The organism is Bradyrhizobium sp. UFLA05-153 (assembly GCF_054185185.1).
Genome location: NZ_JBBIAM010000071.1, coordinates 1 through 49086 on the forward strand (window position 1 = coordinate 1; position 49086 = coordinate 49086).

53 protein-coding genes, 1 tRNA gene and 1 pseudogene are annotated in these 49086 nt (G+C 64.2%); 16 read left to right on the forward strand and 39 right to left on the reverse strand.

All coding sequences use genetic code 11. The annotated features are described in order from the left end of the window. Positions 1 to 926 (forward strand): IS110 family RNA-guided transposase (locus Q2941_RS32200; protein WP_458194928.1); only part of this gene is annotated, 926 nt, incomplete at its 5' end. Between the two features lie 642 nt (positions 927 to 1568). Then, positions 1569 to 1712, forward strand: a complete 144-nt coding sequence (locus Q2941_RS32205; RefSeq protein WP_458194929.1) for a hypothetical protein — start codon at positions 1569 to 1571, stop codon at positions 1710 to 1712. A 269-nt stretch (positions 1713 to 1981) separates the two neighbouring features. Here the strand turns inward: Q2941_RS32205 and Q2941_RS32210 are convergent. The 4 genes and pseudogenes from Q2941_RS32210 to Q2941_RS32225 form a co-directional block, all read right to left on the reverse strand. Next, positions 1982 to 2329, reverse strand: a pseudogene (locus Q2941_RS32210) (IS110 family transposase); the annotation flags it as partial. A gap of 179 nt (positions 2330 to 2508) precedes the next feature. Next, a tRNA-Arg gene (locus Q2941_RS32215) sits at positions 2509 to 2585 on the reverse strand. 133 nt (positions 2586 to 2718) lie between these two features. Beyond that, the gene (locus Q2941_RS32220) at positions 2719 to 3228 is read right to left on the reverse strand and encodes a hypothetical protein (protein ID WP_458194930.1); all 510 of its coding nucleotides are present in this window, start codon (positions 3226 to 3228) and stop codon (positions 2719 to 2721) included. Positions 3229 to 3388: 160 nt separating this feature from the next. Further along, positions 3389 to 3934 (reverse strand): hypothetical protein, encoded by a 546-nt coding sequence (locus tag Q2941_RS32225; protein WP_035663915.1) that lies wholly within the window; start codon positions 3932 to 3934, stop codon positions 3389 to 3391. A 232-nt stretch (positions 3935 to 4166) separates the two neighbouring features. On the opposite strand from Q2941_RS32225, the gene Q2941_RS32230 reads away from it, so the two are divergent. Then, complete coding sequence (locus Q2941_RS32230) at positions 4167 to 4550, forward strand: VOC family protein (protein ID WP_027525979.1); 384 nt, start codon at positions 4167 to 4169, stop codon at positions 4548 to 4550. A gap of 69 nt (positions 4551 to 4619) precedes the next feature. On the opposite strand, the gene Q2941_RS32235 is transcribed toward Q2941_RS32230, so the two are convergent. Continuing rightward, entirely contained in the window at positions 4620 to 5138 is a 519-nt protein-coding gene (locus Q2941_RS32235) for a hypothetical protein (RefSeq protein WP_027525980.1), read from the reverse strand. Positions 5139 to 5386: 248 nt separating this feature from the next. On the opposite strand from Q2941_RS32235, the gene Q2941_RS32240 reads away from it, so the two are divergent. Beyond that, entirely contained in the window at positions 5387 to 5737 is a 351-nt protein-coding gene (locus Q2941_RS32240) for a GrlR family regulatory protein (protein ID WP_027525981.1), read from the forward strand. A 7-nt stretch (positions 5738 to 5744) separates the two neighbouring features. Here Q2941_RS32240 and Q2941_RS32245 read toward each other — a convergent pair whose 3' ends face one another. The 8 genes from Q2941_RS32245 to Q2941_RS32280 form a co-directional block, all read right to left on the reverse strand. Then, the gene (locus Q2941_RS32245; protein WP_458194931.1) at positions 5745 to 8432 is read right to left on the reverse strand and encodes a PAS domain S-box protein; all 2688 of its coding nucleotides are present in this window, start codon (positions 8430 to 8432) and stop codon (positions 5745 to 5747) included. A gap of 89 nt (positions 8433 to 8521) precedes the next feature. Next, positions 8522 to 9439, reverse strand: a complete 918-nt coding sequence (locus Q2941_RS32250) for a DMT family transporter (protein ID WP_458194932.1) — start codon at positions 9437 to 9439, stop codon at positions 8522 to 8524. A gap of 81 nt (positions 9440 to 9520) precedes the next feature. Next, entirely contained in the window at positions 9521 to 10318 is a 798-nt protein-coding gene (locus Q2941_RS32255) for an NUDIX hydrolase (protein ID WP_458194933.1), read from the reverse strand. A 4-nt stretch (positions 10319 to 10322) separates the two neighbouring features. Next, a complete protein-coding gene (locus Q2941_RS32260) occupies positions 10323 to 11276 on the reverse strand; it encodes a dihydrodipicolinate synthase family protein (RefSeq protein ID WP_458194934.1) in 954 nt (317 codons plus the stop codon). A 105-nt stretch (positions 11277 to 11381) separates the two neighbouring features. After that, positions 11382 to 12260 (reverse strand): SDR family oxidoreductase, encoded by an 879-nt coding sequence (locus tag Q2941_RS32265; protein ID WP_458194935.1) that lies wholly within the window; start codon positions 12258 to 12260, stop codon positions 11382 to 11384. 123 nt (positions 12261 to 12383) lie between these two features. After that, complete coding sequence (locus tag Q2941_RS32270) at positions 12384 to 13244, reverse strand: MaoC family dehydratase (RefSeq protein ID WP_458194936.1); 861 nt, start codon at positions 13242 to 13244, stop codon at positions 12384 to 12386. 200 nt (positions 13245 to 13444) lie between these two features. After that, on the reverse strand, positions 13445 to 13834 hold the full coding sequence (locus tag Q2941_RS32275; protein WP_458194937.1) for a Zn-ribbon domain-containing OB-fold protein: 390 nt from the start codon (positions 13832 to 13834) through the stop codon (positions 13445 to 13447). Then, on the reverse strand, positions 13834 to 14991 hold the full coding sequence (locus tag Q2941_RS32280) for a thiolase domain-containing protein (protein WP_027525988.1): 1158 nt from the start codon (positions 14989 to 14991) through the stop codon (positions 13834 to 13836). The genes Q2941_RS32275 and Q2941_RS32280 overlap by 1 nt, the downstream gene beginning before the upstream one ends. A 455-nt stretch (positions 14992 to 15446) precedes the next feature. Between Q2941_RS32280 and Q2941_RS32285 the strand changes: the two genes are divergently transcribed. Continuing rightward, positions 15447 to 15935, forward strand: coding sequence for a lysozyme inhibitor LprI family protein (locus tag Q2941_RS32285; protein WP_458194938.1), 489 nt, complete (start codon positions 15447 to 15449; stop codon positions 15933 to 15935). 16 nt (positions 15936 to 15951) lie between these two features. Here the strand turns inward: Q2941_RS32285 and Q2941_RS32290 are convergent, their stop codons facing one another. The 3 genes from Q2941_RS32290 to Q2941_RS32300 form a co-directional block, all read right to left on the reverse strand. Further along, a complete protein-coding gene (locus Q2941_RS32290) occupies positions 15952 to 16530 on the reverse strand; it encodes a hypothetical protein (RefSeq protein WP_458194939.1) in 579 nt (192 codons plus the stop codon). A gap of 123 nt (positions 16531 to 16653) precedes the next feature. Next, on the reverse strand, positions 16654 to 16923 hold the full coding sequence (locus tag Q2941_RS32295; protein WP_458194940.1) for a hypothetical protein: 270 nt from the start codon (positions 16921 to 16923) through the stop codon (positions 16654 to 16656). 12 nt (positions 16924 to 16935) lie between these two features. Continuing rightward, positions 16936 to 20427, reverse strand: a complete 3492-nt coding sequence (locus Q2941_RS32300) for an indolepyruvate ferredoxin oxidoreductase family protein (protein ID WP_458194941.1) — start codon at positions 20425 to 20427, stop codon at positions 16936 to 16938. 288 nt (positions 20428 to 20715) lie between these two features. Here Q2941_RS32300 and Q2941_RS32305 point away from each other — a divergent pair, with 288 nt between their 5' ends. After that, positions 20716 to 21924, forward strand: coding sequence for a c-type cytochrome (locus Q2941_RS32305; protein WP_458194942.1), 1209 nt, complete (start codon positions 20716 to 20718; stop codon positions 21922 to 21924). A gap of 97 nt (positions 21925 to 22021) precedes the next feature. Here the strand turns inward: Q2941_RS32305 and Q2941_RS32310 are convergent, their stop codons facing one another. Beyond that, positions 22022 to 22663, reverse strand: coding sequence for a trimeric intracellular cation channel family protein (locus tag Q2941_RS32310; protein WP_458194943.1), 642 nt, complete (start codon positions 22661 to 22663; stop codon positions 22022 to 22024). A 164-nt stretch (positions 22664 to 22827) separates the two neighbouring features. Here Q2941_RS32310 and Q2941_RS32315 point away from each other — a divergent pair, with 164 nt between their 5' ends. After that, a complete protein-coding gene (locus tag Q2941_RS32315; protein ID WP_027525994.1) occupies positions 22828 to 23226 on the forward strand; it encodes a hypothetical protein in 399 nt (132 codons plus the stop codon). Positions 23227 to 23283: 57 nt separating this feature from the next. On the opposite strand, the gene Q2941_RS32320 is transcribed toward Q2941_RS32315, so the two are convergent. The 3 genes from Q2941_RS32320 to Q2941_RS32330 form a co-directional block, all read right to left on the reverse strand. Next, the gene (locus tag Q2941_RS32320) at positions 23284 to 24093 is read right to left on the reverse strand and encodes an isocitrate lyase/PEP mutase family protein (RefSeq protein WP_458194944.1); all 810 of its coding nucleotides are present in this window, start codon (positions 24091 to 24093) and stop codon (positions 23284 to 23286) included. 74 nt (positions 24094 to 24167) lie between these two features. Further along, positions 24168 to 24518, reverse strand: a complete 351-nt coding sequence (locus tag Q2941_RS32325; RefSeq protein WP_027525996.1) for an antibiotic biosynthesis monooxygenase family protein — start codon at positions 24516 to 24518, stop codon at positions 24168 to 24170. Positions 24519 to 24542: 24 nt separating this feature from the next. Continuing rightward, positions 24543 to 24851: an NIPSNAP family protein gene (locus Q2941_RS32330; protein ID WP_458194945.1), complete on the reverse strand. Its 309-nt coding sequence runs from the start codon at positions 24849 to 24851 to the stop codon at positions 24543 to 24545. Positions 24852 to 25052: 201 nt separating this feature from the next. Between Q2941_RS32330 and Q2941_RS32335 the strand changes: the two genes are divergently transcribed. Next, a complete protein-coding gene (locus Q2941_RS32335; RefSeq protein ID WP_027525998.1) occupies positions 25053 to 25751 on the forward strand; it encodes a winged helix-turn-helix domain-containing protein in 699 nt (232 codons plus the stop codon). A gap of 329 nt (positions 25752 to 26080) precedes the next feature. Next, positions 26081 to 26323 carry a GCG_CRPN prefix-to-repeats domain-containing protein gene (locus Q2941_RS32340; protein WP_027525999.1) on the forward strand — a complete coding sequence of 81 codons (243 nt, stop codon included), beginning with the start codon at positions 26081 to 26083 and terminating at the stop codon, positions 26321 to 26323. Positions 26324 to 26815: 492 nt separating this feature from the next. Here Q2941_RS32340 and Q2941_RS32345 read toward each other — a convergent pair whose 3' ends face one another. Next, on the reverse strand, positions 26816 to 27160 hold the full coding sequence (locus Q2941_RS32345; RefSeq protein ID WP_458194946.1) for a twin-arginine translocation signal domain-containing protein: 345 nt from the start codon (positions 27158 to 27160) through the stop codon (positions 26816 to 26818). Between the two features lie 236 nt (positions 27161 to 27396). On the opposite strand from Q2941_RS32345, the gene Q2941_RS32350 reads away from it, so the two are divergent. Continuing rightward, the gene (locus Q2941_RS32350) at positions 27397 to 27858 is read left to right on the forward strand and encodes a VOC family protein (RefSeq protein ID WP_027526001.1); all 462 of its coding nucleotides are present in this window, start codon (positions 27397 to 27399) and stop codon (positions 27856 to 27858) included. Positions 27859 to 28045: 187 nt separating this feature from the next. Here Q2941_RS32350 and Q2941_RS32355 read toward each other — a convergent pair whose 3' ends face one another. The 5 genes from Q2941_RS32355 to Q2941_RS32375 all read right to left on the reverse strand — a co-directional run bounded on the left by Q2941_RS32355 (position 28046) and on the right by Q2941_RS32375 (position 30136). Continuing rightward, positions 28046 to 28261, reverse strand: a complete 216-nt coding sequence (locus Q2941_RS32355; protein ID WP_027526002.1) for a dodecin family protein — start codon at positions 28259 to 28261, stop codon at positions 28046 to 28048. 175 nt (positions 28262 to 28436) lie between these two features. Further along, complete coding sequence (locus tag Q2941_RS32360; protein WP_458194947.1) at positions 28437 to 28763, reverse strand: GcrA family cell cycle regulator; 327 nt, start codon at positions 28761 to 28763, stop codon at positions 28437 to 28439. A gap of 34 nt (positions 28764 to 28797) precedes the next feature. Next, entirely contained in the window at positions 28798 to 28980 is a 183-nt protein-coding gene (locus tag Q2941_RS32365; protein ID WP_458194948.1) for a hypothetical protein, read from the reverse strand. Positions 28981 to 29096: 116 nt separating this feature from the next. Continuing rightward, on the reverse strand, positions 29097 to 29582 hold the full coding sequence (locus Q2941_RS32370; RefSeq protein WP_458194949.1) for an adenosine-specific kinase: 486 nt from the start codon (positions 29580 to 29582) through the stop codon (positions 29097 to 29099). Between the two features lie 107 nt (positions 29583 to 29689). Next, positions 29690 to 30136, reverse strand: a complete 447-nt coding sequence (locus Q2941_RS32375) for a DUF2214 family protein (RefSeq protein WP_458194950.1) — start codon at positions 30134 to 30136, stop codon at positions 29690 to 29692. Positions 30137 to 30318: 182 nt separating this feature from the next. Between Q2941_RS32375 and Q2941_RS32380 the strand changes: the two genes are divergently transcribed. Continuing rightward, positions 30319 to 30549, forward strand: a complete 231-nt coding sequence (locus Q2941_RS32380; protein ID WP_458194951.1) for a hypothetical protein — start codon at positions 30319 to 30321, stop codon at positions 30547 to 30549. Positions 30550 to 30645: 96 nt separating this feature from the next. Here Q2941_RS32380 and Q2941_RS32385 read toward each other — a convergent pair whose 3' ends face one another. Together Q2941_RS32385 and Q2941_RS32390 are read right to left on the reverse strand one after the other, a co-directional pair. Then, positions 30646 to 30990, reverse strand: a complete 345-nt coding sequence (locus tag Q2941_RS32385) for a hypothetical protein (RefSeq protein ID WP_458194952.1) — start codon at positions 30988 to 30990, stop codon at positions 30646 to 30648. Between the two features lie 807 nt (positions 30991 to 31797). Further along, the gene (locus Q2941_RS32390) at positions 31798 to 33330 is read right to left on the reverse strand and encodes an acyl-CoA carboxylase subunit beta (protein ID WP_458194953.1); all 1533 of its coding nucleotides are present in this window, start codon (positions 33328 to 33330) and stop codon (positions 31798 to 31800) included. Positions 33331 to 33476: 146 nt separating this feature from the next. Here Q2941_RS32390 and Q2941_RS32395 point away from each other — a divergent pair, with 146 nt between their 5' ends. Further along, positions 33477 to 33881: a DUF4260 domain-containing protein gene (locus Q2941_RS32395; protein ID WP_027520923.1), complete on the forward strand. Its 405-nt coding sequence runs from the start codon at positions 33477 to 33479 to the stop codon at positions 33879 to 33881. 194 nt (positions 33882 to 34075) lie between these two features. Further along, the gene (locus Q2941_RS32400) at positions 34076 to 34669 is read left to right on the forward strand and encodes a hypothetical protein (protein ID WP_254113106.1); all 594 of its coding nucleotides are present in this window, start codon (positions 34076 to 34078) and stop codon (positions 34667 to 34669) included. On the opposite strand, the gene Q2941_RS32405 is transcribed toward Q2941_RS32400, so the two are convergent. From Q2941_RS32405 to Q2941_RS32430, 6 genes are all read right to left on the reverse strand, one after another. Continuing rightward, complete coding sequence (locus Q2941_RS32405; RefSeq protein ID WP_458194954.1) at positions 34666 to 36039, reverse strand: serine hydrolase; 1374 nt, start codon at positions 36037 to 36039, stop codon at positions 34666 to 34668. The two genes, Q2941_RS32400 and Q2941_RS32405, sit on opposite strands and share 4 nt — an antisense overlap. 14 nt (positions 36040 to 36053) lie before the next feature. Beyond that, positions 36054 to 36710 carry a carboxymuconolactone decarboxylase family protein gene (locus Q2941_RS32410; RefSeq protein WP_458194955.1) on the reverse strand — a complete coding sequence of 219 codons (657 nt, stop codon included), beginning with the start codon at positions 36708 to 36710 and terminating at the stop codon, positions 36054 to 36056. 79 nt (positions 36711 to 36789) lie between these two features. Next, positions 36790 to 37602: a class D beta-lactamase gene (gene blaOXA / locus Q2941_RS32415; RefSeq protein WP_458194956.1), complete on the reverse strand. Its 813-nt coding sequence runs from the start codon at positions 37600 to 37602 to the stop codon at positions 36790 to 36792. 67 nt (positions 37603 to 37669) lie between these two features. Further along, positions 37670 to 37933 carry an EscU/YscU/HrcU family type III secretion system export apparatus switch protein gene (locus Q2941_RS32420; RefSeq protein WP_254113110.1) on the reverse strand — a complete coding sequence of 88 codons (264 nt, stop codon included), beginning with the start codon at positions 37931 to 37933 and terminating at the stop codon, positions 37670 to 37672. After that, on the reverse strand, positions 37930 to 39567 hold the full coding sequence (fliK, locus tag Q2941_RS32425) for a flagellar hook-length control protein FliK (RefSeq protein WP_458194957.1): 1638 nt from the start codon (positions 39565 to 39567) through the stop codon (positions 37930 to 37932). The genes Q2941_RS32420 and fliK overlap by 4 nt, the downstream gene beginning before the upstream one ends. A gap of 55 nt (positions 39568 to 39622) precedes the next feature. Next, the gene (locus Q2941_RS32430) at positions 39623 to 40417 is read right to left on the reverse strand and encodes an ATP12 family chaperone protein (RefSeq protein ID WP_458194958.1); all 795 of its coding nucleotides are present in this window, start codon (positions 40415 to 40417) and stop codon (positions 39623 to 39625) included. A 74-nt stretch (positions 40418 to 40491) separates the two neighbouring features. Here Q2941_RS32430 and Q2941_RS32435 point away from each other — a divergent pair, with 74 nt between their 5' ends. Continuing rightward, a complete protein-coding gene (locus Q2941_RS32435) occupies positions 40492 to 40938 on the forward strand; it encodes a hypothetical protein (RefSeq protein WP_458194959.1) in 447 nt (148 codons plus the stop codon). 171 nt (positions 40939 to 41109) lie between these two features. Here the strand turns inward: Q2941_RS32435 and Q2941_RS32440 are convergent, their stop codons facing one another. The 4 genes from Q2941_RS32440 to Q2941_RS32455 are packed head-to-tail and all read right to left on the reverse strand — an operon-like array spanning position 41110 to position 45442. Next, positions 41110 to 41415, reverse strand: coding sequence for a hypothetical protein (locus Q2941_RS32440; protein WP_051389598.1), 306 nt, complete (start codon positions 41413 to 41415; stop codon positions 41110 to 41112). Between the two features lie 40 nt (positions 41416 to 41455). Then, the gene (locus tag Q2941_RS32445; protein WP_027520932.1) at positions 41456 to 42652 is read right to left on the reverse strand and encodes an RluA family pseudouridine synthase; all 1197 of its coding nucleotides are present in this window, start codon (positions 42650 to 42652) and stop codon (positions 41456 to 41458) included. Positions 42653 to 42704: 52 nt separating this feature from the next. Continuing rightward, positions 42705 to 44039, reverse strand: coding sequence for a replication-associated recombination protein A (locus tag Q2941_RS32450; RefSeq protein ID WP_254113114.1), 1335 nt, complete (start codon positions 44037 to 44039; stop codon positions 42705 to 42707). Next, complete coding sequence (locus Q2941_RS32455; protein WP_027520934.1) at positions 44036 to 45442, reverse strand: DegQ family serine endoprotease; 1407 nt, start codon at positions 45440 to 45442, stop codon at positions 44036 to 44038. The genes Q2941_RS32450 and Q2941_RS32455 overlap by 4 nt, the downstream gene beginning before the upstream one ends. A 317-nt stretch (positions 45443 to 45759) precedes the next feature. Here Q2941_RS32455 and Q2941_RS32460 point away from each other — a divergent pair, with 317 nt between their 5' ends. Further along, positions 45760 to 47373, forward strand: coding sequence for an OprO/OprP family phosphate-selective porin (locus tag Q2941_RS32460; RefSeq protein WP_027520935.1), 1614 nt, complete (start codon positions 45760 to 45762; stop codon positions 47371 to 47373). 41 nt (positions 47374 to 47414) lie between these two features. On the opposite strand, the gene Q2941_RS32465 is transcribed toward Q2941_RS32460, so the two are convergent. Then, positions 47415 to 47792: a winged helix-turn-helix transcriptional regulator gene (locus tag Q2941_RS32465; protein WP_027520936.1), complete on the reverse strand. Its 378-nt coding sequence runs from the start codon at positions 47790 to 47792 to the stop codon at positions 47415 to 47417. Between the two features lie 124 nt (positions 47793 to 47916). On the opposite strand from Q2941_RS32465, the gene Q2941_RS32470 reads away from it, so the two are divergent. Further along, positions 47917 to 48930 carry a zinc-binding alcohol dehydrogenase family protein gene (locus tag Q2941_RS32470; RefSeq protein ID WP_458194960.1) on the forward strand — a complete coding sequence of 338 codons (1014 nt, stop codon included), beginning with the start codon at positions 47917 to 47919 and terminating at the stop codon, positions 48928 to 48930. Positions 48931 to 49086 lie beyond the last annotated feature (156 nt).

Sequence of the window (49086 nt, forward strand, 5' to 3'; positions counted from 1 at the left end):
CCGGACGCGATGGCTTTTGGCTGGCCCGCTGGCTGCGCATCCGCAGTGTTGAGGCTCATGTGATCCACCCTAATAGCATTGCGGTGCCACGCGAACATCGACGCGCAAAGACAGATCGCCTCGATACGGAACTGCTGCTGCGCGCCTTACTTGGATGGCTGCGCGGAGAGAAGCGTCACTGCAGCATGGTCGCGATCCCAACGATCGAAGAGGAGGATGCCAAACGGCCGAACCGTGAGCGAGACAGCCTCGTCACTGAGCAGACGCGGATCGGAAACCAAATCAAGGCGATCCTCACCCGCTTTGGCATTCGTAGGTTTCGGCTGAAATTGCGCAAAGCCGAGCAACAACTCAAAGAGCTGCACTCGGCGGAAGGATCACTTTTGCCGGAAAACACCCGTGCAGAGCTGTTTCGTCACCTCGCACGTCTGCACATGGTGCGTGAGCAAATCCGAGCGATCGAGAAAGCACGCCTGCAGAAGCTCGAAGCTGACCGCGATAAAAAGAAAAGCCCACACGCAATGGTCCATCTTATCGCACGGGTCGTCGGCATCGGCGTTGAGACCGCAGACATGCTGGTTAACGAGGTCTTCTCGCGCCAGTTCCGCGACCGTAAGGCGGTCGCTCGCTACGCCGGTCTTACCGGCTCCCCGGACGAGAGCGGCAAACGCCGGCGTGAGAAGGGTCTTGCCCGCGCCGGTAACGCTCGCGTCCGCACCGGTATGATTCGATTGGCGTGGCGTTGTCTGAGGTTCCAAGAGGGCAGCGCCCTGGCTCAATGGTTTCAAACCCGAACGGCCGACGGGCGCGGTAACACGCGCAAGACCATGATCGTTGCGTTGGCGCGCAAGCTGCTCATTGCACTCTGGCGTCTGGTCACAACAGGCGAAATGTCGGACGGCATTGTCCTGCGTCCTGCGTCATAACCGATACTTCGAAGGGGGAAAGGAGATCAGATAACAGCACGGCAGTTTTGGCGGGCCGTGTAGGTGGTCTGCCGATGACGATCCGAGGCGGTGGTGATTCGCTTTTCACAATGGCTTTCAAGCCGCGATCAAGGATGGACCCGCCGCCCCGGAGCTCGCCGCCGATGCGCATGATTGCATCATGGTGCGATCCTCGAAGGGTCGACCGAATACAAGGCTGCGGCGCGATCAGCGCCTGATAACGAGCTCGCCTCGGATTTTGTCGCCGGTGCCAATGCCGCTGTACACGTGACGTCATGCTTACGGGTAAGACGACGCCAACGGCGTGTGAAGATGAAGATCGTGAACTTCGCCGCCAGGCCATTCTTGGAATGGCGCATTATCGCTCGGCACGCGCTTTCGCCGTCAATCCCGCGCGCCAAAAGGCGTGCCCCTTGCGGGCTGCGGGGATTGACCGCTCAGCGCGGCCAAGCAAGGGGGGCCCTTCATGCCGAGAATGGAAGGAAGCGCCTTGCTGACACCCAAGCAACCGGAGGGACTCGACAAGTGGATAGAGAGCAGCGTGTGAGGAAGTTTACCCTTGACAAGGAAAGCCCCATACAAGGTGAAGAACCGCAGCCATCCGGCGGTGGAGCGAGAACTGTGATCGTCTTCGTCTTCGTTAACACCGCCAAGCAGGTCGGCGACAAGGACCACAACGTGTTCGCCGATGTGGAAGCCGCCGAGAAATGGTTCGAAGAGAACGACCCCGAGGGCGTGGCGTTCGAGTATGAGGTTCTGGAGTGAGAGCTGCCGTTATCGCGGAGCTGGTTCGCGCTATGCGTTCCGCTCTCCAGCTGAGGAAAAACACCGGCTGTTAGGCCATGATAGCCTAATCATCTCGATGGGCACCAAGTCGCAAAGCCCGACACCTTCAGCGCGCCCTCACCTCGTGGCTCCGACCGCCTTCGTTGGCAACGATCCTTAGGATTCGCCCGCGCGGGCCACCGAGTCGCTGTGGGTTGTCCTGATCGCCGGATCGACCGGCGCGCTCGATGAAGCATCAGGCCGCTCTATTGCTCGACCGTCTTGGTCGGCACGAACCGCATGTTGGGTCTCGTGACCGCCTCGCAAATCGCCTCCGCATCGGTGGTGTCGTTCTTCTGCCGCTTGACGTAGGGCTTCACATAGGCGGGAGGCATCAACCGCACGGTATGCCCCAACGCCTGCAGTCCGCGGGACCAATAATGGGATGACGCGCAAGCCTCGATTCGTACCAGGCACGGCGACAACTTCTCAAAGAAGGACAGCACGAAACGGCGCTTGAGCTGGCGGCGGATCACCACCTGACCGGTTCCATCGACGCCATGCACTTGAAAGACCGACTTCGCGATATCCAGACCAATCGTCGAAATTGACTGCATAGGCTGCTCCTCCGAATCGTGGGAGCCTCAAACGGCGCCCACTCCTTGGCACTCTCGTGCCCGTGGAGGAGCCGTCCACAGCATCAAAAGTGGACCCAAAGGGCAATTTTCCGCGCTGCCAGCAGCGAAAATCCGTCGCCTGAAATCTATGTACCATCCTGAATTTGCTTGTATTTTACTGGCGCGCTCGGAGAGATTCGAACTCCCGACCCTCGGAATCGAAATCCGATGCTCTATCCAGCTGAGCTACGAGCGCATCCTGCCCGGGACCGGGCGGGTTCCGAGTTTCGTCGGGCTGGGGCGCCCGACCGTTCGGATGCATTGGGATTAGCAGAGAGGCTTGGCGAGCAAAAGCCCCACCTGCCCCATCCGGGCAGGTCGAAGGACATTCACCAGGTCGTGTTGAAGAGGCCGAAATAGGGCTGCTGCGCCACGCGCATCGGCCTGCCAAATGTCGGCTGGCCAAAACCATAATAAGTCGGCTGCCCATAGTAGTAGGGCTGCGGAGACCGCCTGGCGACCTTGCGCTTCGGCTGGACCGGCTTCTTGACCGACGCCGCATCGCCCTTCGGTTCCGTCGGGACGAATTGGGCGAAGGATTCGCGAACCCTTGCCTTGGCTGACATTTCGCCTGCCGGGGAGACGTTCGGCTGGGCGGGCGGCTGCGGAGCAACGCTCGCAGTATTCACCGGCGCGGTCGATGCAACCCTCGGCTGGCTGGTATCGAGCACCACACGTTCCGGCAGCTTACGATCCGAGCGTATCCGGATCAGCGGCGCCTCGTTGCTGGATGTCACGATGCTCTGGCCGACCGGCCCTTCGGGCAGCGCGAGATTCACGACCAATAGCAGCGCAAGCAATGCGCCGCCGACGAACACAAAATACCGAAGGATGGGCATCTGGCAGCGCTCCACCCGCACAACAGCACACGGGCCCTTCGCCTCAACCGGCGATCCTTTAATTGGTTCCTGTGCCGCCCGTCCGGTTCAACGACAACGCGAACTTTTTTCGTGATCGGCGGCGTGACGGTAACTTTTCCGCTACCGCGACAAACCGCCTTTAGACACGTCGCGCCGCGGCGAGCGAACACTTGGCCTGACTGGCGTTCACGTTAACGAAGCCGATTGGCACATGCGCAAAAGTCTTGCGGCTTTTCATGTTTACGGTTTCGGCAAGCACGCGCCTGCGATCGGTGAGATGGCTGCCGTCACGGCGGGTGAAGGCGCAGACGATCTCCAAATCCTTCACGGCGTAGTCGTTGTCATTTCGCAGCGTGAAGGTGACCAGCGCCCGCGATCCGAGCCCGCCACGGCGCCAGGATTGCGACGAAATCCGCAGGCGATCGAGCCCGGCCGGCACTGATGCCTCGGTCGTTGCTGCTGCCGGTGGCACAGACTGCGCAGGCTCCGGCTGGACGGTTGCCAACTCGATCCTGTCGCTCTCATTGCCTTCGGACGCGGACATCAGCCCCCAGGCGCCTCCGCCGACCAGCACCGCTGCCGCAAGCCACAACGGGCTTCTTCGCCTCACTGAGAACGCCGGTCTCAGCAACGCACCGAGTTTGACGAGACCGTTGAGATCGACGCGATAGAGCCTTGCGAGCATGGATGCGTCACCCGATATGCGACGACGCGCGTCTCGCGCCTGCCGTCTTCCTCCCTGGCGCGCCAATACGGTCGTCCCGCGGCGCTTGCCTAGACCAATCCTTCAACCCACAAGCCAGATTTGGGTTCCCGTGGGCAGCAGAATCTCGGGTAACAGGAATGCGCAAGTGGCGATCGACCGAGGGGACCGCTAACATGACCACGACGCCGCAAAGCCCGACGGGAGGAATGAAATGCCTGTAGTCACCTGGGATCATGTCCATCTGCGCAGCCCCGATCCGGAGGCGGCGGCGGCTTGGCTGCGGGACGTGCTGGGTGGCGAAATCGTGCGCGGCCCGGCGCGCATCGACGTCAAGCTCGGCGGCGCCAACATCTTCATTGCACCGCTCGAGCCCGGCAAGCCCATGAACCCGCCCCCGCCTCATCCCCATCAGGGCCTCGACCATTTCGGCGTCACGGTGAAGGACATCGATGCCGTCGCCGCCGAGATGAAGGCGAAGGGCGTTGAGTTCACGCGCGAACCGACGACGATCCGGCCCGGTGTTCGCGTCTGCTTCATCCGCGGCCCCGAAGGTATTTCAGTCGAGCTACTCGAGCGCGACAAGAAATACACCTGATCCTGCGGCGTGCAACATCACCCAATCCATCCACCGTAGCTCCTCCGAGCTACGCTGGATCGGACATCGTCAGGTCATGCTGCCCGGCATGAAGCAGCGGATCGTGACACCCATGTAGCCGTAGATCGGCCATACCATGGTGCGCCCGACCCGGTTCGGCTCCGAAATCACGGCTTCTTCCGGGACATCGACCCACACCAGCTCCTGCTGCTGGCCGTAGATCATGAAGCCATAGCGCGGCACGCGGACACGATAGTGCCCGTCCTTGCTTTCCCAGTCGGAATCCGAGATCGCCGACCCGTCGGCGTCGGAGCAACACGGCCCCTTGCCACTGCGCAAGCCGTCAAACCAGGCCTTCAATTCGGCATTGGTGTTGACGAATTGGCCGCGGTCGCGTGCGTGCCCGAAGGGGGCCGCAAGCGCCACCAGGAGTATGGCACAACCGAGTTTCGCCGCGCGTCTCCAGCGCGTTGAACGGCCGATCTGCCCATGACCGGGTTCACAACGGCTTGCTTCACAACTGACATTGTCTAGATGCGCACTGCATAGACGCGGCTCATCGCCGCCGGAATTGATCCAGTTGATCACGTTCGTCTTGCTCCAGCACCCCGCGGCCGGTGCAACTAGGGTTTATGCATTTCGCGGGCCAACTTGATTCGCTTCACATGGCCTCGCTGCTTTATGAGGCCGTCATACCCCTGTCATGCGCAAGCCGGGACAACTACGGCTTGGCGCCCGGGCCGCGGGCGAACTCCCGCGTTGCACGAAGGATGGCGCTTTGGCATAAACATCGGACCGGCGCGCCACGGGGCGAAGGCAGCCGGCCGCGGGACGTCATGAAGAATGGTCTTTATTCGATTCACGTGACGCTGCTCGATGGACGCGTCGGCAAGGGCAGCGGCGTAATCCTGTTTCGCGACGGTCAAATTCTCGGCGGCGATGCCTATCTCTATTACACCGGCAGCTACACGGTGAGGGACAACACCTTCAAGGGCGAGGTGCTGGTACAGCGGCACACCTCTCCGCGCGGCGACGACAATCCCCTGTTCGGCGGTCCAGCGCCGGTCGGCATCGGCGTCAGCGGCATCTTCACCGATTTGCGCGCGGAGATGACGGGAACCGCGCTCGTCGGCAAGGCGAGCCTGATCTTTGGCGCCACGCTGCGCAAGCTCGCAGACATCGATTAGCGACGCGCTATTCCGCGGCCTGCTCCAGCGGCGCGACGCGCGGCAGGATCATCTGGATGCGCGTACCGCCGCCCGGCTCGGAGTCGAGATCAAGGCGCCCGCCAAGCCGGTTGGTGACGATACTGTAGACGATGTGCAGGCCGAGGCCGGTGCCGCCCTGGTCGCGTCGCGTCGTGAAGAACGGATCGAAGGCACGGCGGCGGACGTCGAGCGACATGCCGCAGCCATTGTCGGAGAAGATGATCTCGACATTGTCCTTGCCGGATTCGCGTACCTGGATGTCGATGAGGCCTGGCCGCCCGTCCGGAAAGGCGTGCGCGACGGAATTGAGGAACAGGTTGGTCAGCACCTGGCCGTACGGGCCGGGATAGCTGTTCATGATCAGGTTGGGCTGGCACTCGACATTGAGCGTCAGGTTGTGCTTACGCAGGCCCGGTCGCAGACTCAGCACCACCTGCTCTGTGAGATCGGCAAGATCAAAGCTGCGCTGATCCGAATAGTTCCGGTCGGCGGCCACCTGCTTGAACGACTGGATCAGCTCGGCGGCACGGTTGAGATTGGCGACGAGCTGCGAAGACGCATCGCGGCTGGTGTTGAGATAGTCGTTGAGTGTCGAGCGGCGCAGCTCGCCGCGCTCGACCTCGGCCGAGAACACCGCCGTCTTGCGCTCCAGCGCGGACGCCACCGTCAGGCTGATTCCGACGGGATTGTTGACCTCATGCGCGACGCCCGCGACCAGGCGCCCGAGCGCGGCAAGCTTCTCCGCCTCGATCAGCGAGGCCTGGGTCTCGCGCAGATTACGCAGCGCAGTTTCGGCGGCCTCCTTCGCTTTGCGCATCTCCTGCTCGCCGCGCTTGCGCTCGCCGATGTCGAGCGCCACGGTGACGATCCGCTCGATCTCGCCATCGGCATCGAGCAGCGGCAATTTGTTGACCAGCCACTGCCGCATGTTGCCGGAGGAATCCTCGTACTCCTCCTCGTAGAAGCCGAGACCCTTGCGGAACTTCAGCACCCGCTTGTCGTTCTCGTCGGTCTTGGCCGCGCCATAGCGCGACATCAGGTCGGCGGTGGTACGACCAAGCGCGTCACCGGGCTCGATGCCGAAGATGCCCGCCATATAGCGGTTCATCAGCACGTAGCAGAGATCGCGGTCCTTCACGTTGATGACAGCCGGCACGGTGTCGATGACCTGCTGCAGCAGCCGCCGGCCTTCGGCGATGGCGTCTTCCGCGCGCTTCTGGTCGGTGATGTCGCGCAGCGTACCCTCGTAGCGCACGATCCTGCCCTCCTCGTCGCGGACGCCGGTCGCGCTGTCGGATAGCCACAGAATGTTGCCGCTGCGCTGGCGCACCTGGTACTCGAACTCGCGCACCATGCCGTCGCGCTCCATCAGGCGCTGATATTCTTCGCGCGCCTCGGCATGGACGTAGATGGTGTGCGCGATGTCGTTGATGCTGTCGATGAGGTGGTGAGGGCTGTCATAGCCCATCATCCGCGCCAGCGCCGGATTGGCATTGAGGAGATCGCCGGCCGGCGTGGTAACGTAAATGCCGTCGACCGAGCCCTCGAACAGCTTGCGATAGCTTTCTTCCGCGAGGCGCTGCTCGGTGAGCGCGCGAACCGCCGCCTCGCGCGCGGTGTCTGCCTCTTCCAGCGCACGGCGGAACACCTCCGCGGCGCGCGCAATGTCGCCAATCTCGTTGTCGAGATCGGCGGACGGGATGGACGTGTTCTTCTCGCCCGCCGCAAGCGCGCGGATCGAGCGCGCGATCTGGGCCAGTGGACGCACCGTCCGGCGCACCACGAAACCGGCGGCAATGATGCCGATCAGCACGCCGATGGTGCCGAGCACGATGCTCTGCCACCTCGCCTCCGCGAGCGTCCGGGCGAAATCGCGCGACAGCACGTGCCCGCGTCGCGCGCTGACCTCGCGCAGCAACTCGGTGACGCGCCCGATCAGCCGTCCCTCGGTCCCCAGCACTTCGCTGTCGATATCGGCGATCTGACGTTCGCGGACCGCGACGGCGATGATGGCTTCGGAATAGTTGTTGACCGCCGATCTCAGCCTTGCATCGGCGATGGTCAAGGTCCGCATGCCTTGCGCCGCCTGCTCGGCGGCCGACGGATTGCGCGCCAGCAAGCCGAGCGCGATCCGGCTCTGAGCTTCCGACAACCGGGACGCGAGCTCCCGATCGCCGGTTTCGGCAACGGCCGTGTCGAACGCCTCGCGCAGCGGCGGCAGACCGGCGAGCAGCTGGGCACGGCGATCGATCAGGGTCGAGATCCGGTCCAGCCCGCTCCGATAGGTCGCAAGGCGCTCGGTGACCCCATCGATCATGTCCTGCTGCTCGGGAGCGAGCTCGATACGGGTCTTCTTCAGGATGTCGCTCAGGGTGGAGGCGGCTTCCCCGACCTGCTTGAACTGGATGCCGGCGCCGGGGTCCGTGACGAAATCACGTGCGGCCAGCCGCAATTCGTTCATGCGGCGGTCGATATCCTCGGCAAGGTCGCCGACGCTCTGCAGGCGCTGGAGCTCGGCGAAGGTCGAATCGATGTGGCGGATCGCGATCACGCTCGCGGTCGAGGTGACGATGATCACGGCCAGCACCAGAATGAAGCTGCCGAATGTCAGTTGGCCGATCGAGAGCGAAAACGCTCGCTTCGGGTGCGAATTCGGCATCAGTTCGGCAGGCATTTGGTCAGGACCGGACTCCATACGGCCCCAATATACGACGTATTCCACCCCCGGGGGAACATGCCTCGACCGGCCGGCGGGGCCGGTTTTTACGATACCTTAGCCATCCGCGCAGCGCTTCCCGGGATGGTCATGGCGGCGACGCCGATGACGACTGAGGCGAGCCCGATCCACGCCGTCCGGCTCAGGCTCTCGCCGAGGAACGCCACGCTGATGGCAACACCGATCGGCACGCGCAGATAGGCCTGCGCCGTGGTGCCGACCGAGCCGAGGGTCTGGATCAGGCGGAAATAGATTACGAAGGCCGCCGCGGTCGAAAACACGGCGAGCGCCAGCAGCGCGAGGACGGAACCTGCCGAGGGCGACAGCGTCCAGGGCTGCTCGATGGCGAGCGAGGCGGGCATCAGCACCGCGGCGCCCGCAAGCAGCGAGCCTGCGGCGGGCGCCATCGGATCGAGCCCCTTGAAGCCGCGGCCGAAGATGGCCGCGCAAGCGTAGCAGAGCGTTGCCGCAACGATCGCAGTCTCGGCGGCGAGGCCGCGGCCGATGTCATGGAATGCATCGACGCCGACGATCAGGCAGATGCCGGCCATCCCGGCGACGACGCCGAACAGTTTTCGCGCCGTGGTGGTTTCGTGCTGGGTCACAAGGGCCGTGAACAGGAAGGTGAAGATCGGCGCGGCCGAGTTGAGGATGGTGGCGAGCGCCGCATCGACATAGCGCTCGCCCCAGGCGATCAGGGTCCACGGAACGACGCTGTTGAGGCAGGCCTGGAAGGCGAAGCGGCGCCAGGTCGCAGGATCAGTCGGCATGGCGATGCCGCGCAGGCGCATGACCATCAGCAGCAGCGTGCCCGCGATCGCGGTGCGCGCCGCGATCAGCGTGATCGGCGCAATGGTGGCGACGCCGAGCTTGATGAAGGTGTAGGAGCCGCCCCAGAGCGTCGCAAGCAGGAGCAGCAATGCGAGCTCGAAGGTGATCGTCGATTGCCGCTGTGAGGCGTCCATGGCGCGCGTTCCGTCCGGATATGACCGGAGCGGACTCTACAGCGCCGCCAGCAAAAATAGTTCGTCGCCTATCGAAGTGTATCAGCCGAGGGCGCCGACCTCGAACACCTCCCCGTCATAGCCGGCCTCGCGGGGGATGCGGAGCTGGCGGCCCGTTTCAGTCTTCGTCATCACCGGCATCACCGTGACGATGGACATGCCGCGGGCATGCTCGAGAGCGGACGTCACCGTCGGCTGCTTGGCGAGCCGGATCAGATTGCGTGTCGTCGGGAACGGCAACTTGAACCGGCCGCTATCGCCGCCCGCCACGGCTTCGCGCGGGGAGACCCAGATCGAATCCGTCGACTCCCTTCCGTCATGGGCGCCGAGCTGATCGGGCGGCGCGGCGGCGAGGAAGAACCAGGTGTCGAAGCGCTTTGGCATGCCCTCCGGCGTGATCCAGTGCGCATAGGGCACCAGAGCATCGAGCACAAGCTGGAGGCCGTTGTCAGAGAGGATGCTGAGGAAGCTGATTTTGTGCTCGTTGAGCGCAACGCGATGAGCGTCCGCGATCGCGCCGGCACGCTTGGCGTCGACCGGCGCGGAGGAGCCCTTGTCCCGCGCCAGCAGGATGCCGCTCTCCTCGAACGTCTCGCGGATCGCGGCGATCCGGAAGCCGAGATCGTCTTCCGAAAGCCCCTCGCCGCCCGCGTAAAGCGCAGGCCGCGCGATGATCTCCTTGTCGCCGGCATCGACGCTGCCGCCGGGAAACACCAGCGCGCCCGAGTTGAACTCGATCTGATGGTGACGCACCATCATGAAGACTTCGACCTCCTTGGCTGCGCCGTCGCGCAGCAGGAGGATCGTGGACGCAGGGCGTGATGCAGCGGCTTCAAGCATGCAACTAACCTGCTGCGCTCGATTGCGGCTGGAGATTGGCGCGCTTGTCGATGCGGGCCACGCGCGACAGCAGATACTCGACCTCCGCTTTCGCCGCCGGCGTGATGGTCGCGCCGGGCTTGCGCTGCGCGCTGGAGGCGATGATGCCGCGCTTCTGGAGCACGTATTTGCGCACCGCAAGGCCGGCGCCCGGCTGCTGCTCGTAACGGATCAGCGGCAGATGGGCGTCGAACAGATCATGCGCGGCATCGCGCTTGCCTTCCTTGGAGAGGCGCACGACGTCGATCAGGAGCTCGGGGAAGGCATAGCCGGTCATTGCACCGTCGGCGCCGCGCTCCATCTCGAAGTCCAGGAACATGCCGCCATTGCCGCAAAGGATCGAGAGCGGCCGCAGCGAGCCGTCCTTCTGGAAGTTGCGCAAGGTCGAAATCTTCTCTAGCCCCGGCCAGTCCTCGTGCTTGAGCATCACGCAGTTCGGATTGTCCATGACGATCTTGCGGATCACTGCGGGGGTGAACACAACGGAGAGCGTCAGCGGATAATCCTGAAGCACCCACGGCACGTCGGGCCCGATCGCTTCGGCCGCCTGCTTGAAATAGCCGGTGATCTGATCGTCGGTGCGCAAGGACGGCGGCGGCGCAATCATCACGCCGGCGGCCCCCGCATCCATCGAGGCACGCGCCAGCGAGCGCATGGTGGCAAAGCCCGGCGCGGAGACGCCGACGATCACCTGCATCTTCTTCGCCCGCTTGACGAAGCGCACCGCCACCTGCTCGGCCTCGACGGCATCGAGCTTCGGCGCCTCACCGAGAATGCCGAGCACGGTGACGCCCTCGCAGCCGACCTGCTCGTAGAAATCGGTCAGGCGGTCGATCGAGCGCTCGTCGATCCGGCCGTCATCATGGAACGGCGTCGGCGCGATCGCGAAGGTGCCCCTGGCTTCGGCGGTCAGTTTCATAAGTCCTTATCCTCTGTTCGTCAGTCCGGGGCGGCTCGCAGAGCCGAACCCGGAATCTCTAGGTTCCGGGTTCGATGCTTCGCATCGCCACGGAACGACCATGGCCTAAAACCGCCGCGCCGACTTCTTGATCTCCTCCTCGGAGAAGAAGATCTCCGTGGCGTGATCGACGATGTCCCGGGCCTTCCAGCCCGTGTGCGGCGGTTTCCAGCCTTCCATCTCCATCATCCGCATTTCGCGCACGCCGCGGGGCCCGGATACGCCCAGCACCTTGCCGGTCTGGTCGCCCGACAAATCGCTGACCATGTATAACACGGCCGGCGCGATGCCGTCCGGCCCGAGCGCCGCCGAGGGGTTCTCCTTATAGCGGGGCAGGTCTGCGGTCATGCGGGTCAGCGCGCCCGGCGCCAGCGTCCAGATCCGGATGTTGTATTTGCGGCCCTCGATCGCCAGCACGTTGGACAGGCCCCAGATGCCACCCTTGGCCGCGCCGTAATTGGTCTGGCCGAAATTGCCGATCAGGCCGGAGGTCGAGGAGGTGTTGACGATGACGCCTCCGCCATTTTCCCGCATCCAGCGAAACACCGGCAGAGTGCAACAAAAGGTGCCTTTCAGATGCACCTTGATCACCGTATCCCAGTCGGCTTCCGCAGCCTTGGCAAACGTCTGGTCGCGCAAAATGCCGGCATTGTTGACGAGAATGTCGGCGCGGCCAAAGTGCTTGATGGCGTCGTCGAACACGGACTGACCGCCTTCCATGGTGGAGATGTCGGCGCCGTTGGCGACCGCACGTCCGCCTTCGGCCTTGATCGCGTCGACCACCTGCTGCGCCATCGACTTGTCGGCGCCGGAGCCGTCACGGGGACCACCGAGGTCGTTGACGACGACCGCCGCCCCTTCCCGCGCGAACAGCTTTGCGTAGGCCTCACCGAGCCCGCCGCCCGCGCCGGTGATCAGCGCAACCTTGCCGTCGAGTAGTCCCATGGTGGCTTCTCCCTGTTTTTTGTTGTCATTCCGGGGCAGCGCGCAGCGCTGAACCCGGAATCCAGAGGTGTGGCGCGAGATTCCGGGTTCGCGCTTCGCGCGCCCCGGAATGACGGAGATCAGCTAACCCAGCACCGTCTTGCCGTTCTTGATCACGGTGACGCCGCGCGACTTCACCTTCGCTTCGAAGGAGATCACGTTGCCGTCCTTCCACATGTCCATGGTCACGGTCTCGCCAGGATAGACGGGCGACGAAAACCGCGCGATGTGCTGGCGGAAGGCACTTGGCTCGTAGTCGGCATAGGTCTGGAGCACGCCGCGGCAGGTGATGCCGTAAGTGCACATGCCGTGCAGGATCGGCCGAGGGAAGCCGGCCTTCCTGGCGAACTCGGGATCGCTGTGCAACGGGTTGCGGTCGCCGCAGAGGCGATAGACCAGCGCCTGGTCGGGGCGCGTGGAGATGTCGACAGTTCTATCAGGCGCGCGCGACGGGATCTTGTGCGGATCGGGCTGGGTCAGGTTCGGCCCGCCAAAGCCGCCGTCGCCGCGGGCAAAGCGCGAAGCGACGAGGGTCGCGAGCTTCTCGCCCTTCTCGTTCTTCAGCACGGTCTGGTGACTGATCACCACGCCCTTGTCCTTGCCCTTGTCGTAGACCTCGAGCACCGAGGAGTCGGCGGTGATGTGAGCCGCAGGCGGCAGCGGCTGGTGGAAGGTGATGTCGCGCTCACCATCGACCACCATGACGCGGTTCAGATTCATCTCGCCCGGCCCCGAGCCCCACGCCGCGACGGACGCAAACGTCGGCACCACCTTGAGCGGCCGCGGGGTCAGCGTGCCCTCGTTGACGAACGCGAGCTCATTCTCGTCCATGGGATCAGCACCGAGCCCGATGCCATAGGCGTACAGCATCACCTCGCGATCGCTGTAGGCGTATTTCTGGCCGAGGTTTTTGAGGTTCTTCAGCTCTTCATATCTGGCGGGCATGTTTTTCGATTTCCTCCGGCTCCGCGAACGGCGGCGCCCGTCGATGTACCCTCTCCCCTTGTGGGAGAGGGCTGCGAGAACAGTATCGCGAACTCTTTTGGGTGAGGGGTTTGCCTCCACACAGAAACTCTCCCCGCGGAGAGATACCCCTCATCCGGCGCTGCGCGCCACCTTCTCCCACAAGGGGAGAAGGGAAGAAGCTAGATCGGCGTGAAGAACGGCAGCGGTGCGCCGTCGGTGGACTTCCACACCACCTTCACCTTCTGCCCGATCTTCAGCGTCGTCAGATCACAATCGACGAAGTTGGTCTGGAGCGACGGGCCCTCCTTCAGCGTGACATAGCCGATCGCATAGGGCCCGGTCGGCGACTTCCGCATCAGGCTGTAGGTGTAGATCGTACCCTCACCCGAACTCTCCTCCCAATCCGTCTTGTCGGAGAAGCAGAACGGGCAGATCGCGCGCGGGAAGTAGTGCGCTTCGCCGCAAGACGTGCAGCGCTTGATCATGAACTTGCCTTGGCGAGCCGCTTCCCAGAACGGCGCGGTCTCCGCGTTTGTCACCGGGGCTGGATACTTCTTCGCTTCGCTCATCACACGCGCTCCAGAATGGCCGTCGAGGCGGCATGGCGGACGCCCAACAATCCGCCGGTGCCGTGGGCGATGGCGAGATCGCAATTCGGCACCTGCACCTTCGGATGCGCCTCGCCGCGCAGCTGCCTGACGGCCTCGATGATCTTGGTCATGCCGCCGCGGTTGACGGGATGATTGCTGCAGAGGCCGCCGCCATCGGTGTTGAACGGCAGCTTGCCGACGCCCGAGATCAGATTGCCGTCGGCGACGAATTTTCCGCCCTCGCCCTTCTTGCAGAAGCCGAGGTCCTCGAGCTGCATGAGCACCGTGATGGTGAAGCTGTCGTAGATCGAGGCGTATTTGATGTCCTTCGGCGTGATGCCCGCTTCCTCGAAGGCTCGCGGGCCGGACCACACGCCGGCGGAGTAAGTGAGATCGAGATCCTTGCCGCCGCGTGGCCCCTTCATCGCTTCGCCATGGCCGATCAGGCGCACCTGCGGCTTCTTCAGGCTCTTGGCAATCTCCGGCGTCGTCACGATCAGCGCGCCGCCGCCGTCGGAGACGACGCAGCAATCCATCCGGTGCAGCGGATCGGAGATCATCGGCGAGTTCAGCACGTCCTCGACGGTGACGACGTCCTTCAGCATCGCATGCGGATTGTATTGCGCGTGATGGGAGGCTGCGACCTTGATCCAGGCGAGCTGCTCTGAGGTGGTGCCATAGTCGTGCATGTGGCGCATGGCACACATGCCATAGGCATTGTGGGTGGTCGCGCCATAAGCGGACTCGAAATCGAGCTCGGCGCCGGCCGCGCGCGGCGGCATCGGGCCGGTGCGCGGCTTGCCGGCGAGCGTGATCAGCGCGACCGAGCATTTTCCCGCAGCGATCGCCTCGGCCGCGTGACCGAGATGAATGATGTAGGAACAGCCGCCGGTTTCGGTGGAATCGACATGGCGCAGCTTCTTGGTGTTCAGGCCGAGATAATCGACCATCGGCCAGGCGCCGCCGGGCGCATCGCCGGCGCAGAAATAGCCGTCAACGTCGTCCTTGCTGAGCCCGGCATCCTCGATCGCGCCCTTTGCGACCTCGGCGTGGAGCTGCGCGGTGGATTTGTCCGGCGCATGCCGGGTCGGGTGCTCAAAAATCCCGGCAATGTAGGCCTTGCCCTTGATGGTCAAGTCGAGTCTCCGCTGGCGTTTCTTCTTGCAAGGTTTTTCTGACGCGCTGCGGCGGCCTTGGCAAGCGCGGAAATATTCCGTGTCGCGAGAGCGCAGCGGGTGGGCGCAAGTGCACCGAACTCCCGTGTCCCGGACGCGCTGCAACGCGCCAGCGTTGCTGCGCAGAGCCGGGACCCACGCCGCCACGCGGATCATTGCAACATGGGCCCCGGCTCTGCAGCGCACCGCTTCTGGACGATGCTTCGCATCGCCAGGGAAGCCGCTGCGCTGCGTCCGGGGCACGAGAGCTTCGTGCCAAGTCGTACAGGTGATTTGCCCGACGGCACAAGTGATTTCTTTTTTATCGAAATGAAGCCCGTTTTATCGAAATCAACCCCATGCAAAGTAGCGGTGGTGTGTGTTGCCGGCCTGGGCAGCACAACGAATAGTACCCCTCCCGGTGAACCGGCTCGCACGTGGCGACCACAAATGGCACCGGCCGACGCCATCACCGCGCGAGGGAGGCTGCACTGACCAAGGCTTCGATCGGCATTTTCTGCATCGGCGTGATCCTGCTGTTGGCCTCACGCGGCCAGGCGATCGCCGAGGACGTTGGCGTGAAGGGCTGCTTCGATCGCAGGTCGAATGCCGAGCAGCGCGACTGCCTCCACGATCTCTATCGCGCAGCGCAGGCCGAGCTCGACCAACTTTATCGGCAAACGATCGAGGACAAGACCGTTCGGGAAGCCGAAGCGCGGGCGCAAAATCCGTTGCCGCCGGGCTCCAGCTGGGCCGAGCGGATTGCCGCGAGTCAGAAGGCTTGGGAAGGCTATCGCGAAGCCGAGTGTTGGGGCGTCGTGGGACAGCCCGGCGGCTCGGGAAGCCGAACCTGGGCGTATGGCTGCCTCGCGGAGAAGACGTTCGAGCGGATCAGCGAACTGAAGGTGCCGTTCGATCAGCGATAATATCCAAGCTTCAAAGTTACTGGCAGGGCTCTGGCTCAAGGACCATGGGCTTGAAACCCGTCGACAGCCAAATGACTTTGCCGGCCTGCGTGTTGAAGAGGATGGAGCGTTTGTGGTCGAGACTCTCCACCTCGATCAGATATTCAGGAGAATATTCGCTCGTCGCGCTCTTCGGATTCTGCTCTGTCTTGGTGTCGGCCGTATCGCTTCCGCCGCGATCATAGAAGCCCAAAGTCTTCTTCACCTGCCCATAAGCAACACGGATGTCGTCCTCCGTGGCGCCAATTCCAAGGCCGTGCGTGTCAGCCACCTGAGGCACCTTCCCATCCGAGTTATAAACCTGGATGACGGTGATCCTGCCGTGCTCAATGACGTAACCCAGGCCCGGGTCCTGTCCGTCGGCGCGCCAGGTCACGTAGCATTGGTCATCTTCGAAGGGGAGTTGCCGAGGCAGCAGCTTTGTCTTCAGCGCTTGCTCGGCCGCTTTCACGTCCATGCCCAGGCGGACCGGACCGACGCCCTCCCACGACAAGGTTTCGGCAGCGGCCGGCGTCGTCAGCAGCCAGGCTGACATCATCAACAACGCACGCCGCATTCACTCCCCCCGAAGCCCGGTATCGATCGCGATCAACTTGTAGCCCGCATGGAGCGAAGCGCAATCCGGGGTCGTCACCCGCGGATGCATTCAGCCCGGATTACGCTTGCAGCGAAATCCGGGCTACGGGGCCTTTGCCCTCCGATAGAGCAGGTCCAGCACCGGACGCACAAAGCATCCGAGGAATGCGCCCAGCAGGCAAAGGGCGGCAATTTCGTTGTCCCACCTGAATCCGGCATGGGCCACCGCGCGAACCATCAGGACGTAGATCGCCAAGACAAGCCCGCCCGCGAACAAGACTCTCTCCCAAAAAAGCCTGGTTAGCGAGCAGATGACTCCGCACACGAAACCGAACGACAATTCGATCCAGTGGAGAGCCAGCCACTCGCTCATCAGGTGACCGCCCTACTCCGCCGCGATCTGCCTTGGGGCCGGCGGCGGGCTCGCGAGGTCGGCGGCGAGCTGGGCGTAGCGGGCTTTGGCGGCTTGCACCGCCTTTTCCTTCACCGGGCCGTAGCCGCGGATGCGGTCGGGCAGCGACAGCAGCTCGACTGCGGTGTCGTGGGTGATCGGCGACAACAGGCCGAGCACGGTGGCGACGTCCTTCTGGTAGCCGTTGATCAGGTCGCGCTCGAGCTTGCGGTCGGCCGAGTAGCCGAAAATGTCGAGCGGGGTACCGCGCAGGAAACGGAATTTTGCGAGCCACCGGAACGCGCCCAGCATCCACGGCCCGAAGGCGCGCTTCTTCGGGCGGCCCTGTGCATCGACGCCGGACGCCAGGATCGGCGGGGCGAGGTTGAAGCTGAACTTGAAATCGCCTTCGAACTGGTCGCGGAGCTGCTGCTCGAACTGGCCGTCGGTGAAGAGCCGCGCAACCTCATACTCGTCCTTGTAGGCGAGCAGCTTGGCGTAGTTGATCGCCACCGCGCGCGGCAGCGCATCGCCATAGCCGCCTTTGACCGCGGCGTCACGGACCTGGTCGACCAGCTTCCGATAGCGCTTGGCAAGGCGTCCGTTCTGGTAGGCGGTGAGATGCTTGGCGCGATGCTCGATGATCTCGTCGAGGCTCATTGCCTCAAGGCTCTTCGGCGCGATCACCTCGTCCGTTCCCTTCAGCATGTCGGCGAGCCGCTTGGGATCAGCCGCCGCAAGACGGCCGAGGCGGAAGGCTTCCTTGTTCATCTTGATCGAGACGCCGTTGACCTTGATCGCCTGCTCGATCGCCTCGGCGCCGACCGGCAAGAGCCCTTTCTGATAGGCGTAGCCCATCATCATCATGTTGGTGGCGATGGCATCGCCAAGGAGCTGCTCGGCAGGCTTGGTGAAGTCGAAGAAGGTGGAGTCCTTGTGCAGCGCGGTTTCCAGCACCGCATTCAGCTTGCGGGTCTGGAAGTTGAAATCGCGGTTGAGGATGAAATCGGCGGTGGGGATGAGGTGGCTGTTGATGATGCCGCGGGTGCGGCTGCTATCGCAGAGCGAGATCGTGTCCTTGGCAACCGCGACGACCTCGTCGGCGGCGAGCACGAGATCGGCCGTGCCCGTGACGATGCGCGAGCACGTCACCTCCGCCGGATGATCCGACAGGCGGACGTGGCTCAGCACCGCACCGCCCTTTTGTGCGAGGCCGGACATGTCGAGGATCATCGAGGCCTTGCCCTCGATATGGGCGGCCATGCCGAGCAGTGCGCCGATGGTCAGGACACCCGTGCCGCCGACGCCACCGACGGCGACATTGTAGGGCTTGTCCAGCGCCGGACGCGAAGCGGGCTCCGGCAGCTCGCCGATGTCAGCAAGCTCGGCCGGGGCGCGATGGCGCGGCGCACCGCCGTCGATCGTTACGAAGGACGGGCAAAAACCTTTCAGGCACGAATAGTCCTTGTTGCAGGAGGACTGGTTGATGGCGCGCTTGCGGCCGAACTCGGTCTCCAGCGGCTCGACCGAAATGCAGTTCGACTGCACCGAGCAGTCGCCGCAACCTTCGCAGACCGCTGGGTTGATCATCACGCGACGCGGCGGATCCTCCATCAGGCCGCGCTTGCGACGGCGGCGCTTCTCGGCGGCGCAGGTCTGCACGAAGACGATCGCGGACGTGCCCTTGTACTCCCGGCACATCTTCATGACGTTCTCGAGCTCGTCGCGATGATACTTCTTCACGCCGGGCGCGATGGAATCGGGCGGATATGCGTCGGGATTTTCCGAGACCAGGTAGATCTCGCTGATGCCCTCGGCGTGAAGCTGGGCCATGATCTTCTGCGGCGAGAGATCGCCGTCATGGCGCTGGCCGCCGGTCATGGCCACCGCGTCGTTGTAGAGGATCTTGTAGGTGATGTTGGCTTTGGAGGCGATCGCCTGGCGGATGGCGAGAATTCCCGAGTGGAAGTAAGTGCCGTCGCCAAGGTTCGCAAAAATGTGGCTCTCGTTGGTGAAGGGGGCGATGCCGACCCACGGCACGCCCTCACCGCCCATATGCGTAAACGTCTCGGTCGAGCGGTCCATCCACAGCGCCATGAAATGGCAGCCGATGCCGGCGAGCGCGCGGCTGCCTTCGGGGACCTTGGTCGAGGTGTTGTGGGGGCAGCCTGAGCAGAAGTATGGGGTTCGAGAGACTGGCGCGGTGGCCTGCATCTGGGTCGCCTGGCGGCCGTTGAACCAGTCGGCCTTGGCGCGGAGCATCTCGGCGATTTCAGGATTGAGATTAAGTCGAAGCAGCCGTTCGGTGATCGAGCTTGCAAGCGAGGCGACGCTGAGCTCGGCAGCGAAGGTGAGGAAGCGCTTGTCGTGATCGTCCATCTTGCCGACGATGCGCGGGCGGACGTCGTCGCGCCAGTTGAACAGCTCCTGCTTGACCTGGTTCTCGACGATCTCGCGGCGTTCCTCGACGATGAATATCTCCTCGAGGCCGATGGCAAACTGCCGCACGCCCTCCGGCTCCAGCGGCCAGGGCATGCCGATCTTGTAGAGGCGCAGGCCGATCTTCGCGGCGACTTCCTCGGTAACGCCGAGCTCGCGCAGCGCTTGGCGCACGTCCTCATAGCTCTTGCCCGACGCCATGATGCCGTAGCGGGCGTTCGGGCTATCCATCGTGACGCGGTTGACCTTGTTGGCGCGCGCAAAGGCGATCGCCGCATAGCCCTTGTAGTCCTGGAGGCGCCGGTCCTGCTCGAAGCGATCGTCGGGCCAGCGCAGATTGAGGCCGCCGGGCGGCAGCTCGAAATCTGAGGGGATAATGAAGGGCTTCATCTCGTCGGTGAGATCGATCTCGGCGGTGGTCTCCACCGTCTCCGTGATCACCTTCATGCCGACCCAGCAGCCCGAGTAGCGCGACATCGCGATACCCAGCAGGCCCATCTCGATCATCTCGTGGATGCTGGAGGGATAGAGATACGGCATCAGCGCCGAGATGAAGGCATGGTCGGACTGATGCGGAACGGTCGAGGACTTTGCGCCGTGGTCGTCGCCGGCAAGACACAGCACGCCGCCATTCTTGGCCGAGCCCGCGGCATTGCCGTGGCGGAAGACGTCGCCACAGCGGTCGACGCCGGGGCCCTTGCCGTACCAGATGCCGACCACGCCGTCGTACTTGGCACCGGGCGAGAGGTTGAGCTGCTGCGAGCCCCAGATCGCGGTCGCGGCGAGATCCTCGTTCACGCCGGGCTGGAACTTGATGTTGTACTGCTCGAGATGCTTTCGGGCGGCGAAGAGCTGCTGGTCATAGCCGCCGAGCGGCGAGCCGCGATAGCCGGAGATGAAGCCCGCGGTGTTCAGCCCTGCAGCGCGGTCGCGCCGGATCTGCGCCATGGGCAGGCGGACCAGCGCCTGGATTCCCGTGGTGAAGACATGTCCGGTGGATTGGGTGTATTTCTGATCGAGACTGATCGGACCCTGGTTGATGCCCATTTTTGTCCTCTTCGCCCTCTTAAGTCGTTGGCGTGCCCGTTGTTTTTAGCTAGGGCGCCCCGGATGCCCGCGCCACTCTATGTCGGAATTTTAAGCCTCCGCATCACAAATCTGGACCAAAGCGGGGCGCTGGCGAAAATCGCAATTTCGTGGCGGCAAGTCCGCCCGCCCTTTTCAACAAGTCCGCCCGCCCTTTTCAATTTGTGTCAGCATACCCGGGGCGTCGCGAAACGACGTAACGCGTCTATAATGCGTCCCATGGCGATTGGTCGCAGGGGGAGGCCGGGAATGCGGACGATTCTGGCGTCTCTGGTATCGGGGTTGGTCTTGTGCAGTGCAGTCGAAGCGACCGCCAGCGAGCCCTCGCCGGAGGCGATCGCCCACGGCAAGGCGCTGGTGGAAGCCGGCGACTGCGCAAGTTGCCACACTGCCGATCCCGCAAAACCGTTCGCGGGCGGCAAGCGCATCGACACGCCCTTTGGCGGGATCTATGCGCCGAACCTGACGCCGGACCGCGACACCGGAATCGGCGCTTGGACGGATGCCGACTTCACCCGCGCGCTACGCTTCGGCATCGCGCCGGATGGCTCCTATTATTATCCGGCGTTCCCCTACCCCTACTTCACCAAGATGACCAAAGACGACACGCTGTCGATCCGCGCGTATCTTTCGACACAGGCGCCCGTCAGCAATCGCGTCAAGGCGCCGGAGCTACGCTGGCCGTTTGGCTATCGATCCCTGATGCGCGCCTGGAACTGGCTGTTCTTCAAGCCCGGCCTGTTCGAGCCCGACCAGTTCAAGACCACCGCGTGGAATCGCGGCGGCTATCTCGTCACAGGGCTCGGCCATTGCGGCGCCTGCCACACGCCGAAAAACTATTTTGGCGCCGACAAGCTCGAGCTGGCGTTTTCCGGCAACGAGGTGAATGGCTGGTTCGCACCGCGGCTCGATAGCGCCTCGCGAAGCGGACTGAAATCGTGGAGCGTCGACGACATCGCCGAATATCTGCAAAGCGGCCGCAATGCCAAGAGCCATGCCGACGGGCTGATGGCCGAGGTCATCGTCAACTCGACCTCGAAGATGAGCGATGCCGATGTGCGCGCCATGGCGGTCTATCTGAAGGGGCTGCCGCCGGGACCGAACGAGCCCGCGGCAACGCCGCCATCAGAAAGCGAGATGAAAGCGGGCCAGGCGGTCTATGCGAAGTTCTGCATCGCCTGCCATGAAGCCGACGGCTCCGGCGCGCCGCGCATCTATCCGCCGCTGCCCGGCAACGCGCTGCTGCAATCCGAAAATCCGTCCTCGACGCTCCGCGTCATCCTCGACGGCGCCCACACAGTGACAACGCCGCGCGCACCCAACACCGGCGAGATGCCGGGCTATGCCAGGCAATTGTCGGACGAGCAGATCGCAGAGGTGACGAACTACATCCGCAACTCCTGGGGCAATGCCGCACCGCCGGTGACGGCGGCGCAGGTCGGGAAGGCGCGGAAGTAAGCTCCTGACAAGATCAGGCTTAGCGACGATGTGGTTACGTTACACCTCTCCCATAGGGAGACGTGAATCGAGATTGCCGCACGAGCTCATCCAACCTCTACCGCTCTTCGCCCGTGAACACGAACTTCGGCATCTCCCATTTGTAGCGGACAGCGAGCAGACGGAAGCTGATGCCGAGCACGAAGGTGAGAATGGTCCAGAGCTCCGCATTGAGCTGAAGGCCGAACGCCGTGGCGTAGAACAGGCCCGTGACCACCGAAACGCTGGCGTAAAGCTCGGAGCGAAACAGCAGCGGCACGTCGTTGCAGAGAACATCGCGGAGCACGCCGCCGGCACAGCCCGTCACCATGCCGGAGACGATCACGATGGGGAGCGAGGCATCCATCTGCCAGGCGACGTCGCAGCCCGCCATGGTGAAGACCACCAAGCCGATCGCGTCGAGCACGATGAAGGCCAGCCTGAGCCGATGCACGAGGCGCGCGAACAGAATCGTGATGAAGGCCGCCCCGCCGCTCAGCGCGAGATAGACGGGGTTTTGCACCCAGGCGAGCGGATAATGACCGAGGAAGAGATCGCGCAGCGTGCCGCCGCCGAGCGCAGTGATGCAGCCGAGGAAGCAGACGCCAAGCCAATCCATGTTGCGCCGGCCCGCGGCAAGCGCCGCGGTCACCCCCTGCGCCGCGACCGCGACCAAGGAGAGGAAATGCAGCACGCTGTCGCTCGGTGGCAGACTCCACATCGCATGTCATCCCGTTTCGAGGTGGAACTTACGTCTCCAGTTCCGCAAAGAACAGGTTCCCGATTCCCGCGCACGCGGCAACATGCGACGAAAGCATGAGATCCACCGGAACTGAACTTCGCATCCCCGGGTTGTCTGGTCAGTCAATTCGAGGAGATCAAGCGATGGCCGATGACCGTTTTCCGAATGACCCCTATCGCCCCATCGGCGAGGATGAGTATCTTCGCGCCGCGCGGCGGGATGCCGACCTCCAGGCTGATCCCGAACTCGGCGAAGGCCCCGCCTCCAGCGGCAAGATCGCGCTGTTTGCGGTCGCGATCGCGCTGGTGCTTGGCGCAGTGTTTTACGGCTTGAACAATACCAGCGTGAACCAGGCCTCGACCGAGCCACCGGCGAAGACCGCGCAGACGGCACCTGCAAATCCGGCCGCGCCTCCGGGCATGCGCGACGTGACGCCGAAGGGCAACGCTTCGCCGGGCGTGACCACCGGTGCGGCACCGAGCCAGCCGGCTTCGCCAGCCCCGTCTCCGAACGCGCCGTCTGACGCCGGCAAGGCGCAGTAACGCTGCCGAAACACGAAAGCGGCGGGACGCTGACGTCCCGCCGCTTTTTGTCATGCGTCAGCCGAACATCTTGTTCAGCTCGCCGCCGGGATAGCCGCTTCCGAGCTCGGCAAACGTGCCCTTCTCCGCCATCTCTTTCGCCGCGCGCATGAAACCGCCCCATGCGGCGCGGGCTAGCGAGCCGCCGACGCTGATCCGGCGCACGCCGAGATCCGCGGCCTCTTGCAGCGACAGGCCAGAGGCGCCTATCAGGAGATTGAACGGCCTTGGATGCACCGCCTTCACGACGGCAGCGATGTCCTCGCGCGTCTTCAGGCCGGGCGCATAGAGGCAATCGGCACCGGCATCGGCATAAGCCGTGAGCCGGTCGATGACGAGCTTGAGGTCGCTGACGCCCCACAGATAGGCCTCGCAGCGACCGACCAGCAGCGTGCCGCTGTCACCGATCGCCTTGCGCGCGGCCTTGATGCGCTCGACCGCGAGCGCGCGATCATAGAGCGGCTTGTCCTTGTCGCCGGTGGAATCCTCGATCGAAAGCCCGGCAACGCCGGTCCGCACGCCGCGTTCGACATTTTCCGCGACCTTGTCCGGCTCGACGGCGAAGCCGCCCTCGAAATCCGCATTCACGGGGATGTCGACGGCCGAGCACAATGCTGCCAGATGCTGACAGACATCGTCCACGGTGACGCGGTTGTCGGCGCGCCCGATCGTCCAGGCAAAGCCGGCGCTCGATGACGCGATCGCCTTGAAGCCGAGATGCTGCAGGGCCTTGGCACTACCGACGTCGAACGGATTGGGCAGAATGAAGCAGCCGCTCTCGTGCATCTTCCGAAATGTCGCGCGCTTGTCCGCGGTCGTGACGTGCATGTTTCTCTCCCTTGTTGGCCGCGCAGACATAGGCACGCGTCCGGGGCAGCGCCAGTAGCGCGCCCGGGCACGCGCTAGTTCGCGTCGTGCACGACGCGGCTGTCTTTCGGCGCCTCGTCGCGATTCTGCATGCCGTAGTCGCGGACGACGCTGGCAATGCGCAGGCGATAATCGGCAAAAAAGCTTCCGCGGCCTTTGGCCTGCGCGTGGCGATGCTCCATCGTCTTGCGCCAGGCCTCCACGGCCGCCTCGTCTCGCCAGAACGAGACCGACAGCACCTTGCCCTTCTCGGTCAGGCTTTCGAAGCGTTCGACCGAGATGAAGCCGTCGATGGTCTGGAGGATCGGCTTCAGATCGGCCGCGAGATCGAAATAATGCTGCCGGTGCTCCGGCTTGGGCCAGACCTCGAAGATCACGGCGATCATGGGCGCCTCCCTGACGGTTTGCGTCTACAATACCATCTTGCGCAGGAACGTCCGCTCCTCGGCGAGAATAAACCTGTTCTCCTCGGCGAAGTGGAAGTTCGCCATCCCCTCGGCGTCCTGGCGCAGCCGCGCGCGATAGGCCTCGTAGGCCGCCAGGCTTTCGAACGAGATCAGCGCGAAGGCGATGTTGTTGGTTCCCTCGTGCGGCATGAAGTAGCCGATCAGATCGCCCCCGCATTTCGGGATGATGGTGAGCCAGCGCTTCGCGTACTCCTCGAACTGCGCGCGCTTGAAGGGATCGAGCTGGTAGCGGATGAAGACGGTGATGGACATGATGGTTTCTCCCACTCTCCGTCATTGCGAGGAGCCACCCGGTCCCGCCTCTCGGCGGGCCGGATGACAGGCTCCGCGACGAAGCAATCCAGACTGTCGTCGCGGAAGCAATCTGGATTGCTTCGCTGTGCTCGCAATGACGTGTTTGCGGCAAGAGCCTACACCCTTGCCTCACCACAATGCTTCGGTTATCATCGAAGCATGAAAGCAGGACCTGACATCGCCATGGTCGCTTCGCTCGTCGGCGACCCCGCCCGCGCCAATATGCTGACAGCGCTGATGAACGGCCGCGCGCTCACAGCAAGCGAGCTTGCCCAGGAGGCCGGGATCACGCCGCAGACCGCGAGCTCACATCTTTCAAAGCTCGAAGCCGGCGGGCTGATCGAGCCGGAGAAGCAGGGCCGGCACCGGTACTACCGCCTCACCGACCCCGATGTCGCCGGCGTGCTCGAAGGCCTCGCGGGGCTTGCCGCCCGCGCGGGCCACATGCGCGTGCGCACCGGGCCGAAGGATCCGGCGCTGCGGCGGGCGCGGATCTGCTACGACCATCTCGCCGGCGATCTCGGCGTGCAGATGCTCGACTCCTTACGCGAGCGGCGCCTGGTGAGGCAGAAGAAGCAGGACATCGAGCTCACGGCCGAGGGCGAACGCTTCCTCGCAAGGCATTTGCAGATCTCGCCCGACATGCTCGCCCATCCGCGCCGGCCGGTCTGCAAGGCGTGCCTGGACTGGAGCGAGCGGCGGCATCATCTCGCCGGCACGCTTGGCGCGGCCATGATGAAGCGCTTCACCGAATTGAAATGGGCGGCGCGCGATGCGACGCCCGGCAGCCGCGTGGTGAATTTCACCCGCACCGGCGAGAAGCAGTTTGCCGCGCTGTTCGGCAACGGGCACGAGTAGTTGCACAATCGTGCGTGAACGAAGGCTCGCGTCATGGCCGGGCTTGACCCGGCCATCCACGCGTTTGTTGCGGCTCGCACGTGGATGCCCGGGACATCTGCACGAAGAGGTTGCTTCGTGCTTGCGGCCAGGCGCAACGGTCCTCGGCCGCTAGCCCTTATGTCGCTTCAAGCAGCATGAACGGGGGCGTTCATGCCGCATTCAGGTCATGATTGCCAATTTGGATCGCGCCGCTTCGGCATGTCGCCAGAATTTAACATGCCGAATCGTACCTTTTGATTCATTGTGCGCCGCAAGCGCGTGACCCAAGGACCAGAGAGGGAGCTCATATGAAATATCTTTTTGCCGCCGTCTTGCTCGCCGGCGCCGTTGCAGGTTTCAGCGAAGCAGCCAGCGCTGCCGGCGGTTGCGGACCGGGCTGGTATCGCGGCCCCTATGGCGGCTGCCGCCCGATGGGTGGTGCGGTCGTGGTGGCGCCGGCGCCAGTCGTGGTCGCCCCGGTGGTCGTCGCCCGCCCGCGCGTCTGTCCGTGGGGCTTCCGCTGGTGGGCCGGCCGCTGCCGCCCGGTCTGATCGTTTCTTGCGTTGTAATGTGGCCGCGGCACCTGCCGCGGCCATTTTCTTTTTGAACCACGCCCGCCGTCGAAGACTCCCATGTTCGTTGTTGCTGTGCCGCGCATGGCGGCGCCAAGCAAGAGACGACATGAAGTATCTGATCGTAGCAGTTGCGCTGGCTAATGCGGTTGCAGGCTTTAGTGCCGCGGACGCCGCCGACGGATGCGCTCCGGGCTGGTATCGCGGCCCCGATGGCGGGTGCAGGCCAAGGGGCGCTGTTGCGGTCCGCCCTCGCGGTTGCCCCCACGGCTTCTTCTGGGCCTCCGGCCGTTGCCATCCAATACGATGACCGCGTCCCAGCGAGATCGCGCAAGGGAGGGATAGGGCGAGGCCGGCAGCGCGGCCAGCCCGGTGGTCATGATGAAATACCGATCGTGCCGCGCGTTTGATGACTTGCTGCCACCGGTGATCAAGGCAGGGATTGTAAGGCCGTCCCTGCCGAAACACCTGTTACCAATAGCGGTGGCGCCAGTGCCGATGGTGCCAACCCCAATGCCGACGACGCCAGCCCCAGTGACGGTGACGCCAACCCCAGTGCCGCCGGCGCCAGCCCCAATGGCGGTGATGGTGCCAGCCCCAGTGATGGCCGCCGCCGTGCCAACGCACCTGCTCCGGCTTGAGCTGCGCGGCCTCCTCGCTGCTGGTGACTGCGGGATGGACCTCCGGATTGCCTGGCAGGCTGGCCGGGCCTTCGATGGGCTGTGGCGCCAGCGGCGCGGCTTGCGCGGTCGCCGTCAATGCAGCGGCACCGGCCGCTACACCGAATGCGAGCTTCAAAAAATCCCGGCGCTCCATGATGTCTTCCTCTTCAGTCAGCGTTGAATGATGCGAAGGAAGTTTCGCGCCGAGGAAATGAACTCAGGCTGAACCTTGCATTCAGGTAGATTGCGCGAAGCTGACACGCGGGGTGCGCATCCGGGATGGCACAACGGCCGTCATACTTTGTTCAAGGAAAGGGGCGAGCATTCCGGACAGAACGAGGGGTGCGTGGGGCCGTCCTGCATGGATCAATCAGACCAGAGGAGACAGCCATGGCAACACAGGTGAAGCCGGTTCCCGAAGGATACCACACCGTCACGCCCTATCTCGTCGTCGACGGCGCGGAGAAGGTCATCCACTTCATGAAAGACGCCTTCGGCGCCCAGCCCGTATTCGAGCCGATGATGCGGCCCGACGGCAAGGTCATGCATGCGGAGTACAAGATCGGAAGTTCCATCGTGATGATTGCCGACGCCTCGGAGCGTGCACAGGCAACGTCCACGATGCTGTATCTCTACGTGCCCAACGTCGATGCGGTCTATCAGAAGGCGATCAAGGCTGGCGGCACGGCATTGATGGAGCCAACGGACCAGTTCTATGGCGACCGCAGCGGCGGCGTGAAGGATCCGGCCGGCAACCACTGGCACATCGGCACCCACATCGAGGACGTGTCGCCGGCTGAGCTGAAGAAGCGCGCGGCGGAATTCATGAAGCGGCAGAGCAAGGCCGCCTAGGCAGGCGCGGGCTTTGTGGGGCGGACTGGCGAAGCACCGCCAGTGTGCTTGCAATAAAAGGGGCGGGTTAGGCTTCGCCAACCCGCCCTACGCACTCCAAGGGCCCCGAACAGGAGTGCCGCCGCTGAGCACAGATACTTCGCTATGCGCAAGCCCCCTCGCCCTGCCCTCCGAGGTTTGCCTGAGCTCAATTGCCCTCGAACTTGAACGACACGTTGAGTTTGGCCCGATAGGCCTCTACCTTTCCCTTCGCGTCCAGCTGCATATCGAGTTTGACGACCTCGGCGACGCGAAGGTCCCTCAGAGATTTTGCGGCCTGCTCGACCGCGTTGCTGGCGGCCTTTTCCCAGGAGTCGGTGCTGGTACCGATCAGCTCTATGACCTTGTAGATGCTCTCAGGCATGTCGTTCTCCCGTTCGGTATGAAGCAGGAAGCAGGTGCTCCCTGCCGCTTTCGAACCTAGCACGGGATCGGCGCTCAGAGGACGCGCATGTCGCAGGGCTGACAGGCCCAGGCCGCTTGGCGGCGTGGTGGTGCCCGCTATCGAGGGGAAGGCCGCAGCGGCTGACCGTGAGCCGCTAGCCGGTATTCCTGACGGCTTCAGCCAGCATGGCGTAGAGCTGGCGCTTGCTGAATTCCTTGGGCTGCTTGTCGGTCGTCTTCCGCGACACCTTTTTTGCTGCCGGCTGGGCGCAGGCAACCAGCAACACCGGCTCTTGCTTCCGGACCGGCCTTATCCTGGGTTTTGCCGTTGGCGGCTTGTGACCACGCTTCAGGCCCAAACGGGTCAGCATGCCGCAGACAGCGTTACGGCTACACCCGAGACGGCGCGCGATCTGCGCGGCACTCTGTCCTTGGACCCAGAGCTTCTTGAGCAGCGCTACGTCTTTCGCATCCCAACTCATGGGAGACATTGTACGCCAACTGCCATCCACTTTTCTAGTCTTCGTCCGGCTCGCGTACGACAGCCGGGTCGTCGTCATCGTCCTCCTCTCCCTCATCGTCCTCGTCGTCCTCTTCATCGTCATTGGGATCCCGGGGCGGCATCGTGCTGCCGTTGATCACAAGGCGACGCCAATCCATCCAGCTGGTGGAAAATTCTTCGGGGATGTTTTGCTTCATGTTGTTGCTCCTCGGGTCTGGAGCTGAGAGCGCCGGTGGTTAACGTGCCGGGCGTCTCGCGACTGTGGGTCGACGGACTGTCGATGCAGGCCCGTCACTTCGGCTGCGTCCAGCCACTACAGCTTATAGCCGATCTTTCGCAGCAGGTCTTTCCGCCACGCAATGTCCGCGTCGGCCTCGACACCCAGCGGCGAGGCGCCATCCACGACGCCGAGCACGCCGCGGCCCAGCTCCGTTTGCGCAACGATCACCTCGGTCGGGTTGGCCGTTGCGCAGTAGATACGGCAGACCTCCGGCACGGCTCGCACCGCAGCCAGCACGTTGACGGGGAAGAACCCGTCGCCCAGGAAGATCAGGAAGGTGTGGCCGGCGCCTATGGTCAACGCGTTGTTGCGGGCCAGGGCGAGCGAGGCTTCGTCATTACCCGACCAGCGCACCAGTCGCTTGCCGGAGGCCTCGCAAAAGGCCAGCCCGAAGCGGATACCCGGGACTGCGCCCACCAGCGCTTCGTGGAGGTCTTCCACGGTCTTGATGAAATGCGACTGGCCGAAGATGAAGTTGGCGGCGTCCGGCTTGATGATGGGCACCACGGTGAGTTCCATGGCCGCGCTCCTTCAAGGTAGACACACAAGTCATCGTAGGCCAACGGAAGGCGATTGCAAGCGGCCAAAGGCGGATGGCAGGTTACGGCTTCGCCTCCCCCCACGCGCTAGACCCACCCTCCTCGCGCCATGATGGCCGCGCAGAGCACGATGATGACGATGGCGGCAAGCTCGCCATGGATGATCGACGTCACCAGCCTCTTCCGCTTCGCATCGATCACCGGCACCTGCCCCGCCTTCAGCGCCGCGTTCCACGACAGGAATTCGCGCGTCGGAATGATCGACAAAAGCCCGATGATGATGAAGAGCGCAAATTTGGTCAGGAAGGCATGACTGTGAAAATAGTAATCCCAGCCCTTCTCAAAGAAGAATACGCGGAGCAGCCCGACGATGAACAGCCCGCCTGCCGCAATGCCGAGCACGAGATCGGTGACCTGGAGCCGCCGCGCGATGGCGGCCGTGATCTCCTGCCGGATCAGCGTGAACTCGATCGCGACGGCCGAGACCAGCGCGAAGGCGCAGAGGTGATGGAGGAAGGCGAACAGCGTGGACATGGCTGGATTTCCCGGACGGATGTCGACCTCGTCGGCTGCAATGATATAGGCCGCTCCCCAACAAGAAATGACGCGAGAGCCCGAAACTATCGTTGTGCTCCACATGCGGCACAAATCTTTGCACGCGGTGTGCGGAGGGGCTTGCTGCAGGACGAACAACTCGGACCGAACAGAGCAAGCCGATGATGCCAGAGAGCGTTCACATTTACCTCTCGGAAACCCGTCATCTCATAGTATCGCTCAAGGGCTCCCTGCCCGAAAACGTGTTGTTTGGCATCGACCAGCGCGCCACCATGCGCTTGTCGATACTCCCCGATCTCCGCAATCGCGTTTTGCAGCCTTGGCAAGACTTCCTCCCATTCGGCCTCATCCAGCATGGGAATTTCCATCCTGCACCGCCAGCAAAAGAGTAGCTTCGGCATTGGTCGACATCCATCCAGATAGTCTTGCATCAAAGACGGCGGGTTACGCTAAAGCTAGCCCGCTCTACGCACCGCGCACGTAGCGCCTCACATCAACTTCATCGGCGTATCCTGCACCACGCGGAGATCGATCCGGCTGATCAGTTCCGACCGCAGCGCCTCGGCAGCACCGATGGCGTCATCGGTCTGCCGCAACGTGCTGACGTTGGAACCGAGCGACACGATCCCGCCCAAGACCAGGGCGATCGATCCGAGTGCAACCTGACCCGATCCGATCAGACCGAGGATCGTGATGAGCAACAATGCGGCGCCGCCCGCGATCGCTATCTTCGAAGCCAAAATGAACTTCCGGCATCGTTCGGCGACCTCCGCAAGCGCCTCGATCCGCGCTTCGACGTCCGAAATCTCGTCGGTTGGATCGTCTTCGGTCATCGGATTGACGATCGAGGATGTTCGGTCACAAACGGGAGAAATCTGGCGTGGGCGAGCGCGACTGCAACTCGGCGCATCGTTACGACAGATGGCAAGTTAGGTTTCGTTGACCCTGCGCTGTACGCTGTCAATCCTTGCTCCCATGATGAAAGTCACGAACTCTCCCGACGGTCGGATGTGGTGTGCTTCAACGTAGTGCCTAAATCCAGCTGGCCATTCCCATTGACCCAACCGGAGCGATTCGTGACCATTCAGGCAGCCGCAAACTCGGCATCTTGAGTATCCGCGATAGGCTATTCTCTCAGCGATCGCTTCCACAGCCGACAGGGATGTCAAAAAGGCTGCACGTGCAGGCCAGTGTTCGACTTGGGCCGGCCATGGCAGTTCGCTCTTCTCGTCGATGTGCGCACGCCAGAACCCTTCGTATCTCGGTTGACCAGCTTCAAAAGCGCCTTCTTCGCCCTGCGTTGCAGGGACGTAGAACCACCAATGGTCATCCAGCAAGAGCGCTGCGAATCTTACCGTCGATCCCGAAGGACCTGACTCGGCGATATCCACATGACAGAAGCGCGAGGAGCTTCGCGGGTCGGGTACAACGATTGCATGCTCGTTCGTTGGCGACCATACAAGGCGCCATGGATTCCAGCCGTCGATCGATTGCGTTTGGAGATCCTCCCGAGTTTTCCCTTGGGACAATCGACCAAGTAGTCGCCAGATCGCCATCGGATGCCCTTACTCAGTGGTGACCCACGACAGGATGTCGGATTACGCCCTCGGCTAGTCCGCGATGCTCCGTTCCAACATTACTCACAACGGCAAATTGTCGTGCTTCTTCGCGGGGATTTCGACCTTCTTGTCCTTCAGCATCGCCAGCGCCCGCGCGATCCGGCGACGGGTCGAGTGCGGCATGATCACGTCGTCGATGTAGCCGCGCTCCGCCGCAATGAACGGTGAGAGGAAGCGGTCCTCGTATTCCTTGGTGCGGGCGGCGATCTTGTCGGGGTCACCGATGTCGCTGCGGAAGATGATCTCGACTGCACCCTTGGCGCCCATGACGGCGATCTGGGCGGTCGGCCAGGCGTAGTTCATATCAGCGCCGATCTCCTTGGACGCCATGACGTCGAAGGCGCCGCCATAGGCCTTGCGGGTGATGATCGTCACCAGCGGCACGGTGCACTGCGAATAGGCGAACAGCAGCTTGGCGCCGTGCTTGATCAGGCCGCCATATTCCTGGCTCGTGCCCGGCAGGAAGCCCGGCACGTCGACGAAGGTGACGATCGGGATGTTGAAGGCATCGCAGAAACGGACGAAGCGCGCCGCTTTCCGCGAGGCATCGCTGTCGAGCACGCCGGCCAGCACCATCGGCTGGTTGGCGACGAAGCCGACGGTGCGGCCCGCGATGCGACCGAAGCCGGTGATGATGTTCTTGGCAAAGGCCTCCGAGATCTCGAAGAAGTCGCCCTCGTCCACGACCTTCAGCACCAGCTCCTTCATGTCATAGGGCTTGTTCGGATTGTCGGGGATCAGCGTGTCCAGCGACATGTCGATCCGCTCGATCGAATCGAAGCTCGGCCATTCTGGCACGCCGTCGCTGTTGTTCGAGGGCAGGAAGTCGATCAGGCGGCGCATCTGGAGGATCGCCTCGACGTCGTTCTCGAAGGCGCCGTCGGAGATCGAGGAGCGCGTGGTGTGCACGGAGGCGCCGCCGAGCTCTTCGGCGGTGACCACCTCGTTGGTCACGGTCTTCACGACATCGGGGCCGGTGACGAACATGTAGCTGGTGTTCTTCACCATGAAGATGAAGTCGGTCATCGCCGGCGAATAGACATCGCCGCCCGCGCAGGGGCCCATGATGACGGAGATCTGCGGGATCACGCCGGAGGCGATGACGTTGCGGCGGAAGACGTAGGAATAGCCCGCAAGCGCCGCGACGCCCTCCTGGATGCGCGCCCCGCCGGCGTCATAGAGACCGATGATCGGCGCCCTCGCCTTCATCGCCATGTCCTGGAGCTTCGTGATCTTCAGCGCGTGCGTCTCCGACAGCGAGCCGCCGAACACGGTGAAGTCCTTGGCAAACACGAAGGTCTTCCGGCCATTGACGGTGCCCCAGCCGGTGACGACGCCATCGCCCGGCACCTTGCTCTTCTCCATGCCGAACTCGATGGAGCGGTGTTCGACGAACATGTCGAATTCCTCGAACGATCCCTTGTCGAGCAGCAGCTCGATGCGCTCACGCGCCGTCAGCTTGCCGCGGGCGTGCTGCGCCTCGATGCGCTTCTCCCCGCCGCCGAGCTTGGCGCCGGCGCGACGTTCTTCAAGGGCGTCCAGGATATGTTTCATTTGCTCCCGCCAGTTCCTAAGGTGCGATTGGCTGCGGGTTCTAACACGGCATTTTGCGCGCCGGAAAGCCGCTTTGCGCATGCCCGCCGCGCCCGGACGGTCTAAAAAGCCCAAGGAATTACAGGGGCCTACCCCAGGAGATTCAGATGGACGATGCAGTCACAGCAACCGGCGAGGTGACCGGCGGCGTCAAGGTCCTGCTCCGGCTGGAGGGGCTGACGCTGTTTGCTGGCATGGTGCTGCTCTATGCGGTCTGGGGCGGGTCGTGGCTGGTGTTCGCCCTGCTCATCCTGGCGCCGGATCTGAGCTTCCTGGCATACCTCGCCGACAGCCGGTCGGGCGCAATCGTCTACAATGCCGCGCACAGCTACATGATCCCGGTGGCGCTGCTGACGGCGGGTTTTGCGCTGGAATGGCCGCTCCTGCTCTCCATCGCGATGATCTGGCTCGCCCATATCGGCATCGACCGGGCGCTGGGCTACGGACTGAAATATCAGGCAGGCTTCGGCTTCACCCATCTGGGGCGGATCGGACGGATGGGGAAAGGGTGAATGGCCGGCCCGGGCTGCGCGTTTCCCCGCGATTTGAGCCTCGGGGCGGATTGACCGATTCAGCCGATTCAGGCTTGTTTCTGACGACGATCAGCGCCGATGGGTTCGCGTGAGCTTTCAGTCGGTACGGCGGCGGTCAGTAGGCTCGATGTTTTCTTCGGCTGTTTTTTTGACCCCGCTCCCAGGCATCACGGATGTCCGCCACGGTCGTATCCCTGCCGCCCCAAACCGGTGACGAAACCGTCGATTTCCTGCGGCGGATGGCCAGCATGGTCTCGGGCCGCAACGGCGAGATGCTGATGCGCGCCGCGGCCACGATCGAAGAGCTGTCGCAGCGGGCAATGTCGGCCGAACAGCTCTATCGCCGCCAGCTCGACGCGAGCACGCGCAATGCCGAGCTGCGCGAGGTCGCCGAGGTCACCTCCGACGGCCTGTTGCGGGAGGTCGAGGCGTTGCGCGCGCAGCTTGCGGAGATCACTGCGACCAGCACGAGTGAGCGCGCGCAATTCGAGGCGGAGCGCGCGCGGATGCTGAAGCTGATGCAGAACGCCGAAGCCCATGTCGCCGATGTGACCGCCGAGCTCGACGCGCTCCGCAAGTCCGTCGACGCCTTCAACGAGACCGCGGTCACTGTCCCGATCGCGATGCTTCGGCTTGCCCGCTCGCAGTTCGACATCCTGTCCGACGGCTTTGCCAAGAACGGTGACGTGATCTCGCGTGCGATCAGCGAGATCGGCGGCTGCGCGATCGACCAGGCGCTGGCGGCGAAGAAGACGGCTGATATCTAGGGCACGCGCCGCCCGCGCATATCCTTGCCGTTCTGGTGCAGCGTCAGCATCGGCGCGGCGCCGTCCTCGGGCCTTGCGAAAGTGAGCTGGGCATCGACGACCCGGTAGAAGAAATCCGTCTCGCTCTCGGCGAACACCTCGTATTCGGCCTGCCCGGTCGCCTGTACATAGAGATGAGCGCCGTCGGCACGCACCGTCAGCACGAAGGTCGGCACGATCTGGTAGCGGCCCACATAGGCCGCGAGCAACGCGGGATCGACGGACACCTCGCGCCTGATCTTCGGCGGCGGATAGGCCGTGTTGATCATGTTCAGCGCGAACGAGGTATTGGCGGCATAGTCGCTCGCATTGGAGAGCAGGATGGATGCCTTCCCGGTCCTGGTCGAATAGCCGATGAAGGTCGCGTAACCGCCGGTGCCGCCATCCTTCCAGATCACCTCGTCGTCGAAGCGCAGGCTGGTGAACCAGCCCATGGCGACGTCGCGCTGAGTTTCTCTTGGACGCCGCACCGACAGCGTCATCTTCATGGCGGCCGAGAGCGGCGTCTCACGCGCACCCTGATAAGCCTCGACGAACTTGAAAAGGTCGTTCAAGGTCGAGCGCAGCGCGCCGGCGCCTGCGAGCACATCCAGGTCCCAATTCGCCACGGGTGCCAAGGCCGAATTGTGGCCCTGCGCCAGGCGCTCGCGCATTGCGGCGGAAAGCGTGATCCGCGTGTCGTCCATGCCGAGCGGCGCGCAGATGCGCGAAGTGACAAGCTCCTCGTAGCTCTTGCCGGCGCGCAGTGCCAGAACGTGCCCGAGCAGGCCGAAGCCGAGATTGGCGTATTCGTAGTGCTTGCCCGGCGTGTAGGCGAGCTTGTGGCTCGACAGGAAGTCGTAGAGCCGATCGGCGGTGTAGTCGGCGTAGGGGTTGGTGGGGTCCTTCGGCGCAAAATTGTCGGGCATGCGCGGCAGGCCGGAGGTGTAGGTCGCAAGATCGAGAAGCGTGATCGGCACGCCCTGGTACTCCGGCATCCTGACCCGCTCGGGCAGAAACTTTGCTGCGGGATCATCCAGCGCCACCTCGCCCCGCCCCACCATCTCGGCCAGCAGCAAGGCGGTGAAGACCTTCGTGATCGAGCCGATCTCGAAGACGGTGTCGGCATCAAGCGGGCGATCGTTGGCGGCACCGGAGCGCCCATAGGCCGCAGCGATGCGGCGGCCGCCGTCGATGCGGCCGGCGACGAGTCCCATGGTCTCGTGGCCGGCCTCGATATGGTCCTTGAGCAAGGCCGCGAGCTCCTGCTCAGGCGACGACTGCGCATGCAGCCGCGCACCGCCAAGGAGAAGTGTGGAGCCTCCGAGCAGAAGCGAGCGGCGATGCAACATGCCCCGTCTCCGCTCTACGGCTCGCCGGGCTTGAACGGCTCTTCCTTGCCCGGCGGCACCGTCTCCTCGGCCATGGCAAGCAGCATCGCGACCATCACGTAGTTGCCGGCGACCGCTGTGAGATCGACGATCTGCTGATCGTTGAAGACCTTCTTGGCCCGCACGTAAGTCTCGTCCGCGACCTTCTTCGTCGTGGTGAGCTCTGTGACGAAATCGTAGACCACCGCCTCCTCCTCGCTCATCGTCGCCGGGCGCTTGTTGGTCTTGAGCTCGGCGATCAGCGCGGGCGAAAGCCCCGCCTTGGCCGCGATCGGCGCATGCGCGAACCATTCCACCTGCGAGCGCCACTGCCGCGCGATGACGAGGATGGCGAACTCGTTCAGCCTGGCCGGGACCGAGGTCTCCCAGCGCAAATAGTAGAACAGGTCGAACAGGCGCTGGCCAAGCACGGGGCTGCGGATCATCGGATTGTAGGGACCGCCGATGCCGACGCTCGAGACCTTCATGATCTGCTCACCGAGCGGCCTCTGCTTCTCGTCGAGCTGATCCATGGTGAGCTGCGGGAAGCGCGGCTCCCTGCTGGTGGCGGGGCCTGCGAACATCGTGGCGGCGAACCAGCCGCCGGCCGCGGCGAGCGTCAGCGATGACAACCAGAGCTGCGTTGAATTCATGCTGTCCTCCCGGCCTGTTTTTCTTGTGTGGCCGAGAGGATGCTAGTCGAGCGGCGCGAGGTACGCCAGCGGCGCGACGTTAGATTGCGCCGATATCGGCAAGGCAGGCTTGCGTGAGCGTCATGCGGTCGGCGATGTGGCGCGGCTCGCGGCAATCCATGTTGAGCGCGAACACGGTGCGCGCGTCGTCCTTCTCGGCCCAGCCGACCATCCAGCCGAGCGAGCCCTGCTCCTTGCCCGTGAGGCCGGATTTGGCACGGATGATGGAGGCGCCGACTTTCGTCACCGGCAGGATATCGCAGACGAGATCCTGGCTACGTTTCGAGATCGGTAGTGCGCGGCGACGCAACCGATCGACGAAGTCGATCTGGTCCATGGGATCGATGCGCAGGTTTCCGGTCAGCCAGAACTGATCGATGCCGCCGCCGATGTCGCGATTGCCGTATTCGAAGAGGTCGACATATTGCTGCATCCGCTCCTGGCCGATGCGACGCGCGATCTCCTGATAGACCGGCACCGCGCTGACCGCGATGGCGCTGCGCAGGGTGTGATCCTTGTTCCAGGCCTCGATGTCGCGCTTCACGCCGTCCCAGGCAAAGACGTCCTTGTCCACGTCTTGCACTACGCCGGTTTCGAGTGCGATCAGCGAGTTCGGGATCTTGAAGGTCGAGGCCGGCAACCGCGGCTCGGCGGAGCGCTCCTTGTCGCTCAGGATGATCATGTAGTCGTCGGTCTTGTAGCCGACGAAGGTCCCGGCCGTGCCGGCATCCGCAAAACGCTTCGCAAGACTGTCGCGGACTTCGCTGAGCGGCGGCGCGACATTGGCGAGCGCCCGCGACGGCAAGATGGCGCTAGCTGCGAGAAGGCCGAGGGTGGAGCGACGGGTCAGCAAGGCGGTATCCGTTCAATGAACTGGTGCGACAGTGCAGCCGATTTCGTGGTGAAACGATGACAGCGTTTCAGCGCACCCGGCCTGACAGCCGCAGCACGAACACCAGCACCTCGGCGACGGCCTTGTAGAGATCCGGCGGAATCTCGTCGCCGAGCTCGACCTTGGACAACGCGCCCGCCAGCACCTCGTTCTCCTCGATCGGGATGTCGTGGGCCTTTGCCAGTTCCACGATCTTGGCGCCGATCGTGCCCTTGCCCTTGGCGACGACCCGCGGCGCACCGCTGCCCTTCTCGTAATGCAGGGCGATGGCGAGCTTGCTCTCCTCGCTCATGTCGCGCGATCCAGAAAGTGCCCGGCGCGGGCCGGTTGAGGCTGCGGCGGCGTGCCGTCGCGGATCACGATGTCGCCGGGCTTGAGATCGGCCTTGGCCAGCGCCTGGCTGAGCTCGCCGGCGCCGTCGCGCAATTGCTGCGCGGTGGCGGGGCGCTCCGCCCACATCCGCACAAAAGTCTTGTCGCCATTGAGCGTGATCAGCGCATGCACCGGGCCGGCCGGCTCGACGTTGAGCGAGAAGCGCGCGCGCCAGGCTTTCTTGGCGGGATCGGACTCGCTGCCGCCGCCGTCGCGCGAGATCTCGAACTGCGCCATTGCGGTGCCCTGCGGGGTCGCGAAGGGAATTTCGAAACTCCACTGCGGCACCGAGGGATCGACACGGTGGCCGCTGGCATCGACGCGATCCGGAAGCGATGCGACCTGCAACAGGGTCTGCCGGGCGATCGCGGCATCGGTATCGTCGAGCAGCCGGTGCACGGTCTGACTCAGCGGAGCATCCGATACGAGCGCGGCCGTTGCGATCGCCTGTGGCGACGGCAGCGCACCGCGGAATGGCGGCGGCGCGGTCACCGCACGCGGCGTGACGTCGAGGCTGTGAGCGTCCGGCAAAGCGGCTTTGGGCGTCGCGAATGCGGTGCCCATCGCATGCGGCAACTCCTGCACGACTTCCTGGAGCAGGCTCAACGCGACACTGGGTGACACTGCGCGCGGCAGCGCGCCTTCGGTCAGGGCCTCGGCGAGCGCGGCGGCTGCGATATTGGCGCCGCGCGGCGCTTGCGGCGGCTGGCCCGAACCGGCTTCGGGTGACAGCGAGGGCGCCTGCGAAATCTCGCCCGCGATGTGCTCGAGCGACGTCACGGCCCGCGCGACGGCCGCAGACGCGGCGGGAAGCGCGGTTGCCGGTGCCGCCGCCTGCGGCACCGAGGTTTCAAGCGTGCCCGACGTTGCCGCCAGCGTCTGGCGCAGCACCAGCAGCGCCGCCTTCAGATCAGGAACGCTGCCGCTTGCTGGCGTCAGCCCTGATGCCAACGAGGCCTCGAGGAAGAGCCCGGATTTCTGGAACGCGGACTCGATGTCGCCACCGTCGAGCTGCGGACTGAGCGGTGTCTGCTGCGCCAGCACGCCCAGCACGGCCTGCTTCAGCCCGGCCGGCAGGTCGCTGCCGGTGACGACCGAGGCGAGATTGGCAAATAGCGGCGCCTGGCTGCCCTGCCTGGTCACGGCCTCAGTGGAGGCCACCGAGACGGCGATCTGCTCGAGCGGCGTAAGGAGATTGCGCGCAGCGGTCGCGGACGGCGCGAGCGTGGGCGCGTCGGTGAGCGTGACCGCACCTGGCGTCAGCGTGACCTGATCGGTCACCACCCCGCCTGCCCCGTTGACGATGGCAAGCCGCACGGTGCCGTCGTTCTGCGACACCGCGAGCTGCAGGTTCTGGCCCGGCGACAGCGCCACCTCCGACATCACGTCGATCGAGAGGTTGGCGATCGCGATGCGCACGAGATTGTCGGCCGTCACGCTGACGACCTTGGCATCGACGACGGAGCCCGCCTGGAGCACGAGCTCGGGCGTTGCCGCATCGGCCACGGAGGTGGCGGCACTGACTGATACGATCGAGCTTATCGGCGTCGGCATGTTTTCAGGGCCCGCGGAACGCGAGCGACCCTAGCCGTCCGTCGTAAACCTCTCGTTAAGGACCTTGCGTCGGGAGCCCGTTCACGGCCTCTAGGACCGTCACCGCCGCAGCAAAATCCTTCAGCCGGGCGGCCCGGCGGTCGGCCGCCTCCTCGTCCACCCCCCAATGGTCGGCGTTCCAGTCCTCGTCGACATGGGCGGCGGCCCAGACCTGGTCGGCGTCGCGCGCCCGGTGCGCCAGGGCAAGGGCCAGCAGCGCCGAGCCCGTCAGCGTGGTGATCACGTGCAGCGCCGCGACCGACCAGGGATCCCCGGGCAGGGCCGCCCGCGCGGCTGCGATCGCCTGCTCCGGCTGGCTCACATGCATGATGCCCTCGGACAGGATGAAATGCGCGCCAAGCGTCTCAGCCGCCCAGAACAGCACGGGGTCCCAATGCGCGGCCTCGCGCGCCACCAGGCCCTCGGGATGGCCGGCGCGATAGAACAACAGATCGGACTGGAAGTATCTTGCGAGGTCGTCGGTGACGAGATCGACGCGGTCGACCACGCCCTCGACCACGCTGTTGGCGAGCCGCGTCAGCGGCATGGTCATGGGGTCGATCGTCTCCGCCTGGCCCGCCCATTCCGCGGCAACCGCGTCGGCAAGCAGCTTTGCGGGGATGACGACCTGGCGGCCGGACGGCGTCTTGATCGGCCTGCCGTCGAGCGTGATGGCAAAGCCGCCCTCGGCTTCCGCGACGCCCGCCACGACATAGAAGCGCTTGCGCAAGGGTGCACGGGAGGCAGCCCGCACGGCTTCCTGCGGATCGACCGGAGACTGGCCCGCAACCTCGTCAAACAATTCACGCATTCGGTTTTCGCCCAAGTTCCCTGGATGCTAGGCTTCTAAAATAAGTCCGGCGGCCGATAAAGCGAGCGGCAGGCATGAAGGAAATCACGGGCATTCTGGCCCTGTTCGCCGGGTTCTGGCCGGCCATCGCCGAGGCTGGTTTCCGCTCGCCGGAATCGCTGGTGCGCAACGTCTATGCCCATTACGGCCGGGGTGCGCCGGAGCTCTCGAAGGGCCTGCCGCGGGATGCCCCGACAGCGCGCCAGTTCTTCGACCCCAGCCTGCGCAAGGCCTGGAGCAACCCGCGGAGCGAGCCGTACGATTTCCTGGTGCAGAGCCCGACCTGGACGCTCGGCCCGGTCGCGATCTCGGTGCTTAGCAAGCAATATGACAAGACCTATGTCACAGCGCTGTTCAACAATAACGGCCGCCGGGTGACGCTGAACTTCATCCTGATCAACGGGCCGGAAGGCTGGCTGATCACCGACGTCGAGAGCCCGCATGACAGCCTGCGGATGTTTCTGGAGCAGTTTCGGAACTGATGGCATCGCGAGTGACGCAGTCTGCCTCGTAGTCGGTGTCGTCCTGGCGAAAGCCAGGACCCATACCGCGTGATCCATCGAGAGGACTTCGCGGCCAGTACCGACCACCTTACTAAGTCCTGGGGTAATGGGTCCTGGCCTTCGCCAGAACGACATTGAGGAAGCAACTATCTATTGGTTCGCGCACATGCGCGAATATGTGCCACGATCGGCGGGGGTTAGGCCTGCACCGGCGGCATCATCGAGGCATTTGCTGATGCGGTCGCCGAACGAGGGCCGCGGCGGCTGCCTGTAATCGTAGCTCGGCCGCGCATTGATCTGCGGGACTTTCGGTATCTCGATCTTCGGCGGTGGTGGCGGAGGGGGCGGCGGCGGCAGCAACCGCGGCGTGGCGCCCGGCATCAGCGTCTGCGCGAAGCTGCCCGGCCCCGCCGAGAGCGCGGCTAGAACCACCAGGACGGATAGCGTGGCCTTCATGGAGGACACGTCGTGCTCCTCCCGTAGTCCCGCAACCGGATTACTCTTCCGGCGCGTTCTCGATCGGATCAAATCTTGTTGCGTCGAGGCCAAGCAGGTTCCACGACTGCTGCATGTGCGGCGGCAGCGGGGCGCTCGCGTCGATCACCCCGCCCCGCGGGTGCGGAATGACGATCCGGCGCGCGAGCAGATGCAGCCGGTTTTGCAGGCCGCCCGGCAATTCCCAGTTCTCGATGTTGAAATATTTGGGATCGCCGATGATGGGATGGCCGATATGGGCCATGTGGGCGCGAAGCTGGTGAGTGCGCCCCGTCACCGGCTTCAACGACACCCAGGTCAGCTTGTTGCCGGCGGTCTCGACCACCGCATAGTAAGTCACCGCGTGGCTCGCGCCCTCGTCACCATGTTGGGCGATGCGCATGATGGTGTCGTCCTCGCTCTCCTCTTTCGCAAGGAAGGTCGAGATGCGGCCCTGCTTCGGCTTCGGCAGACCCGGCACCAGCGCCCAATAGATCTTGCGCGCCGAACGCGAGCGGAAGGCGCCGGTGAGATGGGTCGCGGCAAAGCGTGTCTTCGCGATCAACAGGCAGCCCGACGTGTCCTTGTCGATGCGATGCACCAGGCGCGGCTTCTGCCCCTTGGCGTCGCGCATCACCTCCAGCATCTGGTCGATGTGCCGCGTGGTGCCGGAGCCGCCCTGCACCGCGAGCCCGGCCGGCTTGTTGAGCACGAGGACGTCGTCGTCCTCAAAGAGCGTCATCTCCTTGAGCGCGGCAAGCGTTTTTTGCGCGGCTTCGGAGAGCGCGCCGGGAGCTTTCGGCGTGTCCAGCTTCAACGGCGGAATGCGGACGCTTTGCCCCTCCTCCAGCCGGTCCTTGCTATCGACGCGCTTGCCGTCGACGCGCAGCTCGCCTTTGCGCACGACGCGCTGGATGTGAGAGAACGACAGCCCCGGGAAACGCGCTTCCAGAAAGCGGTCGACGCGCATGTTGTTCTCGTCGGCCGTCACGGTGACGGTCTGCACCTTGGTCGGCAGCAGCGTCTCGACGGGTTTTGCCGGCGCCGGTTCAGGCGCGCGCCGCTCCGCGCGCTCGGACGCGAACCGCGGCTTTGAGCCCGGCTTGCCGCCGGGCCGTGGTCCCGCCTTGTGCGCGCTGCGCGCCTTGAACGGACGCGCCTCCTTGCGCTCGTCGCGCGAACGGGGCTTCGGGTTGGTTCTCTTGATGCGGCGGCTCATGCTTGCCTGCGTAGCCTAAAAGCGGCTTCTCGTCACGACGAAATGGCCGTTATCAACGCGAGCCCCGCTCCTTCCGCAGCTTCGCCCAGTACTCGAGCCGCTTCCTGATCTCGCGCTCAAAGCCGCGCTCGGGCGGGTCGTAGAAGGTCTGGCGTCCCAGGGCTTCCGGAAAGTAGTCCTGGCCGGAGAAGGCGTCGGGCGCGTCGTGGTCGTACTCGTAAGTCGCGCCGTAGCCTTCCGACTTCATCAGGCCGGTCGGGGCGTTGAGAATGTGCTTCGGCGGCAGCAGCGAGCCGGCCTGCCTTGCGGTCTGCATCGCGGCGCCGAAGGCGGTGTAGACCGCGTTCGATTTCGGCGCGGTGGCGAGATAGACCACCGCCTGCGCGATCGCGAGTTCGCCTTCGGGATGGCCGAGAAAATCGAAGGCGTCCTTCGCGGCATTCGCAATGACGAGCGCCTGCGGATCGGCAAGCCCGATGTCCTCGACCGCCATGCGCACCACGCGCCGCGCCAGGAACAGCGGGTCCTCGCCGGCGTCCAGCATGCGCGCGAGATAATAGAGCGCTGCGTCCGGATCGGAGCCGCGCACGGATTTGTGCAAGGCCGAGATCAAATTGTAGTGGCCATCGGCGGACTTGTCGTAGATCGGCGCGCGGCGCTGCAAAATGTCCTGCAACTGCGCGGCGGTGAAGATCTCGCCGGCGCGCGCCGAGCGCCAGACTTCCTCGACCAGCGTCAGTGCGGCGCGGCCATCGCCATCAGCCATGCGCGCCAGCGCGGCACGCGCCTCCGCATCCAGCGGCAGCTTCTTGCCCTCGACCGCCTCGGCATGCGTGAACAGCTTTTCGATCGCGGCCGCGTCGAGTGAATGAAACACCAGCACGCGGGCGCGCGAGAGCAACGCCGCGTTGAGCTCGAAGGACGGATTTTCGGTGGTGGCGCCGACCATCACCACCGTGCCGTCTTCCATCACCGGCAGGAAGGAATCCTGCTGCGCGCGGTTGAAGCGATGCACCTCGTCGACGAACAGCAGCGTGCCCCTGCCCATCTCGCGGCGGGCGCGCGCGGCGTCAAAGGCCTTCTTCAGGTCAGCGACGCCGGAGAACACCGCGGAGATCTGCTCGAAATGCAGGTCGGTCGCGTCCGCGAGCAGCCGCGCCACGGTGGTCTTGCCGGTGCCGGGCGGTCCCCAGAACACCAGCGAGCCGAGCGTGCGCGTCTCCAGCATGCGCGTCAGCGCGCCGTCAGGGCCGAGAATGTGGTCCTGGCCGACCACCTCCGACAGCGCGCGCGGGCGCAGGCGGTCCGGCAGCGGATGCGGGGCATCTTGATCGAGCCCCGCCGCGGCAAAGAGCGTTGGCGTCTCCTGTGGTCGCTTCGCGCTCATCCGCCGAGCGTGACGTTGATCTGCTGGCCGCCGCGCACCAGCGTGATGCGCCAGAGCCGCGCGGACGCGCCCGCCAGCTTCTCCAGATCGCTGGTCTGGCCGATCTTCTGGTTGTTGACCGAGAGGATGATGTCGCCCTTCTGGAAGCCGACGCCGGCGGCCGTGGTGCTGTCGCCGATGTCGGTGATCACGACGCCTTCGGTGTCGCCATCAAGATGCAATTCGTCGGCGACCGCCGGCGTGATGGACGAGATCTTCGCGCCCTGGAACGGCGAGCGCGCGGTGATCACGAGCTCATTTCGGCCGGTGTCAGGAGCGGTCTCAAGCTGCACGGTGAGCTTGACCGGCTTGCCGGCGCGCTGCACGTCGAGCTGCGCAGTACCGCCGAGCGGACGGGTGGCGAGGCGGTAGTCGAACGCATTGAGATCGTCGATCGCCTGCCCGTCGATCGCGACGATCAGGTCGGAGGATTTCAGGCCGGCCTTCGCCGCAGGCCCGTTCGGCACGACGCTTGCGACCAGCGCGCCGGTCGGCGAGCGCAGGCCCAGGCTCTCCGCGATGTCGGGCGTCACCGTCTGGAGTCGTGCGCCGAGCCACGGCCGCTTCACCGCCTTGCCGCCGCCCTTGGCGGTAGCAACGACGACGCGAACCATGTTGGCGGGGATCGCAAAGCCGATGCCCTGCGAGCCGCCGGAGCGCGAATAGATCGCGGTGTTGATGCCGGCGAGCTTGCCGCTCACGTCGACCAGCGCGCCGCCGGAATTGCCGGGATTGATCGCGGCATCGGTCTGGATGAAGAACTGGTAGTCGGTGATGCCGACCTGCGTGCGCGCGAGCGCCGAGATGATGCCGTGGGTCACGGTCTGGCCGACGCCGAAGGGGTTGCCGATGGCGAGCACGACGTCGCCGACCATCAATTCATCCGAATTGGTGAAGTCGAGCGTGGGAAATTTCTCCTTGGTATCCTTCAGCCGCAGCACCGCCAGATCGGTGCGGGAATCCTTCAGCAGGATCTCGGCCTCGAACTCCCGCTTGTCCGAGAGCGACACCTTCACCTGGTCGGCGCCCTCGATGACGTGGACGTTGGTGACGACGAGGCCCGAGGGATCGACGATGACGCCGGAGCCGAGCGAGCGCTGCATCTGCTCGGGCTGCTGGCCCGGCACGCCGAAAAAGCGGCGGAAAATCGGGTCATCCAGCAGCGGGTTGCGGTTCTGCACCATCTTGGCGGCATAGACGTTAACCACCGCCGGCTGCACCCGCTGCACGATCGGCGCATAGGACAGCTTGAGTTCCGCCGGAGACGAGGGGACGCGACGATCCTGCGCGACGGCGGGATTGAGACTGCCCAGAAGGGTCATGCAGCTTGCGGCAATAACAGTGGCACGGATCAATCGAAACATTCCTACCTCTCGGAAAAGACGCCGGAATATAGGCATGTTCGACCGTCAATAGAAGGGCGCGAGCCGCCAATATTCGCCCCCTTTTCTCTCCCGCCCGGGCATGCAAGCCCCGCGCGAAGGGCGGCCATTTTGCGGCTGCCGCGGGATTGGCATGACGCCCATCATCCCCCAAAGTGGATGGAGGCACGATTCGGTTGATGCGAATCTGCATCAGTGGGAACCGGCAACCGTGGCACGTTTCGTCGCGGAGTAGTCATCAAGCGCTCGTACGACTCTCCGTGATGGTGGGGACGTTGATCAATAAGGGAGTGGATGACGTGAGCAGAAGAAGATTTGCAAGCGTCGCGCTCGGCCTCGCCGGCGCGCTCGCGGTCTCGCAAAGCCATGCGCAATCGGCAAACAGCAGCGAACAGGAGATCGCGCTTCTGAAGCAGCAATTGAAGCTGCTCGAGCAGAAGCTCGACAAGCTGCAAAGTCAGACCGCGGCGAACACGGCGGCCACGGCGAGAGCCAAGGCCGAAGCGAAGGCCGAGGCCAAGGCCGAAGCGAGGTCGGAGGCGAAGGCCGTTGTCGCCAATGCCAATGCCGCCATTCCGGTCAAGGGCCCGGTGGCTCCGTCCGGTGTCGTCGTCACCATGCCGAACAACCGGCCGACGATATGCACTGCGGACGAACAGAACTGCGTTGCGATCACGAGCCGCGTGCACTGGGATGTCGGCGGATACAACTACCGCCCGAACACGGCGGCGACGGTGCCGCAGGTGCTCGATAGCGGCGAAAATCTCCGCCGCGCGCGCATCGGCGTCGTCGGCAAGTTCTTCGGTGATTGGAATTATGCGCTCGTCTACGACTTCGGCGGCACCTCCGACGGCTTCGGCGGCGCGGCTGCTGGATCACTTCCGGGGGGCGCCGTCTCCGGCGTCGAGAACGCCTATCTGAGCTACACGGGATTGAAGCCGTTCGGCGGCAAGATGGCGATCGAGGCGGGCATCATGGATCTGCCCTACACGCTCGATGAGGCCACCAGTTCCAATGACATCTTGTTCATGGAGCGCGCCTCGGCCGGTGTGATCGCGACCAATATTGCTGCCGGCGACTTCCGCTCTGCCATCGGCGCACGTTGGTGGAACGACGTGCTCTGGGCGGGAGCTTACGTCACCGGTCCGGCAACGGGCGCCATCCATTCGGCGTCCAGCGTCTCGCCGAACGGCACGACCGAACAATATGGCGCGGTCGCGCGTGTCGCTGGTCAGGTCGTCAGCGGAAGGGATTACTCGCTGCATCTCGGTGCCGACGCCGAATGGCTGATCCAGCCGCCGCGCAATCTGGTGACGAGCGCGCAGACGCTCACGCTCAGCGATCGTCCGGAGCTGCGCATCGATCCGACGGTGCTGGCGACGACCGGCGCGATCGCCAACGCTTCCGGCGCACAGGTCTACAGCGTCGAAGCAGCGGCGACCTATGGACCACTGATCCTCCAGGGCGAGTACTTCTGGTTCAATGTCGATCGCAGCGCCAATACAGGCCTGCCGCCCTTCGGTGCACCCAGCGTGAAATTCCAGGGCGGCTATGCCCAGGCCGGCTACGTGTTGACCGGCGAGACCCACAACTACAATCCGGCCAGCGCCTCCTACGGCGGCATCAAGCCGGCGCATCCGTTCTCGCTCGACGGCGGCGGCTGGGGTGCGTGGGAGATCGCCGGCCGTTACTCGACGATCGACCTCAACGACCAGTTGGGCACGGCGACCGGCATCGCCGGCGGACGGCAGACCGTCTACACGCTTGCGCTCAACTGGTACGTCAATGGCAACGTCCGCTTCATGTTAGACTACCTGCATGGCAACGTGCCCAAGCAGGCCTCACCTGTGTCCACGGCGGATGTCGGCTCGAAGTTCGACGCGATCGCCATGCGCACGCAGGTCGCGTTCTGACGCAATACATTCCAGGAGCGGCACTGCCGCTCCCGGAAACGCTAAGCCGCGCGTTTCGGCTTCTTCACGACCACCGGCGGCGGCGCGCAGGACAGCCGCGCCTGGTGGCTTTCACCCCAGGCTTTCAGGATATCGATCACCGGCCGCAGGCTCTCGCCGAGCTCGGAGAGACAATATTCCACCCGCGGCGGCACTTCCGCGTAGACCTTGCGGATGACGAGCTTGTCTTCCTCCAGCGCGCGAAGCTGTTTCGTCAGCATGCGCTGGGTGATGCCGGGCATCAGGCGGCGCAATTCGCCGAAGCGCTGCGTGCCGCCCTGGAGGTGATAGAGGATCACGCCCTTCCATTTGCCGTCGATCAGGTCCAGCGTCGCCTCGACCGAGCAGCCGGGGCGCCGGGCGAAATTGCGTCGTTTCATGCGTGTTTTCCCCAATAGTATCCAAACAGGGACTATATCCCCGTTTTTACAGTACTTGCAAAATCGGAACATCCCGGACACTTAACCCGGCAGGCGATCTCACCATCTGATGGAGACCGGAGACATGAAGGCCGTCGGCTACAAAAAATCGCTTCCGATCGAGGATCAGGAGTCTCTGATCGATTTCGAAACCGCAAAGCCGGAGCCGAAGGGGCGCGATATCCGCGTCGCGGTGCAGGCGATTTCGGCCAATCCGGTCGATTACAAGGTGCGCAAGCGCGCCGCCCCGCCCGAGGGCGAGGTCAAGATTTTGGGCTATGACGCGGCCGGCGTGGTCGATGCGGTCGGGCCTGATGTCACGCTGTTCAAGCCGGGCGATGAGGTGTTCTACGCTGGTTCGATCCTGCGCCAGGGAACGAACGCGGAATTCCATCTGGTCGACGAGCGCATCGTCGGCCGCAAGCCAAAATCGCTCTCATTCGCGCAGGCGGCGGCCCTTCCCCTCACCTCCATCACCGCGTGGGAATTGCTGTTCGATCGGCTCGGCGCCGTGCCCGGCAAGAGCGTCGATCCGCGCACGCTCCTGATCACGGGCGGCGCAGGTGGCGTCGGTTCGATCCTGATCCAACTTGCGCGCCGCCTCACCGGCCTCACGGTGCTGGCGACCGCGACGCGGCCGGAATCGCAGAAATGGTGCCTCGATCTCGGCGCGCATGCGGTGATCGATCACGGCAAACCGATGAAGGAGCAGATCGAGAAACTCAAGCTGCCGCCGGTCGCGCTGGTGGCGAGCCTCACCTTCACCGACCAGCACTACAAGGCGATCGCGGAATTCATGGCGCCGCAGGGCAGGTTCGGCCTGATCGACGATCCCCCCGAATTCACCATGGGCGTGTTCAAGGGCAAGGCGATCTCGGTGCACTGGGAATCGATGTTCACGCGCTCCTCGTTCCAGACCGCTGACATGATCGCGCAGCATCACCTGCTCAATGACGTCAGCGATCTCATCGACAAGGGCGTACTTCGCACCACGCTCGATCAGACCTTTGGCACGATCAACGCGGCCAACCTCAAGCGCGCGCATGCGCTGCTGGAGAGCGGCAAGTCACGCGGCAAGATCGTGCTCGAGGGGTGGTAATCGCTGTGTAGGGTGGGTTAGGCGAAGCCGTAACCCACCTCTTCTGGCACCGCGTCGACACAAGTGGCGGGTTACGCTACGCTAATACTACTGCGTCATAATTTTCGTTGCCTGCCGAGACGCGGCGATGCCCCGCAACAAGGGCATCGCCTTAGA

Excerpts from the sequence above, each read along its gene's own strand:
- Q2941_RS32260 (WP_458194934.1), bottom strand. The coding sequence starts at position 11,276 with ATGAAACTGACCGCCGAAGCCAGGGGCACCTTCGCGATCGCGCCGACG.
- Q2941_RS32450 (WP_254113114.1), bottom strand. The coding sequence starts at position 44,039 with ATGAGCGCGAAGCGACCACAGGAGACGCCAACGCTCTTTGCCGCGGCG.
- Q2941_RS32430 (WP_458194958.1), bottom strand. The coding sequence starts at position 40,417 with ATGCGTGAATTGTTTGACGAGGTTGCGGGCCAGTCTCCGGTCGATCCG.
- Q2941_RS32290 (WP_458194939.1), bottom strand. The coding sequence starts at position 16,530 with ATGCGGCGTGCGTTGTTGATGATGTCAGCCTGGCTGCTGACGACGCCG.
- Q2941_RS32435 (WP_458194959.1), top strand. The coding sequence starts at position 40,492 with ATGAAGGAAATCACGGGCATTCTGGCCCTGTTCGCCGGGTTCTGGCCG.
- Q2941_RS32255 (WP_458194933.1), bottom strand. The coding sequence starts at position 10,318 with ATGCTTGAAGCCGCTGCATCACGCCCTGCGTCCACGATCCTCCTGCTG.
- Q2941_RS32230 (WP_027525979.1), top strand. The coding sequence starts at position 4,167 with ATGCCTGTAGTCACCTGGGATCATGTCCATCTGCGCAGCCCCGATCCG.
- Q2941_RS32385 (WP_458194952.1), bottom strand. The coding sequence starts at position 30,990 with ATGACCGAAGACGATCCAACCGACGAGATTTCGGACGTCGAAGCGCGG.
- Q2941_RS32265 (WP_458194935.1), bottom strand. The coding sequence starts at position 12,260 with ATGGGACTACTCGACGGCAAGGTTGCGCTGATCACCGGCGCGGGCGGC.
- Q2941_RS32270 (WP_458194936.1), bottom strand. The coding sequence starts at position 13,244 with ATGCCCGCCAGATATGAAGAGCTGAAGAACCTCAAAAACCTCGGCCAG.
- Q2941_RS32250 (WP_458194932.1), bottom strand. The coding sequence starts at position 9,439 with ATGGACGCCTCACAGCGGCAATCGACGATCACCTTCGAGCTCGCATTG.
- Q2941_RS32440 (WP_051389598.1), bottom strand. The coding sequence starts at position 41,415 with ATGAAGGCCACGCTATCCGTCCTGGTGGTTCTAGCCGCGCTCTCGGCG.
- Q2941_RS32360 (WP_458194947.1), bottom strand. The coding sequence starts at position 28,763 with ATGAGTTGGGATGCGAAAGACGTAGCGCTGCTCAAGAAGCTCTGGGTC.
- Q2941_RS32470 (WP_458194960.1), top strand. The coding sequence starts at position 47,917 with ATGAAGGCCGTCGGCTACAAAAAATCGCTTCCGATCGAGGATCAGGAG.
- fliK (WP_458194957.1), bottom strand. The coding sequence starts at position 39,567 with ATGCCGACGCCGATAAGCTCGATCGTATCAGTCAGTGCCGCCACCTCC.
- Q2941_RS32420 (WP_254113110.1), bottom strand. The coding sequence starts at position 37,933 with ATGAGCGAGGAGAGCAAGCTCGCCATCGCCCTGCATTACGAGAAGGGC.
- Q2941_RS32365 (WP_458194948.1), bottom strand. The coding sequence starts at position 28,980 with ATGAAGCAAAACATCCCCGAAGAATTTTCCACCAGCTGGATGGATTGG.
- Q2941_RS32305 (WP_458194942.1), top strand. The coding sequence starts at position 20,716 with ATGCGGACGATTCTGGCGTCTCTGGTATCGGGGTTGGTCTTGTGCAGT.
- Q2941_RS32225 (WP_035663915.1), bottom strand. The coding sequence starts at position 3,934 with ATGCTCGCAAGGCTCTATCGCGTCGATCTCAACGGTCTCGTCAAACTC.
- Q2941_RS32370 (WP_458194949.1), bottom strand. The coding sequence starts at position 29,582 with ATGGAACTCACCGTGGTGCCCATCATCAAGCCGGACGCCGCCAACTTC.
- Q2941_RS32275 (WP_458194937.1), bottom strand. The coding sequence starts at position 13,834 with ATGAGCGAAGCGAAGAAGTATCCAGCCCCGGTGACAAACGCGGAGACC.
- Q2941_RS32330 (WP_458194945.1), bottom strand. The coding sequence starts at position 24,851 with ATGTCCATCACCGTCTTCATCCGCTACCAGCTCGATCCCTTCAAGCGC.
- Q2941_RS32355 (WP_027526002.1), bottom strand. The coding sequence starts at position 28,261 with ATGCCTGAGAGCATCTACAAGGTCATAGAGCTGATCGGTACCAGCACC.
- Q2941_RS32350 (WP_027526001.1), top strand. The coding sequence starts at position 27,397 with ATGGCAACACAGGTGAAGCCGGTTCCCGAAGGATACCACACCGTCACG.
- Q2941_RS32400 (WP_254113106.1), top strand. The coding sequence starts at position 34,076 with ATGTCCGCCACGGTCGTATCCCTGCCGCCCCAAACCGGTGACGAAACC.
- Q2941_RS32410 (WP_458194955.1), bottom strand. The coding sequence starts at position 36,710 with ATGAATTCAACGCAGCTCTGGTTGTCATCGCTGACGCTCGCCGCGGCC.
- Q2941_RS32405 (WP_458194954.1), bottom strand. The coding sequence starts at position 36,039 with ATGTTGCATCGCCGCTCGCTTCTGCTCGGAGGCTCCACACTTCTCCTT.
- Q2941_RS32380 (WP_458194951.1), top strand. The coding sequence starts at position 30,319 with ATGATGCCAGAGAGCGTTCACATTTACCTCTCGGAAACCCGTCATCTC.
- Q2941_RS32300 (WP_458194941.1), bottom strand. The coding sequence starts at position 20,427 with ATGGGCATCAACCAGGGTCCGATCAGTCTCGATCAGAAATACACCCAA.
- Q2941_RS32395 (WP_027520923.1), top strand. The coding sequence starts at position 33,477 with ATGGACGATGCAGTCACAGCAACCGGCGAGGTGACCGGCGGCGTCAAG.
- Q2941_RS32335 (WP_027525998.1), top strand. The coding sequence starts at position 25,053 with ATGAAAGCAGGACCTGACATCGCCATGGTCGCTTCGCTCGTCGGCGAC.
- Q2941_RS32390 (WP_458194953.1), bottom strand. The coding sequence starts at position 33,330 with ATGAAACATATCCTGGACGCCCTTGAAGAACGTCGCGCCGGCGCCAAG.
- Q2941_RS32295 (WP_458194940.1), bottom strand. The coding sequence starts at position 16,923 with ATGAGCGAGTGGCTGGCTCTCCACTGGATCGAATTGTCGTTCGGTTTC.
- Q2941_RS32320 (WP_458194944.1), bottom strand. The coding sequence starts at position 24,093 with ATGCACGTCACGACCGCGGACAAGCGCGCGACATTTCGGAAGATGCAC.
- Q2941_RS32340 (WP_027525999.1), top strand. The coding sequence starts at position 26,081 with ATGAAATATCTTTTTGCCGCCGTCTTGCTCGCCGGCGCCGTTGCAGGT.
- Q2941_RS32445 (WP_027520932.1), bottom strand. The coding sequence starts at position 42,652 with ATGAGCCGCCGCATCAAGAGAACCAACCCGAAGCCCCGTTCGCGCGAC.
- Q2941_RS32220 (WP_458194930.1), bottom strand. The coding sequence starts at position 3,228 with ATGCCCATCCTTCGGTATTTTGTGTTCGTCGGCGGCGCATTGCTTGCG.
- Q2941_RS32315 (WP_027525994.1), top strand. The coding sequence starts at position 22,828 with ATGGCCGATGACCGTTTTCCGAATGACCCCTATCGCCCCATCGGCGAG.
- Q2941_RS32325 (WP_027525996.1), bottom strand. The coding sequence starts at position 24,518 with ATGATCGCCGTGATCTTCGAGGTCTGGCCCAAGCCGGAGCACCGGCAG.
- Q2941_RS32310 (WP_458194943.1), bottom strand. The coding sequence starts at position 22,663 with ATGTGGAGTCTGCCACCGAGCGACAGCGTGCTGCATTTCCTCTCCTTG.
- Q2941_RS32240 (WP_027525981.1), top strand. The coding sequence starts at position 5,387 with ATGAAGAATGGTCTTTATTCGATTCACGTGACGCTGCTCGATGGACGC.
- Q2941_RS32465 (WP_027520936.1), bottom strand. The coding sequence starts at position 47,792 with ATGAAACGACGCAATTTCGCCCGGCGCCCCGGCTGCTCGGTCGAGGCG.
- Q2941_RS32345 (WP_458194946.1), bottom strand. The coding sequence starts at position 27,160 with ATGGAGCGCCGGGATTTTTTGAAGCTCGCATTCGGTGTAGCGGCCGGT.
- Q2941_RS32375 (WP_458194950.1), bottom strand. The coding sequence starts at position 30,136 with ATGTCCACGCTGTTCGCCTTCCTCCATCACCTCTGCGCCTTCGCGCTG.
- Q2941_RS32455 (WP_027520934.1), bottom strand. The coding sequence starts at position 45,442 with ATGTTTCGATTGATCCGTGCCACTGTTATTGCCGCAAGCTGCATGACC.
- Q2941_RS32245 (WP_458194931.1), bottom strand. The coding sequence starts at position 8,432 with ATGCCTGCCGAACTGATGCCGAATTCGCACCCGAAGCGAGCGTTTTCG.